General features: G+C 42.3%; 51 protein-coding genes (2 of these 51 cut by a window edge). 27 read left to right on the top strand and 24 right to left on the bottom strand.

Annotation, left to right across the window (positions count from 1 at the left end):
* Positions 1–176, bottom strand: partial view of a two-component regulator propeller domain-containing protein gene (locus tag LZG71_RS11840; protein WP_233820673.1) — the start only. Its footprint begins 1,969 nt before the window's first position; the window shows 176 of its 2,145 coding nt (coding positions 1–176); the start codon lies at positions 174–176; its stop codon lies beyond the left edge, outside the window.
* A gap of 144 nt (positions 177–320) precedes the next feature.
* Between LZG71_RS11840 and LZG71_RS11835 the strand changes: the two genes are divergently transcribed.
* Positions 321–1,430: an AI-2E family transporter gene (locus tag LZG71_RS11835; RefSeq protein WP_233820672.1), complete on the top strand. Its 1,110-nt coding sequence runs from the start codon at positions 321–323 to the stop codon at positions 1,428–1,430.
* Between the two features lie 4 nt (positions 1,431–1,434).
* On the opposite strand, the gene LZG71_RS11830 is transcribed toward LZG71_RS11835, so the two are convergent.
* The 5 genes from LZG71_RS11830 to LZG71_RS11810 form a co-directional block, all read right to left on the bottom strand.
* Positions 1,435–2,142: a hypothetical protein gene (locus LZG71_RS11830; protein WP_233820671.1), complete on the bottom strand. Its 708-nt coding sequence runs from the start codon at positions 2,140–2,142 to the stop codon at positions 1,435–1,437.
* Positions 2,139–2,894, bottom strand: coding sequence for an LVIVD repeat-containing protein (locus LZG71_RS11825; RefSeq protein WP_233820670.1), 756 nt, complete (start codon positions 2,892–2,894; stop codon positions 2,139–2,141). The genes LZG71_RS11830 and LZG71_RS11825 overlap by 4 nt, the downstream gene beginning before the upstream one ends.
* 42 nt (positions 2,895–2,936) lie before the next feature.
* Positions 2,937–3,473 (bottom strand): hypothetical protein, encoded by a 537-nt coding sequence (locus LZG71_RS11820; RefSeq protein ID WP_233820669.1) that lies wholly within the window; start codon positions 3,471–3,473, stop codon positions 2,937–2,939.
* A 216-nt stretch (positions 3,474–3,689) separates the two neighbouring features.
* A complete protein-coding gene (locus LZG71_RS11815; protein ID WP_233820668.1) occupies positions 3,690–4,979 on the bottom strand; it encodes an AarF/ABC1/UbiB kinase family protein in 1,290 nt (429 codons plus the stop codon).
* Between the two features lies 1 nt (position 4,980).
* Positions 4,981–5,658 carry a TetR family transcriptional regulator C-terminal domain-containing protein gene (locus LZG71_RS11810; protein WP_233820667.1) on the bottom strand — a complete coding sequence of 226 codons (678 nt, stop codon included), beginning with the start codon at positions 5,656–5,658 and terminating at the stop codon, positions 4,981–4,983.
* 268 nt (positions 5,659–5,926) lie between these two features.
* On the opposite strand from LZG71_RS11810, the gene LZG71_RS11805 reads away from it, so the two are divergent.
* A complete protein-coding gene (locus LZG71_RS11805) occupies positions 5,927–6,385 on the top strand; it encodes a GNAT family N-acetyltransferase (protein ID WP_233820666.1) in 459 nt (152 codons plus the stop codon).
* 192 nt (positions 6,386–6,577) lie between these two features.
* Here LZG71_RS11805 and LZG71_RS11800 read toward each other — a convergent pair whose 3' ends face one another.
* The 4 genes from LZG71_RS11800 to LZG71_RS11785 all read right to left on the bottom strand — a co-directional run bounded on the left by LZG71_RS11800 (position 6,578) and on the right by LZG71_RS11785 (position 11,345).
* Positions 6,578–7,918: a D-arabinono-1,4-lactone oxidase gene (locus LZG71_RS11800; protein WP_233820664.1), complete on the bottom strand. Its 1,341-nt coding sequence runs from the start codon at positions 7,916–7,918 to the stop codon at positions 6,578–6,580.
* Between the two features lie 108 nt (positions 7,919–8,026).
* Positions 8,027–9,136 carry a serine hydrolase gene (locus LZG71_RS11795; RefSeq protein ID WP_233820662.1) on the bottom strand — a complete coding sequence of 370 codons (1,110 nt, stop codon included), beginning with the start codon at positions 9,134–9,136 and terminating at the stop codon, positions 8,027–8,029.
* 4 nt (positions 9,137–9,140) lie between these two features.
* A complete protein-coding gene (locus tag LZG71_RS11790; RefSeq protein WP_233820660.1) occupies positions 9,141–9,755 on the bottom strand; it encodes a hypothetical protein in 615 nt (204 codons plus the stop codon).
* A 111-nt stretch (positions 9,756–9,866) separates the two neighbouring features.
* A complete protein-coding gene (locus LZG71_RS11785) occupies positions 9,867–11,345 on the bottom strand; it encodes a PLP-dependent aminotransferase family protein (protein WP_233820659.1) in 1,479 nt (492 codons plus the stop codon).
* 159 nt (positions 11,346–11,504) lie between these two features.
* Between LZG71_RS11785 and LZG71_RS11780 the strand changes: the two genes are divergently transcribed.
* The 6 genes from LZG71_RS11780 to LZG71_RS11755 all read left to right on the top strand — a co-directional run bounded on the left by LZG71_RS11780 (position 11,505) and on the right by LZG71_RS11755 (position 17,991).
* A complete protein-coding gene (locus tag LZG71_RS11780; protein WP_233820658.1) occupies positions 11,505–13,451 on the top strand; it encodes a TonB-dependent siderophore receptor in 1,947 nt (648 codons plus the stop codon).
* A 321-nt stretch (positions 13,452–13,772) separates the two neighbouring features.
* Positions 13,773–14,960 carry a PAS domain-containing sensor histidine kinase gene (locus LZG71_RS11775; RefSeq protein WP_310587754.1) on the top strand — a complete coding sequence of 396 codons (1,188 nt, stop codon included), beginning with the start codon at positions 13,773–13,775 and terminating at the stop codon, positions 14,958–14,960.
* A gap of 73 nt (positions 14,961–15,033) precedes the next feature.
* Positions 15,034–15,804: an alpha/beta fold hydrolase gene (locus LZG71_RS11770; RefSeq protein ID WP_233820657.1), complete on the top strand. Its 771-nt coding sequence runs from the start codon at positions 15,034–15,036 to the stop codon at positions 15,802–15,804.
* A gap of 83 nt (positions 15,805–15,887) precedes the next feature.
* Positions 15,888–16,529: a pseudouridine synthase gene (locus LZG71_RS11765; protein ID WP_233820656.1), complete on the top strand. Its 642-nt coding sequence runs from the start codon at positions 15,888–15,890 to the stop codon at positions 16,527–16,529.
* A gap of 70 nt (positions 16,530–16,599) precedes the next feature.
* Entirely contained in the window at positions 16,600–16,968 is a 369-nt protein-coding gene (locus LZG71_RS11760; protein WP_233820655.1) for a YccF domain-containing protein, read from the top strand.
* Between the two features lie 30 nt (positions 16,969–16,998).
* Positions 16,999–17,991, top strand: coding sequence for an NAD(P)H-quinone oxidoreductase (locus LZG71_RS11755; RefSeq protein WP_233821078.1), 993 nt, complete (start codon positions 16,999–17,001; stop codon positions 17,989–17,991).
* A 1-nt stretch (position 17,992) separates the two neighbouring features.
* Here the strand turns inward: LZG71_RS11755 and LZG71_RS11750 are convergent, their stop codons facing one another.
* Complete coding sequence (locus LZG71_RS11750) at positions 17,993–19,045, bottom strand: DUF3500 domain-containing protein (protein ID WP_233820654.1); 1,053 nt, start codon at positions 19,043–19,045, stop codon at positions 17,993–17,995.
* 157 nt (positions 19,046–19,202) lie between these two features.
* Here LZG71_RS11750 and LZG71_RS11745 point away from each other — a divergent pair, with 157 nt between their 5' ends.
* From LZG71_RS11745 to LZG71_RS11715, 7 genes are all read left to right on the top strand, one after another.
* On the top strand, positions 19,203–20,546 hold the full coding sequence (locus LZG71_RS11745) for a deoxyguanosinetriphosphate triphosphohydrolase (RefSeq protein WP_233820653.1): 1,344 nt from the start codon (positions 19,203–19,205) through the stop codon (positions 20,544–20,546).
* A gap of 109 nt (positions 20,547–20,655) precedes the next feature.
* Positions 20,656–21,780, top strand: a complete 1,125-nt coding sequence (locus LZG71_RS11740) for an FIST signal transduction protein (RefSeq protein ID WP_233820651.1) — start codon at positions 20,656–20,658, stop codon at positions 21,778–21,780.
* Between the two features lie 2 nt (positions 21,781–21,782).
* A complete protein-coding gene (locus LZG71_RS11735; RefSeq protein WP_233820650.1) occupies positions 21,783–23,495 on the top strand; it encodes a PAS domain S-box protein in 1,713 nt (570 codons plus the stop codon).
* Between the two features lie 51 nt (positions 23,496–23,546).
* Positions 23,547–23,954, top strand: coding sequence for a response regulator (locus tag LZG71_RS11730; protein ID WP_233820649.1), 408 nt, complete (start codon positions 23,547–23,549; stop codon positions 23,952–23,954).
* 36 nt (positions 23,955–23,990) lie between these two features.
* Positions 23,991–25,961, top strand: a complete 1,971-nt coding sequence (locus LZG71_RS11725; RefSeq protein WP_233820648.1) for a response regulator — start codon at positions 23,991–23,993, stop codon at positions 25,959–25,961.
* A gap of 106 nt (positions 25,962–26,067) precedes the next feature.
* Entirely contained in the window at positions 26,068–26,292 is a 225-nt protein-coding gene (locus tag LZG71_RS11720) for a CDGSH iron-sulfur domain-containing protein (RefSeq protein WP_115830313.1), read from the top strand.
* A gap of 166 nt (positions 26,293–26,458) precedes the next feature.
* Positions 26,459–27,379 (top strand): alpha/beta hydrolase, encoded by a 921-nt coding sequence (locus LZG71_RS11715; RefSeq protein WP_233820647.1) that lies wholly within the window; start codon positions 26,459–26,461, stop codon positions 27,377–27,379.
* A gap of 1 nt (position 27,380) precedes the next feature.
* Here LZG71_RS11715 and pdeM read toward each other — a convergent pair whose 3' ends face one another.
* Positions 27,381–28,022, bottom strand: a complete 642-nt coding sequence (gene pdeM / locus LZG71_RS11710) for a ligase-associated DNA damage response endonuclease PdeM (protein ID WP_233820646.1) — start codon at positions 28,020–28,022, stop codon at positions 27,381–27,383.
* Positions 28,012–30,474, bottom strand: a complete 2,463-nt coding sequence (locus LZG71_RS11705) for a ligase-associated DNA damage response DEXH box helicase (RefSeq protein WP_233820645.1) — start codon at positions 30,472–30,474, stop codon at positions 28,012–28,014. Before LZG71_RS11705 ends, pdeM begins: the two co-directional genes overlap by 11 nt.
* 176 nt (positions 30,475–30,650) lie before the next feature.
* Between LZG71_RS11705 and LZG71_RS11700 the strand changes: the two genes are divergently transcribed.
* Positions 30,651–30,854, top strand: coding sequence for a DUF2281 domain-containing protein (locus tag LZG71_RS11700; RefSeq protein ID WP_233820644.1), 204 nt, complete (start codon positions 30,651–30,653; stop codon positions 30,852–30,854).
* 131 nt (positions 30,855–30,985) lie between these two features.
* Positions 30,986–31,669, top strand: coding sequence for a hypothetical protein (locus LZG71_RS11695; protein WP_233820643.1), 684 nt, complete (start codon positions 30,986–30,988; stop codon positions 31,667–31,669).
* 125 nt (positions 31,670–31,794) lie between these two features.
* Here LZG71_RS11695 and LZG71_RS11690 read toward each other — a convergent pair whose 3' ends face one another.
* Together LZG71_RS11690 and LZG71_RS11685 are read right to left on the bottom strand one after the other, a co-directional pair.
* Positions 31,795–33,393: an ATP-dependent DNA ligase gene (locus tag LZG71_RS11690; protein WP_233820642.1), complete on the bottom strand. Its 1,599-nt coding sequence runs from the start codon at positions 33,391–33,393 to the stop codon at positions 31,795–31,797.
* Between the two features lie 92 nt (positions 33,394–33,485).
* Positions 33,486–34,550 (bottom strand): ligase-associated DNA damage response exonuclease, encoded by a 1,065-nt coding sequence (locus LZG71_RS11685; RefSeq protein ID WP_233820640.1) that lies wholly within the window; start codon positions 34,548–34,550, stop codon positions 33,486–33,488.
* Between the two features lie 158 nt (positions 34,551–34,708).
* On the opposite strand from LZG71_RS11685, the gene LZG71_RS11680 reads away from it, so the two are divergent.
* From LZG71_RS11680 to LZG71_RS11655, 6 genes are all read left to right on the top strand, one after another.
* A complete protein-coding gene (locus LZG71_RS11680) occupies positions 34,709–35,890 on the top strand; it encodes an ABC transporter substrate-binding protein (RefSeq protein WP_233820638.1) in 1,182 nt (393 codons plus the stop codon).
* Position 35,891: 1 nt separating this feature from the next.
* Complete coding sequence (locus LZG71_RS11675; protein ID WP_233820636.1) at positions 35,892–36,941, top strand: iron ABC transporter permease; 1,050 nt, start codon at positions 35,892–35,894, stop codon at positions 36,939–36,941.
* Positions 36,938–37,966, top strand: coding sequence for an ABC transporter ATP-binding protein (locus LZG71_RS11670; protein ID WP_233820634.1), 1,029 nt, complete (start codon positions 36,938–36,940; stop codon positions 37,964–37,966). Before LZG71_RS11675 ends, LZG71_RS11670 begins: the two co-directional genes overlap by 4 nt.
* 109 nt (positions 37,967–38,075) lie before the next feature.
* Positions 38,076–38,465 (top strand): hypothetical protein, encoded by a 390-nt coding sequence (locus LZG71_RS11665; protein ID WP_233820632.1) that lies wholly within the window; start codon positions 38,076–38,078, stop codon positions 38,463–38,465.
* Between the two features lie 41 nt (positions 38,466–38,506).
* Positions 38,507–38,905, top strand: coding sequence for a nuclear transport factor 2 family protein (locus LZG71_RS11660; RefSeq protein WP_233820630.1), 399 nt, complete (start codon positions 38,507–38,509; stop codon positions 38,903–38,905).
* Positions 38,906–38,909: 4 nt separating this feature from the next.
* Positions 38,910–39,509, top strand: a complete 600-nt coding sequence (locus LZG71_RS11655) for a GNAT family N-acetyltransferase (RefSeq protein WP_233820628.1) — start codon at positions 38,910–38,912, stop codon at positions 39,507–39,509.
* Positions 39,510–39,548: 39 nt separating this feature from the next.
* On the opposite strand, the gene LZG71_RS11650 is transcribed toward LZG71_RS11655, so the two are convergent.
* Positions 39,549–40,361, bottom strand: a complete 813-nt coding sequence (locus LZG71_RS11650) for a hypothetical protein (RefSeq protein ID WP_233820627.1) — start codon at positions 40,359–40,361, stop codon at positions 39,549–39,551.
* A 161-nt stretch (positions 40,362–40,522) separates the two neighbouring features.
* On the opposite strand from LZG71_RS11650, the gene LZG71_RS11645 reads away from it, so the two are divergent.
* Both LZG71_RS11645 and LZG71_RS11640 read left to right on the top strand, forming a co-directional pair.
* Positions 40,523–41,422, top strand: a complete 900-nt coding sequence (locus LZG71_RS11645) for a carbon-nitrogen hydrolase family protein (RefSeq protein WP_233820625.1) — start codon at positions 40,523–40,525, stop codon at positions 41,420–41,422.
* Between the two features lie 115 nt (positions 41,423–41,537).
* Positions 41,538–41,906, top strand: coding sequence for a hypothetical protein (locus tag LZG71_RS11640; RefSeq protein ID WP_233820623.1), 369 nt, complete (start codon positions 41,538–41,540; stop codon positions 41,904–41,906).
* A 436-nt stretch (positions 41,907–42,342) separates the two neighbouring features.
* Here the strand turns inward: LZG71_RS11640 and LZG71_RS11635 are convergent, their stop codons facing one another.
* The 8 genes from LZG71_RS11635 to LZG71_RS11600 form a co-directional block, all read right to left on the bottom strand.
* Entirely contained in the window at positions 42,343–43,770 is a 1,428-nt protein-coding gene (locus LZG71_RS11635) for an APC family permease (RefSeq protein WP_233820621.1), read from the bottom strand.
* A gap of 50 nt (positions 43,771–43,820) precedes the next feature.
* Positions 43,821–45,611, bottom strand: coding sequence for a DUF885 family protein (locus LZG71_RS11630; RefSeq protein WP_233820619.1), 1,791 nt, complete (start codon positions 45,609–45,611; stop codon positions 43,821–43,823).
* 101 nt (positions 45,612–45,712) lie between these two features.
* Positions 45,713–46,972: an FAD-binding oxidoreductase gene (locus LZG71_RS11625; protein ID WP_233820616.1), complete on the bottom strand. Its 1,260-nt coding sequence runs from the start codon at positions 46,970–46,972 to the stop codon at positions 45,713–45,715.
* A gap of 165 nt (positions 46,973–47,137) precedes the next feature.
* Positions 47,138–48,139: a 4-hydroxyproline epimerase gene (locus LZG71_RS11620; protein WP_233820614.1), complete on the bottom strand. Its 1,002-nt coding sequence runs from the start codon at positions 48,137–48,139 to the stop codon at positions 47,138–47,140.
* A 133-nt stretch (positions 48,140–48,272) separates the two neighbouring features.
* A complete protein-coding gene (locus LZG71_RS11615; protein WP_233820612.1) occupies positions 48,273–49,754 on the bottom strand; it encodes an aldehyde dehydrogenase (NADP(+)) in 1,482 nt (493 codons plus the stop codon).
* Positions 49,755–49,881: 127 nt separating this feature from the next.
* Positions 49,882–50,817 carry a dihydrodipicolinate synthase family protein gene (locus tag LZG71_RS11610; protein ID WP_233820610.1) on the bottom strand — a complete coding sequence of 312 codons (936 nt, stop codon included), beginning with the start codon at positions 50,815–50,817 and terminating at the stop codon, positions 49,882–49,884.
* A gap of 212 nt (positions 50,818–51,029) precedes the next feature.
* Positions 51,030–52,955, bottom strand: a complete 1,926-nt coding sequence (locus tag LZG71_RS11605) for a DUF3857 and transglutaminase domain-containing protein (RefSeq protein WP_233820608.1) — start codon at positions 52,953–52,955, stop codon at positions 51,030–51,032.
* A 36-nt stretch (positions 52,956–52,991) separates the two neighbouring features.
* Positions 52,992–55,025: a DUF3857 domain-containing protein gene (locus LZG71_RS11600; RefSeq protein ID WP_233820606.1), complete on the bottom strand. Its 2,034-nt coding sequence runs from the start codon at positions 55,023–55,025 to the stop codon at positions 52,992–52,994.
* A gap of 212 nt (positions 55,026–55,237) precedes the next feature.
* Between LZG71_RS11600 and LZG71_RS11595 the strand changes: the two genes are divergently transcribed.
* Both LZG71_RS11595 and LZG71_RS11590 read left to right on the top strand, forming a co-directional pair.
* The gene (locus LZG71_RS11595; protein WP_233820604.1) at positions 55,238–56,329 is read left to right on the top strand and encodes a Gfo/Idh/MocA family protein; all 1,092 of its coding nucleotides are present in this window, start codon (positions 55,238–55,240) and stop codon (positions 56,327–56,329) included.
* Positions 56,330–56,804: 475 nt separating this feature from the next.
* A protein-coding gene (locus LZG71_RS11590; protein WP_233820602.1) for a TonB-dependent receptor crosses the window boundary here: on the top strand, positions 56,805–57,671 show its start. 2,397 nt of this gene lie beyond the right edge of the window; the window shows 867 of its 3,264 coding nt (coding positions 1–867); the start codon lies at positions 56,805–56,807; its stop codon lies beyond the right edge, outside the window.

The raw sequence follows: 57,671 nt of genomic DNA, 5'->3' as shown, positions 1-57,671 counted from the left end.
CCAGCTTTGGCTATTGGTGTATTGTCTTGTGTAAAAATCTCTTCAATTTCGCCGTTCGGCAAACCGTCTTTGGAAGAGTAAATTTTAGGGACTTCCTGTATAAATTTTAACTCACCTGCCGACTGGGCCGACAGATAAACAGGAATTAACAGTAGCCAACACAACAAAATCTTCATCCGATATCACTTTAAATTTTCAGCACCTGATTTTACAGACAGAATTAATACTTCATACATAAACAAAGAGGCTACAAAGGATACAAATTGATGCAGATTATGTTTTAATTGCCGGGCAAACGGGCAAACTCACCAATACCTCAGATGGATTCACTTTCTTCCAAACCCTTTTACCATAAACTTTCGCATTCACTCATTGCCATTGCACTGATCACAGTTGCGATTTATCTTGGGCAAGACATTCTTGTGCCCATAGCTATGGCGGTATTGCTTGCCGTTTTATTGAGGCCGATGGAAGGCTGGCTCATCCGGATCGGTGTTCCGAAAGTGCTGGCAATAAGCATTGCAGTAACGGCAGCCGTGTTGATTATGGCTGGTGTAGCCATTCTGATTTCAATGCAACTTTCAGACTTTTCGGACGAATGGCCAAAATTGAAACGAAACATCAATGATGCGTACAGGGATATCAGAAGATGGATACGCCGGGAATACAGCGTTAGCTACCGTCAGCAAGATCAGTACATCAAAAAAGCACAAACAGAAACGCTTGAAAACTTCCAGAGCGCCGAAACGCTTGGCATTGTTACGGGTCCACTTGGTTCAATCATTCTGATCCCGATTTACGTTTTTCTATTTCTTTATTACAGAGCCATGCTCCTGCATTTTATGGTTGTGCTTTTTGCCGATAAATACAAAGCGCAGGTGATGGAGATTATGGGAGAAATTAAGACAATTATCCAAAGTTACATGGTAGGACTACTGCTCGAAACCGGAGCTGTGGCGCTTATGAATTCCGTCGGTCTTCTGATATTGAATGTACAGTATGCAATCCTACTTGGCGTAATGGCCGCTATCCTGAACCTTGTTCCCTACATCGGTGGCCTGGTTGCTACTGCATTGGCGGTGATGGTGACATTTATCAACCATCCCGACGGTTATACACTCGCCGGTGTAGTCGGTGTATTTCTGACCGTACAATTTATTGACAACAACCTGCTCGTTCCACTGGTTGTAGGCTCCAAAGTACGTATTAACGCATTGGTATCCATTGTTGGGGTATTGATCGGAGGGGCGCTTGCCGGTATTTCAGGAATGTTTTTGTCCATCCCAGCCATTGCTATTTTAAAGGTTATTTTTGACCGTGTTGAAGGACTCAAACCCTGGGGAATATTATTGGGGGATCAGACTCCCGAACAAGCAAATAACAATCTGTTTCGATTGGTGAAGAAGAAACGGAAAGAAGCTTCGGAATAACCTTTTATTGAGAAGACGTTGCGCTTTTGAACCTACCCAAAGCCAGCCCCAGATGAAACCCAACAGCCAGACTTGGAATTACCTCCGGTCTGTCGTTGATATCGCTACGCCAAAAATTCCAATCCGAATCCAGATTGACATTCTCTACGTTAGGAGTCAACATTCTTACGCTGGCGCGGCGTCCTCCCATACCTACAAAAAGGTCAACAGTTGTACGGTTTGAAATGTAGAACTGCCATCCGGCTTTTACATGAAGTGCATTTACAAACCTTCCCTGCCTCACTTTCATATTCTCAAAAAACGAACATCCTCCCGTTTCAGAGCAATCTCTTCCGATCCACCTTACATCACTGTTTACAACTTTCTTGTAAAGATATTCTCCTGCCACATAAGCTCTGAATCTGGGTCTTTCATGAAAATAAAAGCGAAACTGGGTTCTTGTCTTGATCGTGTATTTATTGGGTCGTGGTCCTTGCTCGGCATACCAGATGTTAAAATTTGCATGACCGTATCCAACGTCCTGCTGGATCGTAAATCTGGAATCCGGAAGCGGAACTTCCACACCCAGCTGGACCGTATTATCAACGTCAAACATGCTCAGCGGCGACCATTTCAGGATCACATGTTTTCTCGATTCTTCCGGGTCTATTTGGCCAAAAGAGGTTTCAACAACCAGAAAAAATAAAGCTGCAATCCGTATAAATAGCTTCATAAAACCGGGATTTTACTCAATAATTCAACATTATCCTGCTCGTCATACTTGTATTGAAACAGCCCTTTATTTCCCGTAATAATCAAACGGTTGTTTCTAACGATCACATCATAAGATGTAAGATCTTTAAAATGATGCTTCACAACCGGAGACGTAGGCTGGGTTATATCCATCACTTTAAATCCATTATCTCCTTCACAAACAAAAAGTCTGTTTCCGGAAACCCCCAGTCCATAAGGCGAAAGCAAAGGCTGAGAGCTCACCATTTTGGGACTTGACGGATTGCTGACATCGATCACATCCAACGAACTCTGCGAAGTCCAATTCCTGCAAACCACCCCACCACGCAAGGTTACATAGGCATATTTGTCCTCCACCACCACAGGATCACAGGATTGAATGTGCGTGTATTTCGACAGCAGGGATGGATTGCCCGGAACCTGATTGTTGTAAATGTACATCCCGTCATTTGCTCCGATAAAAAGGTGATTCTGATATGGAAAGATGGTTTCTATCCCCATACCCATATTTTTTGACGTTGATTTCACCGGGTTTGCTTCGTCTGAAATGTTGTAAACTTCCAAGGTTTCTTTCGATACAATGTAGAGTGTGTTCCCTGTAATCGCAAAACGAGCCATTGAACCTCCCACTCCGTTTTGCGGCCCTACAGAAGAATTTTCCTTATTGGATTCACAACCGAAAAACAGAAACATGCCTGCGCACAAAAGAGAAAAGTTAGCTAATATTTTCATAGTTGGATAAATTCTGATGATGAGAATGACATGGCTAAGAAACTAGCGATAGCAATTAGGTGCCGCATTCATGGGGACTTTTTCCCAGCCCACAACTGTTCCTTTTTTTGTATCCACACACTCAAAATAGATATTCTGAAACGGCGGATAACTATTGGCCGGGATTGCGTTGGCGATCCTTTTGGCAAGTTTGGGTTGCTTTGGATCACTGATATCGAAAACGATCAAATCAGTTACATTGTCAACATAAAGCCAGTTGCCCTTTGCCGCAATGTCATAATTACCCAAAATGGAAATAAATGAGAGGTTCTTAGGGTTTTTGGGATCCGAATTATCGATGATGTGTATCCCCTTGCCACTTTCGTTAACAAAAAGATAAGGATCGAGCAGGTAGATTTTCCCGGGGGAAGTAAGCGGCAAAGATTCTGTAACCTTTACATTCTGCAGTTCCGCTTCGGTAGCGTAAATGGGCTTGTAAGCCGTTCCATCAAATTCAATGCCGTTTATAGGTTCACGATCTTCTGGCCAACATGACGTCATGACCAGAACACAAAGCAGTAAGAGAGGTAGATTTTTCATCGCATTTGGTTGGATTTTAGAATAGGACACAACGTTGCATAAAAGGTTGTAAGCCATGTAACATATTCTTAAAATACTGATTTAAAGGTGTTTATCAGCCATATGAAATTACCTTCAACGCACTCATCGACCATATAAAAAAGGAAAAGGCCGGGTATCCCACTGTTGGATATCCGGCCTTCTGAATACTTCAAAAAAAGTGCTTTATTCGATGTATTATTTTGTCTTAATCACCGCTTTCAAGTCATGTAACAAACTGAACAGTCCGAAGAAAGTCCGGTTCATGTATATAAAATGTTTTGAACCCCGGTTCACATTCATCTTTTTCAATTCCTTGTCATTGGCGTACCTTTCTCCAAGTTTCGCCAATCTGGCGAAATACGTTTCGTCTGAAAAATCAAATGTTTCGCCCTGAAACGGCAACGTAAGCAGAGACAAGGCATCATAAAACAATCCTGAAAAGTAGACCGTTTCTTCTGGTGTATCCTTGTCTGTCAGCATTTCAAGCTCAAATAACTTTTGCTTGTAAATCGCAGCATTTTCCAGATTTTGTCTGTCTGCAAGCTCAAAGTAAGGCTTATAGAAGTTTTCCGGAATTGCTTTCATGCAACCGAAATCAATCGCGATCAGATTCTCATCTTTATCTACCAAAAAATTACCCGGATGCGGATCCGCATGTACCTTTTTGAGCTGGTGCACCTGAAACATATAAAAATCCCAAAGCGCCTGTCCTATCTTATTCGCCGATTCCTGAGAAGGATTGGTTTTGCACCATTCCGACAAATGTTTGCCGGTCATCCAGTCCATCGTTAGCACACGTTCGCAGGAGAATTCCTCGTAATATTTCGGAAAAACCAGATTGGGAATATGTGCACAGGCTTCTGCTATTTCATTACTCTGAGCAAGTTCGAGTGTGTAGTTGGTTTCCTCAAAAAGCTTCATTTCCACCTCTTTGAAGTATTTATCCGAATCTTTAGCCTGAATGTTGAACATCGACATCGCAATCGGTTTCACCAGCGCCAGATCCGACGAAATACTTTCTGCAACACCTGGATACTGTATTTTAACTGCCAGTTGTTTCCCGTTTGCGGTAGCTTTATGCACCTGCCCGATACTCGCCGCATTAATTGCGTTAGCATCGAAAGTATCGAACATCTCACTTGGAGACTTGCCAAAGTATTTCCTGAAAGTCTTGATAACCAAAGGAGCTGAAAGCGGCGGAACAGAAAACTGTGACAAAGAAAACTTCTCCACGTAAGCCTGTGGAAGGAAGTTTTTCTCCATGCTCAGCATCTGGGCAAATTTGAGTGCGCTTCCTTTCAGATTTTTCAGTCCGTCGTATATATCTTCGGCATTGTTGGAATTGAGATTATCACGCGCCGTTTCGGGATTTGTGATTTTCTCACCATAATATTTCAAATAATTCCCCCCAATCTTAACTCCCGTAGTAATCAGTTTACTTGCACGCTGAATTTTTGAAGTAGGTATTCTGTCGATCGTCTCCATCCTACTTCAATTTTTCTTTAATCAAAAATTTACCAAAATCGATGACACTTTCCAGAGGCGTAGTGTCGATAAGATCGAATGTCGCCCGGATTGATTTTTCTATAAACAGATCCGTTTTTTCAAATCCAAGCGATTCATCATCCAGCCAAAATTTCAAGGTAATCAAAAACTGTATCCAGGCACCTTCTTCCAGGGCATCTTGCTGCACCTTTCTGATTCTCTCACTTTTAACTTTAAGATACCCCTGGCTTTCCTCCGAGATATATTGTTTGAAATGACTTCTGAATTCTTTCAATTTCAGAACGCTATTCAAACGGTTTTTATCGCTTTTCAGAGCAAAAACGACATAACTCCTATTTGCCGTAAGTATTTCGAAAAAGGTATAGTAATAGGTTAGCAGATTTTCCTTAAACCCGGCAAGAGCCATTTCATCACTTTGCAGGATCAATCTCGTTGCCAGTTTGTGAAAGCTGACAAACACACTCTTTTCCAGGGAATCGAGCGATGCAAAATGGTTGTAAAAATCCTTCTCAGAAATACCAATATGCTTTGAAAACAAATAAACCGATTCTGGTCTTTTGCTATTATCCAGGCAATAGTGCATAAACATTTCCGTAATTTTGTCCGACGTCATTTCTGACGGGGTCACCTTAACCTCTTTTGTTTTTGTTGCCATCATTAATATATGTTAGTACAATCCGATGATTTCTATTAACTCAACGTTACAGAGTCGTTATTCTTACGCTTTCAATGAGATAGGATATCATAAAATCAAGCCAATCTGTTTTTTCTGTGTTTGAATAAGAAACGTTTCACCGCTTTAATGGCAACAATAAATATGAAAATAACTATCCATCTGACGTATTTATTTTAGTCAAAAATTTGTACCCGAATTCTACCTGACAACGGCTAGAATCAATTTGATAAGCAATACCACCCAAATACTTATGCTTGAAATACGAAGAACAAATAGCGACAACCCGGATTTTCAAAAACTCACACAACTTTTAGATATAGCGCTTTGCGAGATATATGGAACCAAACAGGAAGATTACGCCGAATACAACAAAATTGTAAACCTTGATACCGTTGTGCTGGCCTACAAAGACGGAGTTGCGGTGGGATGTGGCTGTTTTAAATATTTCAATGAAGATACAATTGAAATAAAACGAATGTTTGTAGCACCTGAACATCGGGGAGAGGGAATTGCCTCGCGGATGTTGTACGAATTGGAAACCTGGGCAATCGAGCTAAAAAATACCTATTCCGCACTGGAGACCGGCAAAGGCCAACCCGAAGCAATAGAAATGTACCTGAAATGCGGTTACACCATCACGCAGAATTACGGACAATACGCCAATGAGGAACGAAGTGTTTGTATGTTGAAAGCGCTTTGGACGGATTAGGAAAAATTGGAATTAAACCCTGACAGTCCCCTGGAATTTATGACTGCCAGGATTTAAATCATCTATCTACTTACTACTTATTGACTGAATTACGCTTTACTAATTTATCCTTAAAATCTATCGGATTCTGAATAAATAGGGATTTATCTTTCGCCATTTGAAAACGTTTCATTTCCCTAAATCATAATCCCTTTAAGCGCCAAATATATTCGTATTCAAAAACGCATTTCGAAATTTCCCCTTTGGATCGTATTCCGTGGCGACTTTTCTGAACGCTTCAAGTTTCGGAAATAACTTTTCGAGTTTAGACGGAGCAATGGTAAAAAGCTTTCCCCAGTGCGGTTTGGCGCTGAACGGAGCTAGTTCCTTTTCAATAACAGGCAGCAATTTGCTTACGGCCGGCCAATCCTGCTTCCACGTAAAATGAATGGTTACAGAATCCTGCTTGTAGCAAGGACTCATCCACAAATTATCCGCAGCAATGGTTCTGACTTCGGAAGTAAACAAATGAGGGCCTATCTGACTGCCCAACTTTGAAATTGCAAGAATGGCTTCAACGGCATGTTTCCTGGGAACATAATATTCCGATTGTAGCTCCACCCCGCTGCTTGGTGTAAAGCCCATCTTGAAATGTGGCATGCGTTCGTACCACGGGCCTTCAACACCCATTTGTTCGGTGCAGTTCTCTGCTGAAAGTTCGGGAATAGGATGAAGATTTTTGGTAGCCAGCGTCGCACCAAACCATTCCTTTTCAGCTTTTCTATTATCGTCCGCCCGTCTTTTAATCCAGACTTCCGTGATATTCTGACTTTGCCAGTTCGTGAATAAGCTCACACTGTATCCGCTGGCTTCAATCTCATCAAAATGATCTTTTAATTGAGACAACGGCAGATTTTCATAAACATATTGTTTCATCAAAAATGTGGGCTGAATATCCAAAGTCATTTTGGTCACCACACCCAACGCACCCAGATTTACAACCGCAGCGTTAAATTTTTCACCGTCTCTATTTCTTGAAAGTTTAACAATATCTCCTGCTGCCGTAACCATCTCGAAACCCGATACAGCAGTAGAAAGGTTACCACTTTTCTCTCCCGAACCATGTGTGGCAGTGGCACAGGCGCCAGCAATGGATATATGAGGCAATGATGCCAGATTATGTAATGCGAATCCTTTTTCATGAAGATAAGGGCTGATCTGGCCGTACTTGATACCCGAATTGACCGTCACAGTTTTTGTCGCCGCATCAATAACGACATCGTCCTTCATGCCAACCAGCGTAATGAAATTATCCGGCGTATCCGCAATCGTATTGAAGCAATGCCTGGTACCAAGCACCTTCATCTTAGAATATTTTTTCACCAGCTCCTGAACCTCAGATACAGACTTAACCTCATCCAGTTTTTCAGAACTGTACGTAAGGTTTCCAGCCCAGTTTTTTAGTTTATCGCCAGTTGCCCAGCCTGTTAGTGGTGAAAATATAGGAGCAGCCATTAAAGCGGATGATAATTTTAGAAAATGTCTTTTTTTCATTTGGCGGCGATGAAGTTAAGGTGTCATTTTGCTTACAAATTAGCAATAAACTGAGCTAAAACTTCAATTTTTCCCGACTACTATCAATAATTGAATATCAACCTCTTTTTATTCTGCTGTAATTTTGAGCAAGACATCTATAAATTCCGCCCCCGGACCGTTATCCATACTGGAATTAAACAAAATTACCAACGCAGACTCCTTCTCTTCGTTGATAAAAAGCCAACTGGTAAAGCCACCAGTACCTCCATTGTGCCACCAAATTCTTTTACCTGATTTTTGATTGGGCGCTGTCAATACCCAAGCCAGCCCCCCATCACGATTAGTTTCTCCGAAAGCCTTTTGATGTGTTAGTTTAATTGCTTGACCCAGGGTGTTATCGCGCGGCGACAAATTTGCGGTGGCGTATGCAAGTAAATCTTTGGCGGTGGATTTGATCACACCAGCACCATTCATCGCATTCATGGATTTCCAGTATTCTGCCTCCTCCCCTTTGCTGTAACCTTTAGCCCATCTATTTGTATCCGTATCTTCAAACTTAACCTTTGTATCTTTTAAGTTCAATGGGTTAAGTAAGCGGTCTGCTATGAGCTCATTGTAGCTCATTTTATAGTGTCGTTCCAGAATATTGCCAAGGATTCCAAAGCCGGTGTTGGAGTAATTAAAAGTTGTGAACGGAGTTGATTCGAGTTGTACATTGTACAAGTACTGATAAAGTTTTTCCTGACTATACCCTTCGTATTTTTCAATCGACGAATAATTGTTGGGCATTCTCGGCATCCCGGAAGTGTGCGTCAGCAGGTGCTTAAATGTCACCTCAACTCCCCCTCTTTGAAGCGTTGGAAGATCGGAAGGCAGGTAACTTTTTATGGGTGTTTCTATTTGCTTTTGTTCGTTCAAAAGCATTTCAGTAACGGCAATGGCTGTGAAAGTTTTAGTAATAGACCCTATTTCAAAGAAAGTGTTTTCTCCGGGCACAATCCCGTTTCCCCGGGCAGTTTCTCCATAGCCGTAAAACGTGGTTTTGCCATCTTTTAAAATCCCTATCGAAATTCCCGGCGAATCTATTTTCTCCAAATTATCTGCAAATGCTTTTTGCACAGCAGAGTCCATTTTGGATTGCATTGGATTGTTGGTCAGCGTGGCTGGCACGATCACTTTTGCAGTTTCTTCACAAGAGATCAGGGCAAAAGCCAGAACGATTAGAATAGCTTTCATTAGATTAAAAATTGAATATAAGACCAACAGAAGATGCTCTTTTGAATCCCTGAATATTTCCATTGTAACTTCTGTCCAACTTAATGAAGGACAAACCGACATAAGGACTGACCGAAAAATTATCTCTCTTTATCACTTTCCAGCCAATTCTGCCACCATACGACGGTGATAACTGCCCTCGGAATTTCCCTTGATTCTCAAAATCTCCATTTTCGTTATATTCATAACGATCAAAAGCCAACTTCGTCAATACATGGCTCAGTCCAACAAATACTCCTAATTCGAGTCTTTTATAAAGGTTTAAGGTGTAGTCAATCGACACGGTCTGCAATAGACGCGTTTGTATTCCCGGATCCGAAATATAGCCAATTTGTGGAGAGACTGAAATCTGGTGTTTTCGGTTTCCCAGTATTTGCCAGGAATAAAAAGCATTAAATCCTTTCCGACCACGTCCCTGTTTTGTACCGCTTACGCCTAAACCGTATGATTTGTATTCAACACCAAATTTTTGCCTGCTCTCCGCGAGATTTTCTGTACTTGTCTGAGCGATTGTATCTTGACCATGATGCAACACGATAACCAGGATGGCAATCAATTTACCTAAATGTTTTGCTTTCACAATTTATTCGTTGGATGAAGTACAGAAAAATTACAATTTCTAAATCTTACGCTAATTATAGCACATTCTGTGACGTTCATCATTATTTCGGTGATAGAATAACGATCCGTTTCAAGCCAAACGCACCGCCCCAACCAAGATCTCCATCGCCCTCTCCATTTCTACTTCATTCAGATTTCCGAATCCTAAACGCATTGCGCTCAGTTTACCGGTTTGAAAAAGCAAGGTTTGTGGCAGATGCAAGTCCCGGCGCAGACATTCTTTGCTTACCCTTAACAAGTTTACATCTTTCTGCCACTCAGTCCAAACTGCCAAGCCGCCCGGAGGAACGTCAAAATCCAGATATGCACTCAGTTCGCTCTCCAACAATCCACAAAACTGATCGCGCCGTTGATGATACACTTTTTGAGCCTTTTTTAAGTGTCGCTGAATTTCTCCTTCATGCAGCAATTCACCCAATGCCTGTTCCATTATCAAATCGCCCTGCCGGTCGACAATGCGCCTTAGTTTTGCGAGTTCGGTTATAAAATTTTCGGGAGCCACAATATAACCGGACCTCAAACCGGGCGCCAATGCTTTACAAAAAGACCCGATGTAAACCACCATACCTGAAGAATCTGCACTCGCCAGTGGCAAAAACGGACTGCTGTCAAAATGAAAATCATAGTCATGATCATCTTCCAAAATCACGAAACCGTATTGTACCGACAGGTTCAGCAGCGCTATTCTTCGCTCCGCGCTGAGCGTAACTGTGGTAGGATAATGATGATGCGGCGTGAGGTACAACATCCGGATCTTTCGCGTTTCACAAAGTTTCTTAACCGCTTCCACAGAAATCCCCTCCTGATCCACAGGAACAGAAAGAATGTTGGCACCGGCTTGCTGGAAAATCATGTTGGCAACATAGTAACTCAAATTGCCCACCACAACCTGATCCCCGGGTTCGATAAGCAGCATGGACGCCAGGTAAATCCCCATTTGTATACCACGGGTGGTCATGATGTTTTCTCTGCTCACATGTAGACCGCGGGTGTTATTGAGGTACGAAGTGAGTTCAATCCTGAAATACTCATTACCCTCCACGTGCGAATAGCCAAGATAACGACTGTTATTTTTTCTTTTTAATACACTTGAATAAGCCTTTGACAATTTATCCAAAGGGGCCAGTCTCACATCAGGAAGGCCATCGTTGAATTCAAGATCCGTTTTAGATACTGCCACGGGTCTGTCGAGCAACATGCTTTTCTGAAAAGCAAAACCGGTGGTTTTTGGATAATGTTTCACGTCCTCATATGCAAACTGACCAGGAGGAATAATAAGTGACCTGGATGTAATGAAGGTTCCTTTATTGGGTAAAGTCTCAATCCATCCCTGAGAATCAATTTCATTGTATGCAGCAACAATTGTTTTCCTGTGCACCTGCAAAAGCTGAGATAAAAGCCTTGTACCAGGCAATTTGACGCCCGGCGCCAATGTACCGTGCTGTATCGCACCAATCATCTTCCGGGCGATCTGCATATACACCGGCGTATCAGAATGCCGGTTAATAACAATCAAACTTTTAAACGGAATATCAACCGGACTACTCATTATATCAAAACCGGATTACTTTAACAGTCCGGCAAGATAGTAGTTTTGGAGCAAATAGCTGATGGCGGTTAGCGATTAGCTGCGAGCGGTTAGCTTTCGGAGGTCTGTCAACCAGCCAATTATATCATGTTAATAAATTTTATAAACACAATTGAAGCAGTGAAAAACAATTTACTTAGGTCTACATTTTTACTTTTACTTTTTACAAGCCATTACGCTATCGCGCAGGACATTTCTCTGGATCCTGTCACCATTACATCTTCGTTAATTGAGAAACGCGCTTCTGAAAGCGGGAGAAATATTGCAGTGATTAAAGGGGATTATTTCCAAAACCTCCCGGTAAATAGCATTGATGATCTTTTGAGATATGTTCCGGGGGTAGAAATCCAGGCGCGAGGCCCCATGGGTTCTCAAAGCGACATCGTACTCCGGGGAGGGACGTTCCAACAGGTGCTCGTGGTATTGGACGGATTACGCCTTAACGACCCCAATACCGGCCATTTTAGTAGCTACATACCCATTGCACCATCTGAAATTGATCGAATAGAAGTTCTAAAAGGTGCTTCTTCCGCTATTTATGGCTCCGAAGCGGTGGGCGGAGTTATTCATGTGATATCGAAAACTTTTGCCGCAAAACTGGCGTCAGGGGTAGATAATGAAAATCCCATTTCCAAAACAGCACTTAATATCGGTATAACAGGCGGGCAGTACGGACTCAGAAATGCAAACCTGGGTACATTTATACAAAGAAATAAGTTAGCCGTGTCCGCCGGTTTAATCTCCAACAATGCCGATGGTGTTAAACAAAGAGGCACAAACGGCTACTTCCATAACAATACGGCATCAGTGTCCGCAAATTATGCCATTTCTGACGCATGGAATGTTGCCGTAAGAAGCTCCTTTGATCACCGGGATTTTGCCGCGCAAAATTTTTACACCACTTCAATTGCCGACACTGCCAACGAGCAGGTAAAAACTTCATGGAATCATCTTAAAGTTGGATACAAAAAGGGAAAATCAGCGCTTTCATTTGATGGTGGTTACAAGTATGTAAAAGATCAGTATCTGTTTAATTCCCGATCTATACGTAATAATAGTGTATCGGAGCTTTGGCAGGGGTTAATAACCTGGCAGCAAACTTTGTCTCAAAAGACATACCTTGTAACAGGTGTAAATTATCAGAATAAGAACATTTCATCCAATGATCGCGGCGATCACGACATTCACCAACTTGCTCCTTTTATTACACTTTCACACCGCATTGGTGAATATTTTACTGTAAGTCCCGCAATACGTTTCGACTGGCGCCAGCGAATCGGAACGGAAGTGATTCCCCAGGTGAACCTGTCATTTAAAAAGGATATATACCAGCTGAGGGGCAGTGCTGGAAAGACCATTCGCGACGCAGATTTTACAGAGCGCTACAACAATTACAATAAACCTATTGTGACAACAGGGAACAAAATCGGCAGCCCGGACCTGAAAGCAGAACGTTCGTTCAGTTACGAAGCGGGTGCAGACTTGCTGCTTCCCGGATTAAAATTGTCCGCAACTTTTTTCCAGAGATTGCAAAAAGACCTCATAGACTACACCAATACACCTTATGCCGAAATGCCAAGAAAGGATAATCTTACAGCTTCCGGTACTTACGCATTGGCAAAAAACGTAGCAGAAGTTAACACAACAGGTTTTGAATTTGATGTTCAGTATACCAAAACCATCACGGCAAAACAGAAATTGTGGCTTACAGCAGGCCTTACCCAACTGAATAGTGAAAGCAGCGACGTAACGCCCAGCTTTTATGTTTCCTCTCATGCCAAATTGCTCACCAATTTTTCCGTCCTGTATCAACATTCAGGATTCAGTCTGAGTATCAATGGACTTTATAAAACCAGGGCAAAACAGGAAGCGTCTACTTTGCAGGCTACCATTTCCCCGGCTTATTTTTTACTGAATGCGAAAGCCGAATATGCGTTTCTACAAAAAACACTCGCAGTTTTCATTCAGACAGACAATACGTTCAACAAGAAATACAGCGATTTACTGGGTGCTGTAATGCCGGGAAGATGGCTTATGGCGGGCGTGAGGTATAATCTGGTCAGATAAGTTCAATTATTGATCGCTTTCGTTTTAAATAAAGCAATGATCCGGCGGATGTAATCTGTCGGATCATTTTCATTCTGCCGACCAATTTCTACAATTTCTTAAATCGCTTAGAAAACAATCGAATATTATCTACAATATCTTCTATAAGATTCGTTATTGCAATGTAAACTGAGTCCAATACAGTCAGGTACAGTTATTGTATCAGTTAAAAGCATGTAGACGCTTTACTCTCTGCAAACACTCAACATCACCTGAAAATCTTCGGCTAAATCACCTTCTGCCATTTGGTTAGAGCAACGTATTGTATAATAGTTATCGAAGATGGAAATGACCTTTCTGCTCAACTACGATTTATTTCACCCAATAATGGAGAATTTGCCATTAGCAGTACTCCTGATTGATCAAGATTACCAGTGTATCTACTGCAATACCCTTTTTCTAACAATGTCAGGCTTGAGTTCCGGGCAAGTCTCGGGTATGAACTGGTCACGCTTTTTGTCATTTCATCAACAGAATTTGCTTTTTCGGCAACTGACTGAGATGACAGACCCTAAAAAATCACATAATCGAACGGAAGAACCTGACCGTACGCATCAAGCTGCCGTCACCTGGTCTGTTGCCAAAGTAAACGATGGGCATATCGGAGAATTTTTTCTAATTACGTTTACTCCAAAACCGGAAGATGTGAAGTTCAATGGCGCAAAACCCCGGGCAACCAGCGATATATTGAATTCTGCTGGCAACATCGGATCCATTAAACAACAGTCGAAAAATTACAATACAACCAGTACCGACCTGGAAAAAATAAATACAGAGTTAAGTTTATCGAACAGATTGAAAGACAAGGTACTGTCTGTTATTGCTCATGATGTGAGGGCCCCTATCGCATCTTTAAAAGGATTGACTTCCACCTTGCTGGATACGAATCTGGATAACCAGGAAAAGGCACTTCTTCGGGAAGACTTGCTGAAACAGCTATCGGCTGTGGCTGATTTAACAGAAAATATTTTGTTGTGGGCTACAAACTCATTTACCAAAACAAAATCTGAAACAAAGGATACGCTTCACATTTTGGACGTCGTGGAAGCAAACAAACCGATTATAGAACAACAGGCACGTGCCAAAAATATCAATGTAACCTATGAAATTCCGGCCGATCTGAAAATTTCTGTTAACAAAGATCAGTTCAATATGGTGATCAGGAATCTTGCAACAAATGCGATCAAGTATACGCCAGCAAGCGGCTATATCGCTATTATTGCATCCATATCGAATTCCTGTGTACAGATCAGTATTACTGACAATGGCATTGGAATAAGCGAAGAACATCAGAAATCTTTGTTCTCATTCTCTCAAACCAGTACTTACGGTACAGACGGTGAAAAGGGAATAGGCCTTGGATTGCTGCTATGTAAAGAATATGTGGAGGCAAACGATGGCAAAATTTCTGTATCCAGCAAATTGAATTCGGGCACTACGGTTGTAACGGAATTTCCCGCTGCACCATAAAGTCCTGTGGCTAACAAACTTTCTCAACTAGAATAAAAAGGTGTCAAAAATATCAGGAACAGGCTCTAAAGTTATGTCGCGTCTTTTGCTTGCTGTATTTATTGGTCTTATGTTTGGATCGCCCGTTCCGGCTCAAAAGTACGTCTCCAATGCAGACCAGATGAGTAACACTTTTTTACCGGAAACAGAAGTTCCCGCTACCGTGTATTTTTTAAGCGGTCTGGGTGCAGACAAGCTTGTTTTTGACAAATTAACGCTTGATCCACGAATTCCAGTGAAACACATCGAGTGGATTAACCCTGCAAAGAAGGAAACACTCCGAAATTATGCCATACGCCTGATGGCGCAAATGGACACAACCAGGCCGTTTCAGTTGGTTGGCCTTTCTTTTGGTGGCATTATTGCTTCCGAAATAGCGGATATTGCGCACCCCGAAAAAATCATAATCATATCGAGTACGGCAACCGGTGTACCCGTTTCTTCTTTTTACCGTGGGCTACTCAAAGTACTGCTAGCCTCTCCTTTGGCTGTTCCTTTACTTAAATCACCAAATTTCCTTGTCAACAGATATTTTGGAGCTGACACGCCGGAGCTCAAAACCATGCTAAAAAGTATACTTCATGATACAAATGGTAAATTTCTGAAATGGGCACTTCTTGGCATGAGCACCTGGACCCGGCCACTGAAAGTTCCCGAATTGTATCACATCCACGGCACGGCAGATAAACTCATTCCAATCAAACTCGTAAAGCCCGACACCCTTATTGACAATGGCGGACATTTGATGGTGTATGCTCAGCACGCTGAAATATCGGAGATACTGAACAAGGAATTACTGCGGTGAGCTATTTATAAGAATGTTGCAGGATAATCTGACAAAACCCTGATTATTGTTCAATTTTGTAGCCTATCAAGCTATTCTTTTCCATGAGCAACCACCGCTATTTTGTACTTCACAAGCCTGCCAACATGGTTTCTCAGTTTGTGAGTCCCGATCATGTTGGCTTACTGGGAGATCTACAATTCCCATTTCCTGAGGGCACACATGCGATAGGGCGTCTCGACAGCCATTCGGAAGGCTTACTCCTACTCACTACAAATAAAAAAGTAACCAATCTTTTGTTCCTTGGCGAAGTGCCGCACAAAAGGGTTTATCTGGTTTTAGTAGGAGGAATCGTCAGCTCCGAAACTTTGTCACAGCTACGGAATGGAATTGCGATACGGATAAAAGGAGGAGGTGATTATGTAACTTCTCCGTGTGATGTTGACATCATACCACGCCCCAACTGGCTTCCCAAAGGCAAAAGTGAGGAATATGATGTACCCAGAACATGGCTGAGCATTGCACTTACAGAGGGCAAATATCATCAGGTACGGAAAATGGTACGGGTTGCCGGCCATCGCTGTAAACGTTTACTCCGCGTGAGTATCGAAGATTTGGAACTCGGAGATCTGCAACCGGGGAAAGTCAGAGAAATAGAAGAAAATGACTTTTTTAATAAATTGAGAATACGAAACTGGAAACAAACCGACAAAACAATAGATGACCCGCTCGTCAAAATCCGTTAGCATGCCCGGGGACAGCACTTACATTTGCCACTAGTTACATATCAGCACGTAATCTTTAAATCATAAAACTATGAACCTCCTTGGTAATATCATCTGGCTTGTTTTTGGTGGATTTCTGGTTTTTCTGCAATACATGATTTCTGGTTTTATACTCTGCCTGACAATCATAGGTATTCCTTTCGGCATACAATGTTTTAAAATCGGGATATTAACCCTGTTCCCATTCGGACGTGAAGTGCGCGAGGTGCCGGGAGCTACGGGTTGTCTTTCTACAATTTTTAATATAGTCTGGATCGTCCTCGGTGGTATCTGGATTGCGCTCACGCATTTATTCTTTGGAATACTTCTTGCCATAACCATCATAGGTTTGCCTTTTGCCAAGCAGCACTTTAAACTCATGAGTTTATCTTTCACTCCGTTTGGCAAAGAGATTTATTAAAAATTGACAAATGTTATGGATAACAGCATCATGAAGGCCGTGGTTATCACAAAACCTGGTGGAGCAGACGTTCTTCAATTACAACCAAGAGCTATTCCGCAGCCCGGAGCCAACGAAGTGCTTATTAAAGTGCAAGCGGCCGGCATAAACAGACCTGATGTTTTGCAGAGAAAAGGGCAATACCCCGCCCCAGCCAACGCTCCTCAGGATATTCCAGGTTTGGAGGTTGCGGGTATTATTGAGAGCTGTGGCAATGCTGTTACCAGATGGCAAAATGGAGATGCTGTTTGTGCGTTACTTACGGGTGGCGGATATGCCGAATATGCTGTTGCTCAAAGCAGCCAGTGCTTACCTGTTCCTCAAGGCTTTTCCTTTGCAGAAGCGGCGTCCTTACCCGAAACCATTTTCACTGTATGGCATAATGTGTTTCGGCTCGGCAAATTACAACCTGGTAAAAACTTTCTGGTACATGGCGGCAGCAGTGGTATTGGCATCACAGCCATACAGCTTGCAAGAGCATTCGGTGCCAAAGCATTTGCTACGGCTGGTACGGATGAGAAATGTGAAGCCTGTATTTCCCTCGGTGCCGGCAAGTGCATCAATTATAAAATTCAGGATTTTGAAGCGGAACTCAAAAGCGAAGGAATTGATGTGATACTGGATATGGTTGGGGGCAATTACATTGCCAAAAACATACGTTTACTTCGGGAAGACGGTCGTCTTGTTTTTATTAATACAATGAAAGGCAGCAAACCTGATCCAGCTGATTTGCCGGATTTTGGATTGGTGATGAGAAAACGACTTACCATTTCAGGTAGCACATTACGCAACCGGGATACTGAGTTCAAACAATTACTGACCGAAGAAATTCTGGTACACGTGTGGCCTAAGATAGAATCCGGTGCATTTAAACCGGTTATTTTCAAAGAATTTCCAATGCGGGAAGCCAGTATGGCTCACAAATTAATGGAAAGCAGCGACCACATCGGAAAAATTGTGCTGACCAACAACTGGTGGTCCTGACCTAGCGATGTGCTTTTGAGTAATGGTCCCGCAACATGTCTTCACCAAAATCATTGGTCAGATCCCGCACTACAGAATGGATATGATTACCACCATTTTGTGTATTATCGAATTCAATCAGAAATGTCGGGCCATGAATGCGGTAATAATGCCCGCGTCCCTGCCCAATGATGGGTTCTTTGTCTCCCATCCAAGCAAAATGAATCTTATCCAAACCTGATTGTTCCAGGGCTGCCCACTGTTGTTTTTTGAGTGTAACATGATATCTGTGAAGATATATCAGGATTAACTTCTTGAAAATTTCCTTTTGTTTCGCAGTCATTTCCTTCATAGATATTCCCTCCATTTTATCCAGACTTGCTTTACGGGAATTGGAGGTAAATATTTCGTGAGGTGCTTTCTCCGCGAGTATAACTTTCGACAATTGGCTGGGATTGAGAGCTTCCAATAATTCAAACGCTACATCCTGCTCACCCGCCAGAATTCTCCTGTCTTTTTGAGGAACATCTGCCAGAACGTTTCCCGGATTGCTACCCATAAAACCGGGCATAAAGGCAACCTTGCCATCAACGATTGTAAAATGGAGTGAAAGGTGGTGACCTTCAAAGCGCCATGCCCAGGGATCTTTACCCGGCATACCATAGAAAAGCAGCGAGAAGTTTTCAGGATCCCGATAAGTATCATTGGCTGGTCTGTTCTCAATTATTCTCAAAGCATTTTCCAGATCAATAATCTGCCCGGCCTTTAAGTATCCTTCTTCGCTCAGTACCAACCGAATAAGAGACATAGCCGATTTTTGCTGCGGCAAGGTCATGTTTTTCAGCGACAACCCTTTTCTCTCACGTGGTGTAAAATTCCAGTTGAACCGGATCTCGTCAGCAAAGGTGGTACAGGCTTCTTTTTTCTGATCAGTCGTAAGCGCGACAACGATATCATTCACTGCGGTACTCATTTGTTTTACAAAATCAACTTTCTGATCAGTGGCAGCCTTGCCCTGCAGACCCATCAACAGCAGCAAGAGAAGGAGTGAATTAGGGCGAATTATTTTTTTCATTTTAATACAAATCAGCTCTTTAACAGTACATTGACAAAAGAGAAACAAACCTGAAAACTACCTCCTGCCATGTATTCGAATAGTGAAACAGGCTGATTCTTTCATCAAAACAAGTTAGATTTGTTCGCCTGAAAAACGGGTTTTAAACGAGCGATAAATGAAGTGGGAAAAATTACTCTCCGCCAAAAGGTGGGGCAGCGAAGATAAATATATTGAAGATCAGGCAGAGGCCAGGTCAGAGTTTCAGCGGGATTACGACAGACTTATTTTCTCGTCTCCTTTTCGCCGGCTTCAAAATAAAACCCAGGTGTTTCCGCTACCGGGAAGCGTGTTTGTACACAACCGGCTTACACACAGCCTCGAAGTCGCGAGTGTAGGACGTTCTTTGGGAAGGATATTTTATAACAAACTAAAGAAAGAAGATCCTGGTATAGATGAGCGGTTACCATTGATCAGCGAAGTTGGAAACATCGTTGCCGCCGCTTGTCTGGCTCATGACCTGGGGAATCCTGCATTCGGGCACTCCGGAGAAGCTGCGATCTCTCACTATTTCACCGACGATCACGGGCTGATTTACAAGGATAAAGTAACAGAAGCCCAATGGGAAGATCTGATACATTTTGAGGGAAATGCAAACGCATTCCGGATTCTGACACATCCTTATGCCGGAAAAGGATATGGCAGTTTCGCACTGACCTACTCTACGCTGGCATCCATTGCCAAATATCCCTGTGAGTCGCAGGCAGGTCATGATAAATCAAAAATTTATACAAAAAAGTATGGCTTTTTCCAGTCTGAACAAGTAGGGTTCCAAAAAATTGCAACAGACCTGGGTCTGGCCAAAGTACAGGATTCACCTTTGACCTACAAACGTCACCCTCTGGTATATCTGGTAGAAGCGGCAGACGACATTTGCTACAATATCATCGATCTTGAAGACGCGCACAGACTCAAAATACTCTCTTACAGTGACGTTGAAGGTTTGTTACTGAAACTCTGTAATGATCCAAAATTGCCGGCCCGACTGACAGAGATTGAGGACGATGACGCCAAAATAAGTTTACTTCGTGCAAAGGGAATCAGTGTTTTAATCAGTGCATGTTCGGAATTATTTTACAAAGAACAGGAGCGCATTTTAAGCGGCGATTTCAATTACAGCCTTATAGAGCAAATAGACGAACCCTATCGTTCTGTGATGCAGGAAATCAGAAACATTTCGGTTAAGAAGATCTACAATTATGCCTCAGTAGTGCAAATTGAAGTAGCAGGTTACAAAGTAATGGGCGGGCTGCTGGAAGAGTTCGTTCCGGCGTATCTCAATAACAACTCCCATTACAGCAAAAAACTTGTCGACTTAATCCCAAAACAATTCATTACAAAAAATACCGATGAATATTCCAAAATACAAACTGTACTGGACTTTGTATCCGGAATGACAGACCTGTACGCCGTAGAACTATTCAGGAAAATAAAAGGAATATCCTTCCCGTCCATAGGCTAGAGTAACAGAATGCCTGTACTACTTTTCAGCTCAGGCAAACTATAAATTTTGTGCAGTCAAAACTTTTTGTAAATTGTTCTACTAAAACTAAAATTTAACACCCCTCAAAATGATTACCCAGCAGCTTGTTTATTCAGGCGAGCGCCCTGTGATACCTTTTTCCATTGATCCTGACCTGATAGTTGTTTTTGGCTGCCGGACATTACTGGAAAGAAGTACATTCGCAGCGCAACTGCGCATCATCTATCCGAAAGCTATTTTTTCCGGCTGTTCCACGGCTGGAGAAATTGCCGGAGAGACAGTTGCTGATGGAACCGTGGTGGTTACCGGAATACAATTTAAGAATACCCCTCTCTCCTCAGCTACAATAGCCCTCAGTGATGCCGATTTTAACAGTTACGAAGCTGGGAAAAAACTGGTTTCACAACTCCCAAAAGCAGGTTTAAAACATGTTTTTGTTATTTCCGACGGCATTCGTGTAAACGGAACCTATCTGGTGAAGGGTATGAGAGAAGCACTCACGCCCGATGTAGCCATTACCGGGGGCATGGCAGGAGATGGATCAACGTATTCAAAAACCATTTTACTGGAACCGGATGGCAATCTCGCTTCTGAAAAAGTTGCGGCAATTGGTTTTTATGGAGATTCCATTTCAGTAGGTTTTGGCTCCCGCGGAGGTTGGAACAGCTTTGGACTGGAAAGAATAGCCACAAAATCGGAAGGTAACGTCCTGTATGAAATTGACGGACTCCCCGCACTTGATCTATACAAATCATTTTTAGGAGAACATACCAAGGCTTTGCCTATCTCGGGTCTGCTGTTTCCATTCAGCATGAGAAAAAATAAAGAAAGTGATCCGGTGGCCCGCACCATACTTGGCATTAGCGAAAAAGAAAAGAGCATCTCCTTTGCAGGAGATATTCCGCAGGGATCATTTATAAGGCTAATGAGAGCGAATAACGACCGTCTCATTGCAGGCGCTGGAGAAGCCGCGTCAGTATGTATTGACGATACTGGCAAGATGCCCGAATTTGCAATTCTGATCAGTTGCATCGGGCGCAAGCTTGTTTTAAAGCAAATTGTGGAAGAAGAGGTTGAAAATGTCTCAGAGGTTTTGCACACGCCAACCATGACCGGCTTTTATTCTTACGGAGAATTAGCCCCATTCAACAAAAACACCTTCTGCGAACTTCACAATCAGACTATGACTATCACAACATTCAGAGAAAACTAAACATGCTGAATTTAAATACAACAGCAGTTCACTATCATCGACTTCTAAACCGACAGATTCACAAATCACTTCCTGAGGAACTGGCAAACGATCCCCGATTGCATGAATTTTTAGAATCTGTCAACCAGGCTTACATCGAATTTCAGGAAGATGTTGGCCGTGCGGAGCACATTCTGGAAGAAAGCTCAAATGAGTTATTCGAGAGCAACCGCGAATTAAGCCGGATAGCGGAGAAAAAAACCGAAGAGGCTGCCTCCACCAATAAACTTCTTGAAGAGGTGGTGAGTGCCATTTCGGAAGTACTCGTGCAGGTTGACAGTAGTGGAACAATCATTTACCTCAACAATGCATGGGAAACAGTAACGGGATACAAGATTTCTGACAGCTTGGGTAAAAACTGGAAAGATTTCCTTACATCTGCAACATCCAGAAAAAAAATCGCGCTTGCATTTAGCACCGGTGCGGAGGTGGTGGAAGAAACTGTGAAAATCCAAACCGCGGATAAGACTGAAAAATGGCTTGGTGTGTCACTGAGGCATTATGTGACAACTGAAAATGAGCATGTAGGGTACATCGGCACCTTCATAGATGTAACAGCCCGGAAAAAACAAGAAGAGCAGATTAATCAGCTTGTGGAGTGGTTCAATGAGTCGACGGAGGCCGTACAGGTAACGGATGAAGAAGGAAAGCTGGTTTTTGTAAATCATGAAGCTGCAAGAAGGCTTGGTAAAAATCCTAAACAAATTATTGGGAATCACATCAGCACGGTTGAAAAAATATTTGAGGACCAGGAAACCTGGAAAGACTATGTCCAGGAGTTGAAACGTGTTCCGAAGCTTGTTGTGAATGGTATTCACAAAAGGTATGATGGCACTTCATACCCGGTGGAGATCAGCGTGAAATATTACGCATCTCATGGAAAAGGATACATTCTAGCGTTTATCAGCGACATTACGGAACGGGTGGAGGCTGGCAAAAAACTCCAGTTGTACATGCGCGATCTGGAAAAGATCAATGCAGAGCTTGATCAATTTGCATACGTGGTGAGTCACGATCTGAAAGCGCCCCTTCGGGCTATCAACAATTTGTCTGAATGGATAGAAGAGGACATGGGCGAATTGATGGAAGGCGACACAAAGGAGCAGTTCAGGCTACTACGTGGCCGGGTTCTCCGGATGGAGAGTCTTATCAATGGAATTCTGTCCTATTCAAGAGCAGGGCGGATCAAGCCGGTGAAAGAGAAGTTTCTTGTCAAAAGCGTTGTGGACGATTTATGTGAGAATTTTGGAACAAAAAATCCAGTTAGATTTCTGATACAGGGTGACATACACCTTGAACTCATATCTGAAAAAATTGCGCTGATTCAGATACTCCAGAACCTGATCTCCAACGGAGTAAAATATAACGACAAGCCCGAAGTTGTTTTAACTGTGGGCTGGAAGGAAAGCGAAAAGGAAGTTGACTTTTTCGTTTCGGATAACGGCCCGGGTATCAGTCCGGAATTTCATGAACGAATTTTTATCATTTTTCAGACTTTGCAATCTCGTGATGAGATAGAAAGCACAGGTGTCGGACTGGCAATAGTGAAGAAAATTATAGATGAAAAAGGTGGCAAATTAAGGGTAGAATCTATCATGAGCGAAGGGACAACATTTCATTTTTCCTGGCCAAAAGATTCCGAGGAATCGTCCCAAAGTGATTACCTCAATGTATAAGCGTTGATAACTTTAACATAATTCATAATGCCAAACTCCAATGTAATTCCTATGACCATCCTTCTTGTTGAGGATGATGAAGTGGATATAATGAATGTAAAACGTGCATTCAAAAAGAACAATATCAGCAATCCGCTGTTGATCGCCCATAATGGAATTGAGGCTCTTGAAATGCTGAGATCATCGGCGGCGAATGCTCCTAAGCCAAAAATCATACTTCTTGACCTCAATATGCCAAAAATGGGAGGAATCGAATTCCTCAAGGAAATTCGTCAGGATCAGACACTGAGCACACTTTCTGTTTTTGTAATGACCACTTCCAATGAAGATGGCGATAAGATAGATGCTTTCAATCTCAATGTGGCGGGTTACATTTTAAAACCGCTTTCCATGGATCGCTTTATTTCCGCTGTATCTACACTAAATAGTTATTGGGCACTTTGCGAGTATCCTGGCTAGCCTTCCTGATCCTATCACACATTGTAAAAAATCTTTATGACGCCGCTAAACATCTTACTAGTAGAAGACGACCGCATTGATGCCATGGAGTTCCAGCGGGCCATCACTAGGAGTCAGGTAGATATTTCGGAGATTCGGGTGAATAAATATGCAGAGGAGGCACTGTTGCTACTGGAAACATGGCTTCCGGACTGTGTTTTTATTGATTACCAGCTTCCAAAAACAAACGGTTTGGAGTTGCTAAAAAAGATAAAAAGGATGGTTCCGCACCTGCCGGTAGTTATCCTTACTTCCCAAGGAGACGAAAGAATTGCGGTAGAAATGATGAAGGCCGGTGCCATGGATTATTTTCCTAAGTCAGAAATAACTACCGAGAAGCTTACAAAGACGTTTCACACGATGTGGCAAATGCTCGAAATGGAGCGCAAAAGGGTTGAAACACAACTGGAACTTTCGGAAAAAGAAGAATTTATTGATAAAGTCGCGTTTCTTTCTCCAAACATCATTTACGTCATCGACATAGAAAACTGGGTTGATGTATTTCACAACAAGCAAATATGGAACATACTTGGTTACACAGAAACGGAGGTAGCGGAGGCGAAAGAAAATATTTTTTACAAAATTTTAAATCACGAAGATTTTCCATTATTCAGAAATCACTACCAGCATATTAGAAAACTAGTAGCCGATGGCGAGGTTATTGAAAAGGAATTCAGGCTAAAACACAAGGACGGGTCGGAAGTGTGGATTATAACCAGGGAAGTCCCTTTCAAGCGGAACGAGAAGGGAGAGGTTCAGGAAGTGCTCGGAACAGCAATTGACATCACTCGCCGAAAATTTATTGAAAAGGAATTAATTCAGGCAAAAAAAGACGCAGAAGAAGCTTCCCGGATCAAATCAGACTTTTTGTCGACCATGAGCCACGAGATCCGGACACCCATGAACGCAATCATCGGTTTTACTGACCTGCTTTTGGAAAGTGATTTGACCGGGTCTGACAACCAATACCTCAACACCATCAAATATTCTGCTGATAATCTGATGGTTATCCTCAATGACATTTTAGATTTTTCGAAAATTGAAGCCGGAAAATTTGACCTCGAAAACTTTGAATTTGACCTCAGAGAGAAGCTGAGCTACGTGAACAGTACATTTGCGGTAAAAGCAAAAGAAAAAGGCATTGACCTCATCTTCCGGATTGATGAGAACGTCCCTAATTTTCTGATTGGAGACGCCTACAGGCTGAATCAAATTTTGGTAAATCTGCTGGGTAACGCTCTAAAATTTACCAATAACGGTTTTGTACGTTTACACATCAAGGTTGAACAGGACTATAACGATCAGGTTGATCTCAGGATAGAGGTTGCCGATTCAGGCATAGGAATTTCGGAAGACAAGCTCAATATCATATTTGACAGTTTCTCGCAGGCACATAACAACAATGCAAACAGGCACTTCGGAGGAACCGGCCTGGGGTTAACCATTACACGGAAAATTACCGAAATGATGAGGGGGTCCATATCTGCAAACAGCAAGCTTGGGCAGGGGGCTATTTTCAGCGTTTTTCTAAATTTTAAAAAAAACATGAAGCCAAAGGCAAAACCAGAGTTTGACGCCGCCAATGATTTCTCACTTAAAGGGTATAAAATACTTGCCGCCGAGGATATCCTCGCCAACCAGATTTTATTAAAACATCTGTTGAAAAAATGGGAGGCCGACTTCACCATTTGTAACAACGGGCAGGAAGCAGTTGATGCGATAGTAAATACACAGTTTGATCTTATTCTGATGGATATACAAATGCCCGTGATGGATGGTTTGACCGCCATGAAGGTTATCCGGAAATCACATCCATCCTATGATCAGGTACCGGTAATTGCTTTCACTGCTGATACATTTGCCGAAAGTGCACCCGAAATTCTTGCTTGCAATTTCAACGGATTTGTAACCAAACCTTTTAAATCAGAAGAGCTTATCAAAAAAATAAGCCTTCATCTGTTCACATAGGAAGGTCGTTTAGGGACTGACAAACATGTATTTGTACTAATCCTAAACTGCTATTTTATACCTCTGCCCTGCATTGTGATTACTACCTTTGTCAAAAAAATTCACCATGACGAAGGTAAAACTTACAATTAATAACAACGGATCAGTAAAGATCGACGGCGATTTTGAGATTGTCGATATGCAGGGAAATGAATACGGCTTGCAGGGCAGAACAGTGGTTTCCATTTGCAGATGCGGAATGTCGGCCAACAAACCATTCTGTGACGGATCCCACAAAGGACACTTTGAGCACAATGCGGTTGCATTTGATCTTCCTCCAAAGAAAGCATAACTGACATTAGTTTCGGTCAAAAGTTCACAGTAAACAGTCCTCGATCTATGGATGATTGTTTACTGTGAACTCACTACTAATAACCTTCATAATTCCGTTCTCTCAATCCGTTTCACCCTCGCACACGTAGGTATACCAGTTATTCATCACACCAATTGGTATAATTTTGAAATCGGAAATTCGCATCACCATCATTATTCTGTTCATTATTGCAGGAGCCTTTTTATTAACCATGTCGGGTTGTTCGTTCAAGCGAATTACAAAATCCAAAGACATTGTTTATCTCAAAGAAAGCCAAAAACGGGAACAGAGCCTTAACATATTTGCTCCCAGAAAAGGCAAAAAACCTGCTGACGTACTGATTTTCATTCATGGTGGAAACTGGAACTCAGGAAAAAAGGGTCAGTACAGCATTATTGGCAGTCACTGGGCTAAAAAGGGGATTGTAACAGTAATTATTGATTATCCGCTGAACCCTTCTGCCAATTATAAAGATATGGCGATCGCTTCCGCTAAATCTGTAAAGTGGGTCAAAGAAAACATCGCTCAATATGGTGGTGATCCTGATAGAATTTTCGTTTCAGGGCATTCTGCCGGCGGGCATCTGGCAGCGCTTATTTCAACTGACAATCAATATTTTGAAGACCTGAAAATCAAAAATCCGATTGCAGGAACAATCCTGATAGATGCTGCCGGGCTGGATATGTATGGTTATCTGATGGAAGAGAAATTTCAAAAAGGGCATACCTATCTGAATACCTTTACCAACGATCCGAAAATCTGGAAAGAGGCAACGCCACTTTATCATCTCCATAAAAACATGCCTCCAATGCTCATTTACAGAGGCGGAAAAACATATGATTCTATTCTAAAAAGCAACGAAAAGTTCGTAAAAGCTTTGGATGAATACGCACCTGAAACACCATATCGGATTCAAAAAAGCAAGAAACACATTCCAATGATTACGAAGTATTTCAATCCCTGGAACAAGCGTTATGGGGAGGTTATTAAGTTTATGGAGGAGGTGGGAAGTGGGAACGATTCTCTTCGATTACTTCCTCATAGTCAGGCTAAACTTTACAAATAATTTAACCAACTGAAAACACCTTCGTCTCAGTAGTAATGTAAATCTTCCGGTTATCCACCAGTTCCATCTGAAAACCGCCTGTAAATACACCGAAACTCGGCAAAATCGCCTGATTCTGATCCACAACAAAACATGGTAATCTCAGACTTTGCCGGCCTTTTCCGTAGGTTGTAAAAACCGGATGAACGTGTCCGGCGAATACAAATTTTGATGGATCGGGTTCTACTTTCGGGTGGTGGGTGAAAACGAAATTTTCTTCTTCAAAATCATCCACAAATACCTGCAAATCGGCTTCCAAGAACATGCTCACCGGTAACACGTCGTGGTTTCCGATCACGATGATCATTTCAATGTAAAAATGCTGCGAACGCCATGCTCTGAATGTTTCCCACTCGGCATTGTATTTGTTATGAAAAAGGTCTCCCAGAAATATAATCCGTGTGGCACCGGTATTCCGAACGATCTCGTTCAACCGTTCAAAATTGTTGTCAGCAGCGATATACGGAACGGCAATTCCTTCTTTTCTGAAATGGGTTATTTTACCTAAATGCAGGTCGCCAATGAGTAAAGTTTGCGTTTCCTGCCAAAAAATGGCTTTTTGTGAAAGTAATAAAAAATGGTTTTCTCTAATTTCAATCTGCATTACTGTACTGTTTTAACATCTTCTGGATGCGATCTTCCAGTTTTTCCGAAGTTAACTGTTCCCGAAGCCGATCTACCATGATAGGGAACGAAAAAGGAGTTGGCTTTCTCGTTTTTTTAATAATTATTTTTTGCGTCGCAATCCTGTCAAGCGCCGTCCGCATCCTGACTTCCTCCAACTGATATGTCAAAACTTCCTGATACGCCTGATTTACCAATAGATTGTTGGTCTCATACTTGGTCATCACGGTAAACAATAGCGAACTGGACGCCTGCACTTGTTTGGTTTTCATAAATTTCCCGGGATAGCCCTGAAACATCAATCCGGCAATGGCAGCGATTTCCCGGAATTTCCGTTTCGCCATTTCTGTCGCATTCACGCTTTGGTAAATATCATCGACCAAATGCGCTGTGGAAAACAAGTCAATTTGCTCCATTACTTTTTCAAGATCAACGTATTGGTCGCTGAGTAGCTCAAAACCGTAGTCGTTCATGGCAAGTGAAAACGTAATCGGGGACAATTTACTGATCCGGTAGGCTAAAATAATCGCCATACCTTCGTGTACCAATCTGCCTTCAAATGGAAATACAAAAATATGATGTCCCTCACGGGTTTCGAATTGTTCAATCAACAGTTCCGTCTTTTTGGGCACAGCCGAACGTTCTCTTTGCAAATCCAGAAGCGGTTTAAGCTTGGTTAGCTCCTTTTCGTTTAATGGATTTTCGAGAGAAGTATCTATTCTGTCGCGAATGAATGTGGATAACTGAGACGACAATGCCATTCGGCTTCCCGCCCATCGGATCAAAAACCCCTTTTTGCCTTCTGCCTTTTTAACTGTAACCGTCATTTCATGGATCCGGACAAATTCAAGGCTCATACCGGCAAAGTAAAAAGTATCACCAGCTTTCATTCGAGTCGCAAAATTCTCTTCAATGGAACCGATGTATTTCCCATGCTGAAATTTGACCTTCAAAACCGTATCTGAAACAATAGTTCCCATGCTCAGCATATGTCGGTGTGCAATCCGGCGACTGGTTACCACATATTTTCCATCGATTCTCTCCACTTTTTTGTACTCGTCGTACACTTCCAGCGACGGACTTCCCGTAGTGATATATCCCAGTAACCATTCCCATTCCTGCCGGTTAATAAACTGATAACCATAACAATTCCTGACTTCTTCGAAAAGCTGCTGCTCCTCAAAACCGCCACCAACTGCCAGGGTAATCATCCACTGCACCAACACATCGAAAGCGTGAATCACAGGTGGGCGATCTTCAATCATTTTATTGGCAACACCATCGCGCAATGAAACAGCCTCTACCAGTTCCAGCGCATTGGTTGGACAAAAATAAATTTTACTGGCAACTCCGGGCTGGTGCCCACTTCTTCCCGCTCGCTGGATAAATCTGGCAATACTTTTTGGGCTTCCTACCTGGATTACCGTATCGACCGGCCGAAAATCGACTCCCAGATCCAAACTTGCCGTACAGATTACCAGTTTTAATCTTTCCTGATGTAAAGCTTCTTCAACCCAGTCACGTACTTCCCGGTCCAGTGAAGCATGATGAAGTGCCATAATTCCGGCAAATTCCGGATACTTTTCAATCACGGTACGGTACCAGACTTCCGCCTGAGAACGTGTGTTTGTAAAAATTAATGTCGTTTTACTTTTTTTGACAATGTTGACGACATAATCAACCAGCTTCGTGCCCATATAACCTGCCCAGGGAAGCGTCTCCACTCTCTCTGGAAGGATGCTCTCAACAATAATTTTCTTCTCTGTTTTTGCTTTGATGATGACATTGCCTTCCTCCGCAGAATCCATACCAACCAGCACCTGTTTGGCTTCTTCCAGATTTCCGATTGTCGCCGAAATCCCCCAGGTTTGCAAATGCGGATTAATCGTTCTCAGTCTGGCAATTGCCAATTCAGTTTGCGTACCACGCTTGCTACCCATGAGCTCGTGCCATTCGTCCACAACGATGGTATGCAGGTTTTTAAAAGTTTCAGCACTTCCTTTTTGTGCAAACAAAAGATGTAGACTTTCCGGTGTAATCAGCAGAGCTTCCGGCATTTGCTTTTTCTGGCTGGCCCTTTCTTTTGTGCTCGTATCGCCACTTCGCACACCGATCCGCAGATTGAGATTCATTTCCAGAGCAGCCGCTTCCATATTCCGGAAAAGGTCTTTGGAAAGCGCACGCAATGGTGTAACCCACAAAATCTGCAAGCCTTTACTTCTTTTCGCAGGATTTTTGGGCAGAGAATTTATATAACGGATCAAAAAAGGAATCCACAAAGAATAGGTTTTCCCGCTTCCGGTGGGTGCATTCACCAACCCGCTCTTTCCCGAAAGATACGCTTCTGCTGCTTCCTTTTGAAAAGCCGCCCATTTCCATTTTTTATATTTAAACCATTGCTCAACAATGATATGTCCGCGGGATCTTGTCAAGGGGAATAGGGATGAATTATGGTATAGTAACTGAACAATTTACAGGTTATGCAACAATTGTGCTAGATCAGTTCGTTTTCAGTTTTCATCCATTTATATCTAATTCTTAAAACTCCTGAATATGGTCATATTCTTTCATAATTTGTATCTTTGATAGGAACATTATTGGTACAGTGATGATAACAACTCTTGAAGGGATTTATGAAAACGGGCAGGTAATTTTTAAAGAAACACCCCCAATCAGAAAAAGAGGTAAGGTTCTGGTAACTTTTATTGAGGAAGCAGAAAAAGTATCTTCCCTCGGAAAGCGTCCACTTGGAACCATGAAAGGGACAATAAAAATGGCTGACGATTTTAACGATCCGATCGAGGATATTTAAAATTTATAAAATCTTAAATTGCATATACTGTTAGGCTAAGTGTCTTAGCCTTTCCTGCTCATTTTACAAAAATTGTGAGATGAACCCTTCCTAGCTAATTTAAGCTTGAAAAATAATTACTTTAGTAGCAAGTGAAACGAACGAATGATGAAGTCAAACAAAGAATACTACAATCTGGAACAGCTTCGAAATACGGAGTTGGTGAAGAAACACTTAGAAGAATCGAAGAAACATCCGCTTACATTGGAACAGGTACAAGCAGAGGTATTGCGGAACTCGCAGGACAAAAAGTATCTCATTACGATATAGAGGATATTGAAAGGAAAGTTACGTTTGAATATGCCAAAAATAATGGACTTTGGATTGAAAGCATCTACTCATTAGGTAGTCCGCTTACAGGAGGCGGCAATGAGAACACACTTGTTCTAAGTTTTGAAAATACCACTCTTTACAAAAGCAATAATCTATTCAATTCGAACAATTCGATCGTGCAGTTACTTGGCCAAACGGTAGCTCACAACCTTAATTTCCCGGATACAAAATACGAACTAGCTGGCTTCACTGGTTTTTCTAATGGGTTAAAAAGAGCTCCTTATATTGAAGTCGTCTTGAAACAAGATTACATTCCCAATTCTACTCAGGCCAGCCCAAATGAAATCCAAAAATTTATGACATCTCTTGGATTTTCTAAGATTTCTGAGATTTCATATCAGAACGAGTTTTATATCGTATCAGACTTATTTCCTAGAAACGTGTTGAAAACCGCCAATGGAGGTATTGTAGTGATAGATAATATAATCACGAGCAGAAATTAATACTGTATCTGTCTTTCAGAAAATTGCAAATACCAAGATTTAGAAAAAGCAAGTCTGCAATTCTAACATTAAATATTAAATTTGCAGACTAAATATTAATATTAGCTAGTATAAAATCAAAATAATCATTTATAAACCTCCAAAATCCCCTTCAAATTCTCCAAAGTATCCGCTTCCGCAGCCTTCTTATCCTTCCTCCACCTTAAAATTCTTGGAAATCGAACGGCGATACCGGATTTGTGTCGTGACGATTCGTTGATTCCTTCAAAACCAATTTCAAAAACCAGTTCAGGTTTCACGGTTCGGACCGGGCCGAACTTTTCGAGCACGTTTCGTTTGATAAAATAATCTACCTGGCCAATTTCAACATCGGTAAGCCCGGAATAGGCTTTTGCAAAAGGAACCAGTTTACCATCTTCTCCCCAAACAGCGAAGGTGTAATCGGTAAATAATTCAGCACGGCGGCCAGAGCCCTTTTGTGCATAGATCAATACTGCATCTATACTCAGCGGATCAATTTTCCATTTCCACCAATCGCCTTTTTTTCTTCCAACCTGATACGTTCCGCCTTTTCTTTTGATCATAAAACCTTCCGCAATGTTCTCGCGAGAAGTCGGATGAAGATCATGCAATTCGCTCCATTGCGTAAAGCTCACCAATGGAGAAAGGTTGAAAATGCCTTGTTCAGGAAGACTTTGATAAACTTTTTCCAGCTCGGCTCTTCGCTGGAATTGGGTCAAGCTTCTTATATCTCTTCCATCAACTTCCATTATGTCGTAAGCCAGAAAAGCGACGGGAGCTTCTTCCATCACTTTCTTGGATAGATTTTTCCTTCCGATACGCGTTTGCAAAACATTGAACGGCATGGGTTTGCTATCTAAATAACTAACGATTTCACCATCCAGCACGGTACCATTTGGCAAAACTGAACTCAGAAAATGCAGTTCAGGGAATTTATCTGTTGATAACTCCTCACCTCTCGTCCAGATGAAAAGCTCATTATTTCGATAGATGATCTGTGATCTGATTCCATCCCATTTCCATTCTACAAACCAGTCTTCCGGATTTCCGAGATTGGATACATCGCCTTCTATCGGATAGGCAAGAAAAAACGGATAAGGCCGCGATGCATGATCGTTCTCGCCTTCATCAAGAATAAGGTTTTTGAAATTTGTGGTTGAAGGATCCCAGTTTCCCATCACCCTGTGAGCCACCACACTCGGATCGGTTGATGTTGCTTCCGCCAAAGCACGAACTACCAGCGTCTGAGAAACCCCTATACGGAAGCTGCCCATCAAAAGTTTATTGAAAACAAAAGTTTCATGCTGAGAAAGTTGAGACCAGGCTTGCAGAATGTGATCATGCTTCTCTTCATCGGTCATTTTCGGTAACATACCCAGGTAATGAAACCACTCCGTTAATGATTTATCCGAATCCTCTGCTCCGTTTCTAGGTAAAATCAAGGAGATTGTTTCGCCAAGGTCTCCGACACTTTGATAACTTTCCTGAAAAAGCCACATGGGAATATTCGCCACTGCAGCGGCCCATTCCTTCACCATTGTCCGGTTTACCTTAAACGAAGGCCGTCGACCAGTGAACAAAGTAAGTGCCCACATTTTATCCTCATCCGATGCCGAAAGGAAATAGTTCTTCATCAACTCTACCTTTGCATTGGTTTTGTTGGTCCGATCAAGATTCATGAAGAGTTCTGCGAATTGTTTCATTGTTGGCTGTGAGCGATTAGCTGTTAGCTATTAGCTTCGTTGGTGTTTTGAAAAATAGTCTGCTATTCTTGACTAACCCAATCTGTTAACCGTTAACCGATTAACCCTTTACCCCCTTCCTTCGTCCTTTCTCCATCCTCCCCCTGCCCTAAGCCCTCCGCCTCTTCCTCGCCCCCATACATGGTCGTTACCTCTCCTGCCTCGACTCCATTTTCATTTAACCATCTTGAAAAAATACTGGTATAACCATGTGTAACATAGACCTTCTCAGCTCCGGATTCCACAACAGCAGTATTCAAATCCGGCCAGTCGACATGATCGCTTAATATAAACCCCTGATCCACAGCTCTTCGGTTTTTCGCGCCTCGTAGTGCCATCCAGCCGGAGCAATAGCCAAGTGAATATGGATTAAACTTCCGTATCCAGGTACTGCTATCCACCGAAGGTGGTGCCAGAACCAATGCGCCGCGAAACAGTTTCTTGTCTGTATCTTTGGTCACCAAGGTCAACTCTGGCAAGTCGTGGCCAGCTTCTCTGAGTTTTTCGTTCAAAATATAAATGGCTCCGTGCGCGTAAATTGGTTCATCCGGCAACTGGATACCTTTCAGAATCCGTTGCATTTTTCCCAATGAATAACCCATCAGAATACTGGCTTTGTCTTCCTTTTTATTTTGGGCAAACCAATTGTCGATTTCAGAGAAAATTTCTTTTTGTGGTTGCCATTTATATATAGGCAATCCGAATGTAGATTCAGTTATGAAAACATTACATTTCACAGGCTCAAAAGGCACCGCAAATCCATCATCTTCCAGTTTATAATCACCACTCGCGACCCAAACTTCTCCCTGATATTCCACCCTGATCTGTGCAGATCCAATAATATGCCCGGCAGGATGAAGCGAAAAAGTCACCCCATTGATCACGAATTTGTCTCCGTACTCAACTGTCTGTAATGAAATATCAGAACCCAAGCGCAGTCGTAAAATCGCCTCGCTGTCTTTGTGAGCGAGATAATGCTTACTTCCCCAGCGAGCATGGTCGCTATGTGCATGCGTAATGATGGCACGATCCACAGGTATCCATGGGTCAATGTGTACATCTGCCTGAGCGCAGTAGATACTTTTTCCAGTAAATTGTAAAAGAGGTTGTTTGGGCATAACTACACATTTAATAAAAGTGTGCCAATTTTATTAAATCCGATTTCTGACAATTGAACCTTTCATACAAGTAATTACAAACCGGATTAAGACCACCCCTTTCAACTCATTTCTTACTACTTTTGCCCATATCCCTTTTTCAATGCTCTACTGAAACAATGAAGGAATTTATCATGCGTCGTATACTTTTGTTGATTTGGCTTACCGTTGGTTTCATAGGATGTAAAACCAAAGAGAGAGATTCTAATGAACAAAACTCTAAAAATTCCAGTCAGAATTTCTTCAAAGAAAGAGTTGAGATAAAACATGCAAAAGGATTTTCTATTGAGTACTTTGACAATTATAAGATTGTCAAAATCATTAGTCCATTTGAGAAAACGACAGATACGACTAAATACATTCTGGTGCAACGGGGCACGACTGTTCCCGATATTTTGAAAAACAATACCGTTATCGAAATGCCAATCCGTAGCCTTGCACTCACGTCTTCCATGCATATAGGATTGCTGAGTTATCTAAATTCCGAGCACGTTCTCACCGGATTGAGCAGCTTGCAATACGTTTTTTCACCAAAAGTAATTGCGATGATTGATTCCGGGAAAGTAGCTGAAGTGGGAAAAGATCAGGGTATTAATGAGGAAAAACTCATTTCCATCCATCCCGACCTGATTATGACTACCGGTAGTCCGTCCTCAAAATTGGAACATTACCAGTTACTTTCAGATGCCGGAATACCGGTGATCAGCAATTCGGAATGGGTAGAAAATACGCCATTGGGCCGGGCTGAATGGGTAAAACTCATGGCTGCGTTTTTGAATGAGGAAGCATTGGTAAATGAAAAATTTGCTAAAACCGAAGCTGAATACGAAAGACTGGCGAAACTTGCGGGAAGTTCGAAAAACAAACCTTTGATACTTTCGGGACTGAATACGAAAGACGTTTGGTTTATGCCAAATGGGAACAGCTACATGGCTCGATTTTTCAAAGATGCTGGTGGCAATTTCCCGTCGCAGGCCACCAAAGATGCCGGTAGTTTGCCGCTCAGCTTTGAATCGGTTTATCCCACTGCGCTTAAAGCGGATTTCTGGGTCAACGTTGGTTTCGATTCACGTGATACCAGAAACAGCATCCTCCGCCAGGATAAAAGGTATGCTGATTTTAATGCTTTTAAAACCGGCAAAATGTATAGTTACAACAACCGAACAAACTCCCGTGGCTCAAACGACTTCTTCGAAACCGGAAATGTAGAACCTGATGTAGTACTGGCCGATTTGATCCACATTTTTCATCCTGAATTGCTGCCGGATCATACAACTGTTTACTATAAACAACTGAAATAACATGGCTCCATCGGTTTCACATAAAGCCATATTGACAGGACTTGCTATACTTGTCGTTTTCTTTTTTGTATTGGATATTATGCTGGGCTCAGTTAAAATCCCGTTTGACCAAATCCTGAAAATTCTAACAGGACAGCAAACAGATAACATTGCCTGGATTTTTATCATTGAAAAAATAAGATTACCAAAAGCGGTAACGGCTGTACTTGTAGGATGCGGTTTGTCTGTAAGCGGATTGCAAATGCAAACGCTCTTCCGCAACCCGCTTGCAGGACCATCCGAACTCGGAATTACTGCCGGAGCCGGATTGGGTGTTGCTGCTGTAATGCTGGCAGGGGGAAGCAGCGCAAGCATTTACGCCATCCGCCAGTTGGGAGTATCGGGCAGCTGGCTCATAATCGCTATGGCGTCATTGGGCTCTGCTCTTGTTCTTTCAATCATTTTATTGATAGCCGGGAGAATACGTGACAATGTTATTTTACTTATTGTTGGCGTCATGATTGGGACCATTACGCTTTCGGTTGTGAGTATATGGCAATATTTCAGCCAGCCTGAGCAATTGCAGGAATACATTATGTGGACATTCGGTTCACTTGGTGGGGTTACGCAATACCATTTGTATGTACTATCCGGAGTGGTTTCCTTTGGCCTTCTTATCTCTTTCGCTTCTTCAAAGGCACTCAATGGATTGTTGTTGGGGGAAAATTATGCAAGAAGTATGGGACTAACGATCGGGCGGACACGGCTCATTATCCTGGCAAGTACCAGTATATTAACAGGCAGTATAACAGCATTCTGCGGGCCAATAGGTTTCGTCGGAATTGCAATTCCTCATATTACGCGCTCGCTGTTAGGCACATCAGACCACCGCATTCTCATTCCGGGAGTGTGTCTGGTAGGAACTGTATTGCTACTCATTTGTGACATTATCGCACAAATGCCCGGAACTCAAACCGTACTTCCAATCAATGTTGTAACGTCGCTTCTTGGAGCTCCAGTGGTGATCTGGGTTATTATCAGTCGGAATAATTTGCGATCTTCCTTTTCATGACCGAACCAGTTATAAAAGCTACCGATTTATCCATTGGATACAAATTCAGGAATAAAGCACCCAGAATTATTTCGACCGGGCTTAACCTGCAATTGTTTCCGGGTGAAATGGTGTGCCTGCTCGGACCAAATGGAGCCGGGAAATCAACCTTGATGCGAACCATTGCAGGATTACAGCCTACAATTTCTGGTGGAATTGAAATTGACGGAATGCCATTAGCAGCACTTGATCCCGGTGAACTGGCAAAAAAACTTAGCCTTGTGCTTACAGAACGTATCGAAGCCGGAAATCTATCAGTTGGAGAAGTGGTAAGTCTGGGAAGGATTCCCTACACCGGATGGCTTGGGAAATTAAGTGATCTGGATCAGGATAAAATTAACTGGGCACTTTCAGCCACTGAAACAACCATTTTTCAGCATCAAAAAATAAACCGCCTTAGCGACGGCGAGAGGCAAAAAGTAATGCTGGCCCGGGCTCTGGCTCAGGATACATGTCTTATTTTGCTTGATGAACCAACGGCACATCTTGATCTGCCTAGTCGGGTAGAAATGATGCGGCTTTTACACCAGCTCGCCCGACGCATGAATAAGGCCATTTTGCTCTCTACGCATGAGTTGGACTTGGCGCTTCAAGCGGCTGATAAACTTTGGGTGATGAAAAATGACGGATCTTTAATTACTGGAACTCCGGAAGACCTCGTCCTGAATGGTAGTTTTGAAGCTGCATTCACCAAATCGGGGTTTTACTTTGATAAAAGTTCAGGAAGTTTCACCATTCATCAGGAGCCGTCTTCGCTAAATGTACATGTATCAGGAGATTCTCAAATTGTATTCTGGATAAAGAGAGCCTTGCAAAGGGAAGGAATCACCGCTTTGGAAAATGAGTCAGCAGATATCATAATAAATGCGAAGGAAGATAATGGTGCACTGAAATTGGCAATCAGCTGCAACAGTGAGATTGCTACACATACCTCCATAGAAAGTCTAATTAATGCACTGAACCTTTTAAAGAGACCTCTTAATTGAGAATTGCACTTGCTCAGATTCAATCTTGAAATTATGGCCGTTCTGAAACCTGAAACCATAATTCATCGTTCCATTTCGTAGATCATCATCTGTTATGCTAAACAAAAACATGAAATACATTCTTGCCGCAATATTCACGTTGCTCATCGGGTACATTTTATACGATTCGTTTTCGCAACCTACCACAGCGGATCTGAAAGGCAATTTCAAAGAGACTGCGATATACAGAAATGAAAATAACACCGGGCCAATTGTACGTATTTATGCAGTAACCGTGACGGGCTCGCCTTGGGAAGAAATGCAGAAATATGGTGATTTGATGCCTTACACGAAATACGGTTCTACCAAGGTTTATTTCTTTGATCAAACAAAACCAGCACCCGCAAGTCTCGTACCTGGTGCAGAAAACTTTGACGCCCAGTTCAATTCAAATTGCCTGGCCGTTTATGAGAAGGATCCAAATGGGCAGGTGAAATTTACCAGAGAGCCTTTTAATTGACAGACGTTCTGATTATCGTTTAATAAATAAAATTCAAAAAAATGACAGCGCTTGACATCGTAAAAGAATACTATACACATTTCAACAATAAAAACTGGAAGGGAATGCTTGATTTACTTCATGAAGAAATTCGTCATGAACCCAATCAAGGTGATCCTCGTATCGGAATTGAAAAATTCACAGAATTTATGCAAATGATGGATACTTCTTACGAAGAAACCCTTACAGATATGGTATTTTTCAGTGAAACCGGAAATACGCGTGTGGCTGTTGAATTCACAGTAAACGGAATTTACAAAAAAGGCGAAGAAGGATTTCCTGAGGCACAAGGACAGACTTACGTGTTGCCTGCTGCTGCTTTCCTGGAAGTGAAAGAAGGCAAAATCAGCCGCGTTACTACTTATTACAACCTCCCCTTGTGGATTAGTCTTGTTTCATAATACGATGAAAGAGACACTCACTTTCGTAACAAAAAGAGGTCAGGAGATCGAGTCAGTATTTGATGATCTTGCAGCGTTACGCATTGCCGTTTTTCATGATTTCCCTTACTTGTATGATGGAACGGTTGCGTATGAAAAGGAATATTTAAAAACATATTCATCGTCTGAAAGAGCTTTTTTGTTCGCCGTGTATGACTACGACAAAATGGTTGGCGCAACTACCTGCATACCATTGCTGGATGAGACAGCAGATGTGCGAAAACCATTTGAGGAAGCCGGTTTTGACCTGAATAAAATTTTTTACTTCGGAGAAAGCATACTCTTGTCAAAGTACCGGGGAATGGGTTTGGGACATCGCTTTTTCGATGAAAGAGAAGCACATGCCAGAAGCTTTCAGGAATATAATCTGACTTGTTTTTGTTCGGTGGAAAGAGCTGATAACCATCCAGCCAAACCTGTTGATTACCGTCCAAATGATGCATTCTGGACTAAAAGAGGATACAAAAAGGAAAACGCATTGGTCAGTTACATGGAGTGGCTGGACATAGGCCACAATGAATCATCGGAGAAAGAGATGATTTTTTGGATGAGGGGATTGGAGTAAGTATTGTAACTTTCCCTTTTTTTAAGAGCTTACAAAAACCTATTTTTTTGCAGATGTTCTTATTTCTCTGACAACATCCTTAGAAACGCCGACTAGCTCTGCAATCTTATTATCATCGAATTCTGTTCCTTGTATCAGTGATTGAATAATGGCGATATTTCTTTTACTCTCGCCCTCTTCCATCCCTTTGATATACAGGAAATCCTTTTCAACCTTGAAAAATTTGCTGATGCTCTCCATTGCTTTTTTCGTTATGGGTTCTAATTTACGTATTTGTGACAAAACCCGCAATTGTACCATGTAACGTTTTAACGCAAAATCACTTTTCGTTGTTTCATGGATGCGATTAATAATATTGACTACTGCATTTTCAGGTTTCTCATTTTTGAAATCTCCCAAAATAGCAAAAATAATTTCCCCCGGATCGGCGGAATTAAGAAACACGTAATAGTCAATCTCACTCAGAATGATTAATCGAAATTCGAAGTTATGCCTGTCTGCTACAAACCTTACTGGCATTTTGGGTTTCTTTGGGCCAATGTAAATTACAAATTGCTCGACAGGAATCCGATATTTACGATAAATCATCAGGTGATACTCAGCCATCCTAAAAACCATATCCGGCTCATCAGAAAGTTGGATTTCAAGATGTAGAATAAATGTCCTCTGATCTCTGTCTGTAATCTTTTTGAGCACATCTGGCCTACGTTCTTTCGTATGCTGAATCTGGTCCGGTAATTCTTCTGAATGTATAGGATAAATATGAAGCAACTTGGTAATAAATGTCGGGATAATTGCTTCAATATTTTCTTTAAAAATGCGATCAAACTGACCGGATTGTCTCTTTGACATAATGGTTTACAATTACTATAAACATTTAAAAATCAGCAGCATAATCGAGAATCTTATATCGGACGAAATATTCAAAATTCAGTCACTCGTTGGAAGAAAGACTAAATCAATGGTCGACTATTGCTAACCGTTTTATCTTTGCAAAAAAACTGCATTCTACAATGTCCGTAACTATTTCCGCCGCTCAGTATCCAATTACAGAACATGCGTCCTTTTCAGATTGGGCGGCTTATATCGAAAATTGGGTTTCAGAAGCTGTTATAAAAGGATCTCAGCTGGTTGTATTCCCGGAATATGGCTCCATGGAGCTGGTAAGCATCTTTACTCCTGAAATCCGGACAGACATTCGGCGGCAAGTAAAAAAACTGGATTCCCTGAAAGACGATTTTTGTTCAGTTTTTGCAGAGCTCGCTAAAAAGTACAAAACCATTATTGTCGCACCAAGTATACCCGTCATCCATGAAAACCGGAATGTAAACAGGGTGTACGTTTTCTCAGAAAATGGTCTTGTCGGTTATCAGGACAAACTGTTTATGACCCGTTTCGAAAATGAAGAATGGGGAATTGAAAGCGGTGAAAAAACACTCACATTGTTCGAAACTTCATGGGGAAGTTTTGGGATTCAGATATGCTACGACGTCGAATTTGGCATAGGTTCACAGCTACTTAGCAGTGCTGGAGCAACACTCATTATCGTCCCAAGCTGCACTGAAACCATACGTGGAGCAACACGCGTACACATCGGGACCAGGGCGAGAGCTTTGGAAAATCAGGTTTATACAGTCGTTTCTCAGACTGTTGGCAATGCGGAATGGTCGCCTGCGGTGGATATTAATTATGGTTATTCGGCTTTTTACAGTACACCAGACACCGATTTACCGGAAGAGGGTATTGTTTCAACCATGGCTCCTCAGCAGGAAGGCTGGCTAACAACAGAACTTGATTTTTCTAAAATACAGGAAGTGAGAGCTAACGGGCAGGTTTTTAATTTTAAGGACCAACAAAAGATTGAAACCAACTTTACTGATCAGGAAATCAGGGTGATACGAAAAAGTATTTGATGGATGATCTAACCAGAAACGTTGTCCCCCTAATATAATATAGAATCTGTTTCTGTTGGTCTGATTTTATAATGCATTTGATAAAGTAGTTGTACGGCACTTTAAAAAGAACATTATGAACATAGGAAACATAGATATACTGGGCGACCAGGAGGAAACTTTGGGTACGGCAGAAGATCTTACAGAAGAAATTGTTCTGGAGACTCAGATAAGCGAACAACCCGGCAATCGGGTAAGAATCGAATTTGAGACATCTGGTGGTTTTTGCAAAGGATATTACGTGACGAATGAACTCGGTCGTGAAGAATTAACCATGGAACCAGATTCCGTCATTATTCTCACAGGTTTGTTTCCAGCCTACTACGGCACATACATCAAAGCATTAAACAGAGAATGGGTTGAGATTGACTTATCTGAAAAATACGAAGGTGCACCGGAATACAAGATTTATAACCGGATTGTAGAGCCCGGATCGGCACAGTAATATTTTTCGAATGACCAATAAACGAATGAGGCCGGATGAAAATCCGGCCTCGTTTGCATTAATTAGTTATGTTGAAGTGTAACTTGACAGCTCAAAAATAAAGTGCCTTTGTTTCTGCGTAAACCAATGCGAACAGAACAAATGAAAGTATTAAGATTACCAGGTCCCTGAACGATACTGATTTTTTTGAAGCTTCCATGCTAGTATTCAATTTTAATTCCTTTACGCTATGCTTGTATTCGCCGTTGTAAAAGAATGTTTTGGTTTAAAATTCTCAGTTGAGACGTACTAAGTATCCTCGCGTCACAATAGTTCTGCATAAAATTCGAGTCAGACACAGAAAAATTCTATCTTTTTTAACCTAACAAAAACAAACAGGCTCATAATAAATCAGTTATGATTCATTATGAGCCTGTAAAAAAAAGAAAAAAATCTGTTACGCAGCTATTTCTTTCTTTGCAATGATGTAATAAACCGGTATACCCAGCAACACGATGATCAGTCCCGGCCAGGTATATTCGGGTTTATAAATGATTAAGAGTATACAGAAAGCCAGTCCCATCACGATGTAGATAATAGGAAGGAAAGGGTAGCCAAAAGCTTTGTATGGCCTTGGAGCATCTGGACGTTGCTTACGTAGTATAAAAATCCCAACGATTGTAAGCATGTAAAACACCACAACCACAAAGGAAATCATATCGAGCAAATTACCGTATTTTCCGCTCAAAGCCCAGAGTGAAGCAATGACACACTGGATCCAAAGCCCAAATTCCGGAACCGAATTTTTATTCAACTCTCCCACTTTTTTAAAGAATAGACCATCTTTCGCCATTGAATAGTATACTCTGGCACCAGACATGATAAGACCGTTGTTACAGCCAAATGTGGAAATCATGATCATAACGGCTATAATGATGGTTCCGGCTCCGCCGAAAATAACCTGAGAAGCAGTAACACCTACACGGTCTTTGTCAGATGCTGCTATTTCCTGCAAGGACAAAACGCCTGTGTACATCACATTGGTGAGTAAATAAATCACCGTAACGATGATGGTCCCAAGCGCAAGGCTCAAACCAATGTTACGCTGTGGATTTTTGATCTCTCCGGCAATGAAGGTAACGTTGTTCCAGGAATCACTACTAAAAATGGAGCCTACCATAGAAGCGGCAATGGCGCCGAAAGCGGCAATGGTTGTATAGGATTCTATACTCCCGTCAATATTGAGCTTGTGCAAATCCCACATGGTAGCAGAATCCCAGTTCGCTGCCCATACTTCGGGTTTCATAAATAGTAAACCGAAAATGATCAACCCCAGAAGACTTAGTAATTTGGTTAATGTAAAGGTTGTCTGTATCACCTTTCCGCCATTTACTCCTTTTGTGTTAATAAAAGTAAGCAGCACAATGACGACAATAGACAGGAGCTGAGCGGGAGATATCTGAAGAAAACCGAGATCAATCGCCACAATGTCTTCACTGATTGCGGGAACCAGATAGGCTGTAAACTTTGCAAAAGCTACCGCCACGGCGGCAATCGTAGCCGTTTGAATTACGGTAAAAAAGCTCCATCCGTACAGAAAGCTGATCAGCGGATTGTATGCTTCTTTGAGATAAACATACTGCCCTCCCGCTTTTGGGAACATGGCGCTTAGCTCACCGTAACTCAGCGCCGCGGTAAGCGTCATAAAGCCGGTAATAACCCACACAAACATGAGCCAGCCAACACTGCCGGTATTCCTTGTAATATCTGCACTCACAATAAATATCCCCGAACCGATCATACTGCCTGCTACAAGCATGGTGGCATCTACCAGGCCAAGGGATGGTTTAAATGAGGTTGACTCTGCATTACTCTCTGTTGACATATATCGTTTAGGTTTAAAGGCTTGGGACTACATTGAGGTAAGCTACAACATTATTTGAAACTATAAAACTTCCATTTGGTTTTGAAATCCGGGGTTAGTTTCTGTTTGGTTAAAGTGGCTCGCACCATTTCTATCGGCATATTATTTTCTTTCATAATTGCATCATGAAACTGCGTGTACGACATTTTGCCCGAATCAACCATTTCATTTTTCAGACTGAAAATCTGTAAGCCCCCAATGAGGTAAGCAACCTGATAAAGCGGACTGTAATTCCCTTCAAACGAACGTCTCACTTCGCCTTCGGCATTCGCCCTTTCGTGACCTACGCGGTCCACAAGGAAATCGATACATTCCTGTGGTGTCCATTTTCCCAGATGATAATTCAGCGAGAAGATGATACGTGCGCAACGGTGCATACGCCAGAACAACATCCCTATACGTTCCTCAGGAGTTTTGGCAAAACCTTTGTCGTAAAGCAGTAGCTCCCAATACAATGCCCAGCCTTCTGTCCAGAACGGCGTACGGAAATCGCCCCGATAGGATTTGTAACGGCTGTTCATGTAATATTGAAGATGGTGCCCCGGAACAAGTTCGTGATGTACCGTTGATCTTGAAAAGTAAGGATTATTGCCTCTCATACTCATCAGCTTATCTTCATGAGCCATGGTATTGGTTGGGTACGAAATAATAATATCACGACCTCCCAGGAAAAACGGATTCACGAGCTGACGCTCAGGAGTCATCATTTGCATGCCCCAGGTTTCGTCCGCTATTTCAGGATATTCACCCAATTTATTCTTTAAAATGAACTCCTTTGCATCGTTGTAAAGCTTCATGATCAATTCAGGCTGCGTTCCGGCAGGCACATAACTGTTTTTCACCTTTTCCTGTGCTTTTTTCCAGTCATTGCCAAAACCCATTTCCTGCGACGCTTTCAGTAATTCCTTATCACACCATGCAAATTCTTTGTTGGCAAGATCAATCAGTTCGTCAGGTGTGTAGCTGATCATTTCTGTACCCAATTGACGTATCAACTCTTCACGACCAATCGGTACGCCTTTAATGCCGCTTACATCATCTTTTTGGGTCGTATTCAGTTTCCCTTTGCTTTTGATAACCTTCGCAAATGCTACCAAAGTACTATCCAGTGTCTTGTACGGTTTTGGAACCCACCAGGTAAACATCGGATCATATCCATTGTAAAACTCGTAGGTACTTTTCAAACGTGCCTGAATTCCGGTCACAGCTTCTTCTCCACGAAGTGCCAATGGCATATCCAGCGATTCTACCTTTTTTACCGTTTCCACCGAAGCCTTTACTTCTTTAAGTATTTCGTTCAGCTGTCCGGCTATTTTTTCTCCGTCAACAGTTGCTCCCCTGCGACGTCCCTTTTCCAGTGCATATATTTTCTCCGCAAAGGGAATATACTTCTGAATTTGATTGTACTCCTTTTCTTCCTGAGACAAAGTCAAAAGATGATCTTCAATATTTCTTTTTAGTAAAAGATAATCTACCTGACCATAAATGCTCATGGTATTGAAGTCAAGCTTAGCCAGTTTTGCCAGATAATCCTTATCAATTTCATTAAGACGTTTTCTTTGTTCGGGGGAATTTAAATTGTTGGACATCCCTCCAAAACCACGGCTTTGCGGTGCCATTGGAGAATAAAAATACCGCACGGCACGAATATCCTGACTGTACTGTATGATGAGTCCGGTTGCCTCGCTGGACTGTTCGTATAAATTAAATTTACTGGCAGGAGTTTGAGAATGAGCCAGGTTCATCATCACAAACAGTAAAACAAAGGTCGCGAGGCCGCGCATCAGGAATTGACTTCTCATAAGGTTCAGGTAAAGTGGATATAAAGGTTGTCAGGTTAATTCAATTCTTACAATAGAAAATAGCCATATTGCTATAAAAAAACAGTGAGCTGGGTTGCAGCTCACTGGTATCTTTCAGGGTCGTAAAGTTTGATATCCGCAGATAGTGCCGTTCTGTCGGCCAGCTCCGCTACAAGCTTACCTGTTGCCGGTCCAAGGCTGATTCCCATCATCCCATGACCGCCTGCCACGATCAGATTTTTGAGTTTTTTGCTGTATCCCAAATACGGCAATCCATCCGGAGAGCAAGGCCTGAATCCGTACCAGATCTTGTCTTTTGATGGTACCTGCACGTCCAGTTCAGGATAATATTGCGGAATGGAATTCACGATTCCTTCCACACGGTTCATATTGATCTTGTCGTTCAGCGCAGCAAGCTCCATTGTTCCTCCAAAGCGCACCTGCCCGTTCATTGGTGTTACGGCTACCCGCGCTTCTATAAGCAAGGCAGGATGCACGATCGGATGCGAGCTGTTCGGTTCCATAAATGAGTAGCCTTTACCCGGCATCACTGGTATAGATAAGCCAGCCAGCTTCGAAAGCTGCGGAAGCCAGGAGCCCCCTGTCATAATCACAAGGTCTCCGCTGATATTTCCCTGACTTGTTTCCACGGATTTCACTTCGCCATTCTGGATCTGGTACCCGGTCACTTCAGTATTCGTCAGCACTTCTCCCCCATTTGCTTTGATGTATTTCAAAAGCTGGGAAATGAGTGCGTGAGGATATAAATGTGCGTCACAGTGGTAATGAACTGCTCCTTTTACATCCAGTTTTATTCCCGGCTCAATGGCCTGCACCTGCTCAGCAGAAAGCATTTCTACATCGAGACCTAGCTTCTGAGCATCTTTTCCTACATGAATTTCTTCTTCTCCGGCTTTCTCTGTTTTATACAACATCAAAATACCTTTCTTTTCAAGTCCGAAGTCAAATCCTTCTTCTTTGCTGAGATCCTCATAAAGCTGCTTGCTCAACAAGTGATAATCTCTCAGATAAGGAGCAGCTCGTTCAACATTCGCCGGAGTTGCGCTTTTCATAAATTTCAATCCCCAGGAAATCAATGCGAAGTCCAGTGAAGGTTTTACATAAAAAGGACTGCGGCTGTTGAACATCCACTTGATACCTTTCGACACCATTCCCGGTGCAGCCAAAGGAATAAAATGACTTGGAACGATCATCCCCGCATTGCCATGCGAGCAATTGTCCGACAAATCTCCCTTATCGATCAGCGTAACCTGCCACCCGCTTTTCAGCAGGTAATAAGCCGAAGCCAATCCCATAATACCTCCTCCGATAATGACGGACTTTCCTTTATTTGAACTCATTGTATTTAGCTGATAGCTTTTAGCGGTTAGCCATTGGCTTTAAAAAGCCGACAACATTTATCTCTTTGAATTAATGAAATAAGTATTTTCTCTAAAAATAGAGTAGGAATAAAACCTGGAATGTGAGCCAGAAGCGCTAAAAGCCAATTGCTAACAGCCACAGCATTATATTACCTGAAAGCCGTAGGCATACGGATCTTCTTCGTCGTCTATAAAAATATTGTTGTAACCTGTCACAACGGCCCAGCCTTCTATTCCGGGAATGATTGCGGGTTTATCTCCGATAGTAACTTCATCTTCAACAGTTCCGATGAACTTGGAGCCAATGATACTTTCATGAATAAACTGATCACCTTTTTTCAGCTTGCCCTGAGCATGCCATTGCGCCATACGTGCAGATGTCCCGGTACCGCAAGGTGAACGATCAATCGCTTTATCGCCATAAAACACGGCGTTTCTTGCTGTGGATGTAGGATCAATTACAGCACCTGCCCAAAGGAAATGACTCAATCCATTGATATGCTCATTTTCTGGATGAACAAAGGTATATTGCTCATTCATCCTTTTACGGCACACGCGACTCCAACTAATCAGCTGATCGGCTGTGTAATTTTCCAGTCCTTTGAAGTTTTCCTGTGGATCAACAATGGCGTAAAAGTTACCGCCATAAGATACATCCACTGTCAGTGTGCCCAGATCAGGACATTCAACAGTAAGTTTTTCGGCAGCCAAAAAGGATTTGATATTAACCAGTTTAACTGATTTTACCTTTTTGCCTTCTTGTTTGTATTCTACCAAAACAAGTCCTGCGGGTGTTTCCAGACGTAGTTTTCCCGGAACTTTCGGTATAACCAGACCTTCTTCAATGGCAATGGTTACGGTTCCAATGGTTCCGTGCCCGCACATGGGCAAACATCCGCTGGTTTCGATATAAAGCACACCAATATCATTTGCCGGGTCAATCGGCGGATAAAGAATGCTCCCGCTCATCATGTCGTGCCCGCGTGGTTCGAACATGAGTCCTTTTCTTATCCAGTCAAATTCTTTCAGGAAATGCAAGCGCCTTTCCATCATGCTGTTTCCATTGAGCAACGGACCGCCGCCCGCCACAACACGCACGGGGTTCCCACAAGTGTGGGCATCTATACAGAAAAAAGTTTTTCTCATGAGTTAGCTTTCGGCTTTCGGTTGTCAGCTTTCGGCCTTATGCTGCAACGCATTGGCCTTAATCCAATAGTCCTAACCCTACTTTTTATATAAATTTGAACGAAACACAATTAATAGAAAATCAACTCCTCTATTAATTCGCAACAGCTGCTTTTGTCAATTCGTTATTCACAGTCCGCCAAATTCCCAGCGGATTGCTGGTTTTCAATTCTTCCGGTAAGAACTCGTCCGGCCAATTTTGGAAACTCAATGGTCTTACAAATCTTTTGATTGAATCGGAACCTACCGATGTAAACTTAACATTGCTTGACGATGGAAATGGTCCGCCATGGTGCATGGCTTTACAAACTTCAACACCGGTTGGGAAATTATTGAAAATGATACGTCCGCATTTGCTCTGAATGGTTGATACCAATTCCGCATTTGCAGCCAGATCTTCACCCGTTGCAAGCAGTGTTGCAGTTAACTGTCCGTGTAACTTTTCAGTAACGGCAAGCATTTCAGCTTCGTCTTTACACTTCACAATCAGTGCAAAAGGTCCGAATACTTCTTCCTGCAAAGCATCATTGATCAGAAAATCAACACCCAAAGCAGTTGCCACGGTTGGTGCTCCACATCCCTCGGCAGCTTCCGCAACAGCAACAGCCGCTACATCCACACCCGACTGTGAAACCAGTTTTTCTTTATTGCTCACATACGCCTTCGCAATACCAGCGTTGAGCATCGGAGCAGGAATTGCCTTTTCTATTTCTGCCTGGAACGTAGCAATGAATTCATCTAACTCAGGACTTTGTACGCCTATTGCCAAACCAGGATTGGTACAGAACTGCCCAACACCCAAAGTAAGTGAACCTACATATTGTTTGGCCAGCTCCACTGCCGAATCTTTCAGTTTAGCAGGCAATATGAATACCGGGTTCACACTTCCCATTTCAGCATATACCGGAATAGGCTCCGGACGGCTTGCCGCTACATCCATAAGTGCTTTACCACCACGATATGAACCGGTGAATCCAACTGCTTTGATAAGCGGATTGCTTACCAAAAGTTGTGCTTCTTCATTTGTTTCACAAAAAACATGAGAGAATGTTCCCTCAGGAAAGTCGCTTTTGGCAACCGCACTAAGAATGGCATCAGCCATAATCTGTGAAGTTTTCGGATGGCCCGGATGTGCTTTCACGATGACCGAACAACCGGCTGCAATAGCACCCGCAGTATCTCCACCTGCTGTTGAGAAGGCAAAAGGAAAATTACTTGCCCCAAAAACTGTAACAGGTCCAAGTCCTACATTCGTTTTTCTGATGTCAGGCTTTGGTGGTGTACGTTCCGCATTGGCTGTATCAATACTTATGTCCAGCGAATCACCTCTTTCAACTGCATCTGCATAACTTCTCCATTGGAAAATCGTCCTGCCTTTTTCTCCTACAAGACGACCTTCGGGTAAACTGGATTCCTGCTGTGCGGTTGAAATCAATTCAGGACCAAGTGCTTCGATTTCGCTTGCTACGTTGCGCATAAACGCAACCCTTTTGGCCAAACTGATTTTGCTGATGGCAACAAAAGCTTCCTGTGCCTTTTGAACTATGCTTTCTATTCCTTCTTTTGAAACACTCATACTTTTGATTTTTTTAATTAAAATACCTCTAAAATGTAACCTGTCCACATGATACTTAGTTCATGTCGGCGACAGGCTACATTTCGAAATAAATTAATGCGAACTTCTACCTGCTGTTAATTGCAGATTATGCAACAGCGTCAGCAGAAATATTTAGGTAGTCTGACAGCACAGGCTGTTTTGCAATAGCCTCGTCGATGATTGCCAATACGCTCTCTCTTTCTTCACCTTTAAGTACCAAACGCGGAGCTCTTACGTATTCAGACCCGATACCAGCCTGTTTAGCGGCAAGTTTGATGTTCTGAACCAATTTTGGATGAATATCCAGTTCAAGCAAAGGCAGGTACCAGCGGTAAATGCTCAAAGCTTCTTTATATTGTCCTGCTTTTACCAGGTTAAAAATCGCAACAGTTTCTTTCGGGAAAGCATCAACCAATCCACCTACAACACCATCGCAACCCAACATCACTTCTTCCATGATCAGGGTATCCACACCACAGAACACTTTGAAACGGTCGCCGAAACGGTTGAAGATGCGTGTAACATTACTTACATCACGGGTTGATTCTTTGATGGCATGTACATTTGAGATTTTGGCAAGCTCAGCAAACATATCCAATGTCACTTCTATTTTATAATCAACAGGGTTGTTGTAGATCATAATAGACAAAGAAGTACTGTCAGCGATTGTTTTGAAGTATGCAACAGTTTCTTCATCGTCTGCTTTGTAACGCATCGGAGGCAAAACCATTAAACCATCAGCTCCGATTGTTTCTGCTCCTTTTGCAATAGATACTGCCACTGCGGTAGACTGCTCAGCAATACACAAGACGACCGGCATACCAGCAGGAAGAATGTTTTTTGCAGCTTTCACCAATTCGTACTTTTCTTCAATTGTAAGTGTGCTGGCTTCACCAAGAGAACCTGCAACAATTACACCTGAAATTCCAGCCTCAACCTGAGCAAGCAGATTTTTTTCAAACAAATCTAAATCGAGGGTATCCTCAGCTGTGAAAGGAGTTAGCAATGCGGGATACACTCCCTGCCATAGTTCTTTGTTCATATATAAGTTTATTAAGGTATTGTTCCGAACTTTTTATCAAAAGTAGTGGAAGGTTTAACAGGAAACATTTCTGGTATTAATCAATTATATACAGATTTTAACATAAATGATTTTTCAGCTCATTTTAAATACAATTGAGCTCACACAAAGCACTATCCACGACATTATATATGCCGTTTACCATTATTGCAATAAATTATTTGGAAAAACGTTTAATCTACCTTTTCAATAAACACCGCCTGTGCTCTATCGGCTTTTCGGACTTTTTTAAGAAAAGCAATCCAGTTGGCATATTCCGATGCCGGATAGCGGCCACCTTTCAATATGAGCTTTCTGGCACATAGAAGGGTATTTTTCGTATAAACTGCACTACTTTCCATCGAACCAAATATGGATGTAATCGTTGCAGACGGCATCGTACTTTCGGGCTTGAATCCATCAGGGATGATATACGACACTGAGTCAAGATCGGTAAAGTCATAGTCAGCAGGAGGCAAATAGAAGTCCGTGGTCCGTTCGGTTATTCCGGGCAATTCATAGTATGTGCTCAGGATATTGGGTTTAATAAACAACCTTGTCCCGCTCTTCGTAGCGCAGTTGCGAACTTTAATACTCAGCTTTTCTATTACCGAAGGTTCCGCACCGTTTCCATCCGAAAGTTCAAAACGTTCGAGATCAAGACTGGGCAGATTGATCTGATTTACCAGCCATTTCTTCTGTTCATCTTTATTTCCACTGTGCATGATGGACTTTCTTGATTCCTGCCTCAAACCCGTGTAGGAAGTCTGTACACTCAGTTGCCCGTCGCCATTTGCATCCAGTTTAATATCCGTTCTGCGCGTTCGCACATTATGATGTTCTTTGTAGTCAGGCGTCATTACCAATTTTCCTCCTTCCGGCATCACGATCAGCGCAGGGCGCCCTCCGGTAAATGTCCCCATAAAATTAGCGGGAGTGGTTTGGCTGGTGCATTCCAGCCAGATCGTATCTTTTGCCGCAATGGCACAAGCAATTACATGATTAAACTGACTTGAAGGAAAATCCGCCTTGATCCTCGCCTCTTCTCCCGCCCTAATCAGGGCTGCATAACAGGTGACACCTGCATACCGGAGCGCGGCCAAAGTCAGGTTTGTAAGGCCTTTGCAATCGCCGTACCCTTTATTGGCGACAGCGGTAGCATCAATGGTTTGCCAGCCGCCTATTCCAAGCTGGATACTCACGTAGCGCGACCTCGCCTGCATCCATTTATATATCAACAAAATCTTCTCCCGATCAGACTTTGCATTACTTACAAGATTCTTAATTTCTGCCTGCGTTGAAGCTGGCAGTACATCCCGTCCTGCATTCAGCGTGTAATAGAATTTACTAAGATCCTGCCATGAATTAAAATTGCCCTTATATTCCTGCAATTCCAATTCCGCAGGAGCCGTCAGCACCATTGGCGAGGCTTCCATTACCGGCAAAGGATAAGAATCTCTTCTGTTGCCAGCCGGACGGTTTTCCAGTTTCCATAGATACAAATCGGCACCATCTTTATCCTTGGATTTTCCGGCAGCCGCAGCGCCATTGTATTCCTTATATCTGAAATTAAAACCTGCCGGAGTTTTTATTAGGTAAACAGCACTCTCAACAGCGGTTTCGGTATCTGATGCGGGCATCCATCTTGGATAAAACATCATGTTACGATTTCGGGACTCGTAGCTGTATTCAATGGTGTAGGGGTAAGCGTATGCTTTCTTCCCAAAACCCGCCACCTTGATCCGTGCATCGGTTATATCATCTCCTGCAATGCCATATCCGTAATCCTCAATGTCCGCATTCCGTAACTTTTTCACCAGCTTGCCTGTTGCATCGTATAAGTTTCCGCTGATGTCGGCTATTTTTGTGAATTTATCGTACTGAACATACAGCTGTGCATGCTCATCTTCACCTTGCTCATTCAGAATAGTAACTACTGTTCTCTCCCTTCTTTTCGCCTCGGATTTCGACAGTATTTCCCAGCTCGTTTCACTAATGCGCACCACGGCATTAGCCTGATCGCTTAACGAAAGATTGATTTTGGCAACATTAAAATCTTCTTGCGCAAAAGCTGAAACACCAGTTGTTAAACTGAATATTAATGCAAGAAACCGCATCATTTTTATTTGACAAATTTTCATAATCAGGAAGTACTATCAGTTTGTTTTCTTTCTGATTACCAAGGGTTTTGAGTGACGCTGCACAACCCTCTCAAAAAATTCCTTGACATCATGATATTCCTCCGCCGAAAAGTTGGTTTTGGTCAGGGTTACATTGCTGTTTACAGTGATCATATTGCCGTTCTGCTGTACCATGTAGGCAAATCGCCCTGCTTTTGCAACAAGTGATACAATTTCCGGTGTCGGAGTTTCTTCCAGTGCATATCCCTCAGGCAATTTAAAATTGGCGACGTAACTATGCGAGAGACCGCTGTTGAAATTAAGTGGATAGATCCTTTCCTTAGATTTTAAAGGATTGGAACCCCATCGCCCTGCCATAACCGGATTTAAATAAAACCCGCCTTCTTGCAAATTGTCATCTTCAAGCTCAAAATCACACTTCACATTCACCGTCCCTTTCAGGTCGTCGTTCTTGTTTTTTATAACCAGGTTTTTGATCTGCCATTCCTGAAGATAGCCCTTCAGATCATCCTGATATTGACTTTCAGGGATGTCATTATATTCTGTGCGCCAGTTAAGTGCCTCGTAACCTCCATAAGAAATGCTATACGTGCCTTTCACAAGTCCTTCATCCAGATCAATTTCAGCATTGATCATTTCCAGCTTACTCTTGATGTCTTTGGATACAAGCTCTATAAATTTCCCGTCACCTTTTTTAGGAAGCAATCTTCCCCACCCATTCAGCACCTGTTCCGGAAGCATTCCCGGTTTGGCATAAGACTGTGTCGCGTCAAGAAAATATTCATTTTCCCCCATTTTAACATGACCGATTACATAATCGAAATTTTCCAGCATTGGAATTTCCTGTATTAACCTGCCGTGTGACCTGGTGCTTAGAACAACCGGATTGCAATCCAAATCCAGTTCTCTAAGCAGCGTAATCAAAGAAAGGTTGATATCACTGGCATTTCCTTTTTTGTTGTCATAAGCTCTCCTGACGCCTTCTTTTGAACCTACACCATTATAGCCGTCCCACTTCATGTACTTCTGTATATACACATAAGCCATATTCATTTTCTCTTCCGGCGACTTCGCAGTGGTATTGATTTTATCTCTGATCTCTTTCAAATAGGAGGACTTACGTAATTCACCTCCAAACCAGGTTGCCTGGTCAAGCGTTCTGTCAACCTGATCCCAGGTTTGTGAAAAGCGGCGGGTACCCTGCCCTGGTACTGCAATACTCGCCAGCTCAAACCTGATTAGCGACAAATAATCCATTTCCGTGGTGATAAATGGTTCATTCAGGAAAGCAGGGGCATCTTTAACCACAAACCGATACGACAAACCCTGACCATTGTATTGCGAAAAACCAACATCTACGTTTATCTGCTCCTGCTTATTAATATGCAGCGGCAGATAACCTCCCATGGTCATTTTGTATTCCAAAAAGTAAGGAATGGTGATTCGATATTCACTCCATTTATATGGAACATCACCTTGGAAACGCCATGTATTCGGCTCAGTACGCAAACTTAACGGCGTACTTCGGGTGTAGGAATATTCGATTACGGATCCCTTCTTAACATTGGGGAGGTTAAACTTGGTTGTGCGGTATTCGTCTGAAAATTTTTCATTCTTGATGGATTTCTTGTCAAGCTCGCTCGTAACAATCTGATTATTATCCAGATTGTAGGTATATCCTTTCAAATTATAAATCTGTTCTTCTTTCACACGAACCGATCCATCATAATAAGTTAACGCCACAGAAGCTCTGCTAAGCGCCGATTCTTTCAGAATTTTAATCCTTACCCAGCTGTCCATCAACATCACAATACCCTTGTTTTCGTCATAGGAAAAACGCAGGTTACCGTAGTCATACAACACCACTGCTTCGGCAGTGCTATCTGCTGAATAAAAGGCAGTTTCGAGTGATTCCCGGTCTATATATCCGAGTTTTGGTTTGAAATCCTGCTGTGCAAATCCATTGGAAAAACCGAAGAGAAGAAAAGAGACAAACAAAATCTCCCAGCGACGGCGATGCCGCCTGAACTTTGTTAAAGGGTAAATCATTACACTAATTATGAAGGGTGAATTCACTGCATGATCGCAGTTTTAATTCGAATTTCAAAGGATAATTATCAACAATTAGAGAATTAATTTGATCGTGAAGAGGGCTTCAGTAAAAACGGATTAAAATTTCTAATTTTGACACGAATTAAAAAAGGCTTTGTTGAGTCTGTAATATTCCTGAAACCCATTAATTAAAACATTACATTTCTTTTATGTCAACTTCTCAAAATGAAAACCCGCTCCGTGTTCTTGTTGTCGGCTGCGGTAACATGGGAGCATCCCACGCATTTGCTTATCAACTGATTGACGGCTTTGAAATTTGCGGAATCGTTTCTACCGGAAAAAGCAAAGAAATATTAAACGAAAAGCTAGGCGGCGGATATAGCCTATTCAGCGATTACGAAGCTGCATTGAAAGAAACCAGGCCTGATGCGGTCTGTATTTCCACGTATCCGGATACCCATGAAGATTTTGCAATACTTGCTTTACAGCACGGAGCACACGTGTTTATAGAAAAACCACTGGCAGCAACTGTTGAGGGAGCCAAAAAGGTGGTAGCTGCGGCTAAGGCAGCGGGCAAGCAGGTTGTGGTAGGTTACATTTTACGCCACCATCCATCCTGGGAACGCTTTGTGACCGAAGCCCAACAGCTCGGCAAGCCACTCGTTATGCGCATGAACCTGAACCAGCAAAGCCATGGCTACATGTGGGGAGTACATCGCAACCTGATGAAAAGCCTGAGCCCGATTGTGGACTGCGGTGTGCATTATATCGATGTAATGTGCCAGATGACGCGTTCCAAACCGCTTCGGGTAAATGCTATCGGCGCCCGGCTGACAAATGATATTCCTGATGGAAATTACAATTACGGGCAACTTCAGATATGGTTTAAAGACGGGTCGGTTGGTTGGTACGAAGCTGGCTGGGGACCGATGATCAGTGAGACCGCATTTTTTGTAAAAGACGTTATCGGGCCAAAAGGATCGGTTTCTATTGTGGCAAAAGATGCCGGTGCCGCTGGTAAATCGTCATCTGTGGAAGCGCACACCAAAACGGAATCTATTCGTGTGCATCATGCAGAACTGAACGATAAGGATGAATTTGTTCATCAAGACACCTGGATCAATTTGGAAGACGAACCGGATCACCAGGAATTGTGCAACCGCGAGCAGCGTTTCTTCCTGACCGCAATTTTGGAGAATACTGATCTGACTGATCACCTGCAGGACGCCGTTACGAGTCTTCAGATTGCATTTGCCTGTGACGAATCCGTACGCACCGGCAGAACCGTCGATTTGGTTTAAGAATAATTAACCTTCAATAAGAAATCCTCTCAGATTAGCGTTTGAGGGGATTTTTTATTGAAAAATCCCATTTTGTAACCTATTTATCGTTACCCCTACTCCACTTGTAACCGTTTTGTATTTTTTCAAACGTTTGCATTGCATTTTGACAGATTAATATTTAATTTTTATTATAAAATTCGCTTAATTTAATATAATATTGCCACTAAATACCATCGGGTGATTATTAGCTTCACCTGTTATTCTGACTCCACAAATTATATTCATGTATTACTAATTAAATAACTAGTAAAATTTAGTCATTACCACTAAAAGGTTTTAGCTAAATTCAAATTGTGTTTTTACAAGTTTTAATATAATGATTATTCACCATAACCAATGACTATGAATTAAACAATCCGACCCACCATGTACTTTATTGTGCTATCGTCGTACGTTTAGCCAAATTACTAAATACCTAACATACCTTTTTATAATGAAAAAAAACACTACCTCACCAGGTATGGTCCGACGCGGGAACATACTTTCGAAGTGCGTGCCATTTGTTCTGGCACTTGCGTGTGCTACCAACGCCGAAGCAAGGCTTCTAAATTCCAATACGAACCTTACATTAAAAACCAGTATAGCTGTTGACAGATCCATTAAAGGAAGAGTGACAGACAAAAGCACTGGCGAAGGTTTACCAGGCGTTAACGTAGTTGTAAAAGGAACCAGCACGGGAACTTCAACTGACGCTAGCGGTAATTACACCATATCAGTCGCGGAAACTGGCTCGACACTCGTATTCAGCTTTGTAGGCTACGTGAGCCAGGAAGTCGCAGTCGGCAGCCAAAGCGTTGTTGATCTTGCTATAGAATCCGACTCCAAAGCACTTAGTGAAGTGGTTGTTATCGGATATGGTACTGCTAAAAAATCTGACTTAACAGGTTCTGTGGGTTCAGTAAAAGAAGCAGAACTAAGAGAGCGCCCGGTACCTTCACTAAACCAGGCTTTGCAGGGAAAAGTATCCGGGGTACAGGTAAACGTAAACTCAGGTCGCCCGGGAGGACGTTCAAATGTACGTATCCGTGGATTTAGTTCTATCAACTCGTCTAACAACCCATTGTATGTGGTGGATGGTGTGATGCTTCCGCAGGGTAACCAAAACCAGTCGAGTCAGGCCATTGATTTCATTAACCCCAACGATATCGTATCTGTTGAAGTTTTGAAAGATGCCTCTTCCACAGCCATTTATGGAGCTCGTGGTGCAAACGGGGTAATCATGATCACTACCAGAAGAGGGAAGTCTGGTGATGGAATTATTACCTATAACCTGGATCTGAGCGTACCGACAGCGGGACCG

Origin of the sequence: Dyadobacter sp. CY312 (genome assembly GCF_021390535.1) — a bacterium.
Classification (GTDB): Bacteria; Bacteroidota; Bacteroidia; order Cytophagales; family Spirosomataceae; genus Dyadobacter.
The sequence above is the reverse complement of the archived record's forward strand: the minus strand, read 5'-3'. Positions and strand labels throughout refer to the sequence as shown.

Coding starts and splice junctions, on each gene's coding strand:
- LZG71_RS11835 (WP_233820672.1), top strand. CDS start 321: ATGGATTCACTTTCTTCCAAACCCTTTTACCATAAACTTTCGCATTCA.
- LZG71_RS11830 (WP_233820671.1), bottom strand. CDS start 2,142: ATGAAGCTATTTATACGGATTGCAGCTTTATTTTTTCTGGTTGTTGAA.
- LZG71_RS11825 (WP_233820670.1), bottom strand. CDS start 2,894: ATGAAAATATTAGCTAACTTTTCTCTTTTGTGCGCAGGCATGTTTCTG.
- LZG71_RS11820 (WP_233820669.1), bottom strand. CDS start 3,473: ATGAAAAATCTACCTCTCTTACTGCTTTGTGTTCTGGTCATGACGTCA.
- LZG71_RS11815 (WP_233820668.1), bottom strand. CDS start 4,979: ATGGAGACGATCGACAGAATACCTACTTCAAAAATTCAGCGTGCAAGT.
- LZG71_RS11810 (WP_233820667.1), bottom strand. CDS start 5,658: ATGATGGCAACAAAAACAAAAGAGGTTAAGGTGACCCCGTCAGAAATG.
- LZG71_RS11805 (WP_233820666.1), top strand. CDS start 5,927: ATGCTTGAAATACGAAGAACAAATAGCGACAACCCGGATTTTCAAAAA.
- LZG71_RS11800 (WP_233820664.1), bottom strand. CDS start 7,918: ATGAAAAAAAGACATTTTCTAAAATTATCATCCGCTTTAATGGCTGCT.
- LZG71_RS11795 (WP_233820662.1), bottom strand. CDS start 9,136: ATGAAAGCTATTCTAATCGTTCTGGCTTTTGCCCTGATCTCTTGTGAA.
- LZG71_RS11785 (WP_233820659.1), bottom strand. CDS start 11,345: ATGAGTAGTCCGGTTGATATTCCGTTTAAAAGTTTGATTGTTATTAAC.
- LZG71_RS11775 (WP_310587754.1), top strand. CDS start 13,773: ATGGAAATGACCTTTCTGCTCAACTACGATTTATTTCACCCAATAATG.
- LZG71_RS11770 (WP_233820657.1), top strand. CDS start 15,034: ATGTCGCGTCTTTTGCTTGCTGTATTTATTGGTCTTATGTTTGGATCG.
- LZG71_RS11765 (WP_233820656.1), top strand. CDS start 15,888: ATGAGCAACCACCGCTATTTTGTACTTCACAAGCCTGCCAACATGGTT.
- LZG71_RS11760 (WP_233820655.1), top strand. CDS start 16,600: ATGAACCTCCTTGGTAATATCATCTGGCTTGTTTTTGGTGGATTTCTG.
- LZG71_RS11755 (WP_233821078.1), top strand. CDS start 16,999: ATGAAGGCCGTGGTTATCACAAAACCTGGTGGAGCAGACGTTCTTCAA.
- LZG71_RS11750 (WP_233820654.1), bottom strand. CDS start 19,045: ATGAAAAAAATAATTCGCCCTAATTCACTCCTTCTCTTGCTGCTGTTG.
- LZG71_RS11745 (WP_233820653.1), top strand. CDS start 19,203: ATGAAGTGGGAAAAATTACTCTCCGCCAAAAGGTGGGGCAGCGAAGAT.
- LZG71_RS11740 (WP_233820651.1), top strand. CDS start 20,656: ATGATTACCCAGCAGCTTGTTTATTCAGGCGAGCGCCCTGTGATACCT.
- LZG71_RS11735 (WP_233820650.1), top strand. CDS start 21,783: ATGCTGAATTTAAATACAACAGCAGTTCACTATCATCGACTTCTAAAC.
- LZG71_RS11730 (WP_233820649.1), top strand. CDS start 23,547: ATGACCATCCTTCTTGTTGAGGATGATGAAGTGGATATAATGAATGTA.
- LZG71_RS11725 (WP_233820648.1), top strand. CDS start 23,991: ATGACGCCGCTAAACATCTTACTAGTAGAAGACGACCGCATTGATGCC.
- LZG71_RS11720 (WP_115830313.1), top strand. CDS start 26,068: ATGACGAAGGTAAAACTTACAATTAATAACAACGGATCAGTAAAGATC.
- pdeM (WP_233820646.1), bottom strand. CDS start 28,022: ATGCAGATTGAAATTAGAGAAAACCATTTTTTATTACTTTCACAAAAA.
- LZG71_RS11700 (WP_233820644.1), top strand. CDS start 30,651: ATGATAACAACTCTTGAAGGGATTTATGAAAACGGGCAGGTAATTTTT.
- LZG71_RS11690 (WP_233820642.1), bottom strand. CDS start 33,393: ATGAAACAATTCGCAGAACTCTTCATGAATCTTGATCGGACCAACAAA.
- LZG71_RS11685 (WP_233820640.1), bottom strand. CDS start 34,550: ATGCCCAAACAACCTCTTTTACAATTTACTGGAAAAAGTATCTACTGC.
- LZG71_RS11680 (WP_233820638.1), top strand. CDS start 34,709: ATGAAGGAATTTATCATGCGTCGTATACTTTTGTTGATTTGGCTTACC.
- LZG71_RS11675 (WP_233820636.1), top strand. CDS start 35,892: ATGGCTCCATCGGTTTCACATAAAGCCATATTGACAGGACTTGCTATA.
- LZG71_RS11670 (WP_233820634.1), top strand. CDS start 36,938: ATGACCGAACCAGTTATAAAAGCTACCGATTTATCCATTGGATACAAA.
- LZG71_RS11665 (WP_233820632.1), top strand. CDS start 38,076: ATGAAATACATTCTTGCCGCAATATTCACGTTGCTCATCGGGTACATT.
- LZG71_RS11660 (WP_233820630.1), top strand. CDS start 38,507: ATGACAGCGCTTGACATCGTAAAAGAATACTATACACATTTCAACAAT.
- LZG71_RS11655 (WP_233820628.1), top strand. CDS start 38,910: ATGAAAGAGACACTCACTTTCGTAACAAAAAGAGGTCAGGAGATCGAG.
- LZG71_RS11650 (WP_233820627.1), bottom strand. CDS start 40,361: ATGTCAAAGAGACAATCCGGTCAGTTTGATCGCATTTTTAAAGAAAAT.
- LZG71_RS11645 (WP_233820625.1), top strand. CDS start 40,523: ATGTCCGTAACTATTTCCGCCGCTCAGTATCCAATTACAGAACATGCG.
- LZG71_RS11640 (WP_233820623.1), top strand. CDS start 41,538: ATGAACATAGGAAACATAGATATACTGGGCGACCAGGAGGAAACTTTG.
- LZG71_RS11635 (WP_233820621.1), bottom strand. CDS start 43,770: ATGTCAACAGAGAGTAATGCAGAGTCAACCTCATTTAAACCATCCCTT.
- LZG71_RS11630 (WP_233820619.1), bottom strand. CDS start 45,611: ATGAGAAGTCAATTCCTGATGCGCGGCCTCGCGACCTTTGTTTTACTG.
- LZG71_RS11625 (WP_233820616.1), bottom strand. CDS start 46,972: ATGAGTTCAAATAAAGGAAAGTCCGTCATTATCGGAGGAGGTATTATG.
- LZG71_RS11620 (WP_233820614.1), bottom strand. CDS start 48,139: ATGAGAAAAACTTTTTTCTGTATAGATGCCCACACTTGTGGGAACCCC.
- LZG71_RS11615 (WP_233820612.1), bottom strand. CDS start 49,754: ATGAGTGTTTCAAAAGAAGGAATAGAAAGCATAGTTCAAAAGGCACAG.
- LZG71_RS11610 (WP_233820610.1), bottom strand. CDS start 50,817: ATGAACAAAGAACTATGGCAGGGAGTGTATCCCGCATTGCTAACTCCT.
- LZG71_RS11605 (WP_233820608.1), bottom strand. CDS start 52,955: ATGATGCGGTTTCTTGCATTAATATTCAGTTTAACAACTGGTGTTTCA.
- LZG71_RS11600 (WP_233820606.1), bottom strand. CDS start 55,025: ATGATTTACCCTTTAACAAAGTTCAGGCGGCATCGCCGTCGCTGGGAG.
- LZG71_RS11595 (WP_233820604.1), top strand. CDS start 55,238: ATGTCAACTTCTCAAAATGAAAACCCGCTCCGTGTTCTTGTTGTCGGC.